At 61.0% G+C, this 53782-nt stretch carries 60 protein-coding genes and 1 tRNA gene (2 of these 61 cut by a window edge); 32 read left to right on the top strand and 29 right to left on the bottom strand.

The window, feature by feature from the left end:
• On the top strand, nt 1–145 hold the 3' end of the coding sequence (locus OZ428_RS08980) for a M48 family metalloprotease (protein ID WP_016975171.1). The gene continues 1289 nt to the left of window position 1, outside the view; 145 of the gene's 1434 nt are visible here — the last part of the coding sequence; its start codon lies off the left edge, out of view; the stop codon is at nt 143–145.
• Between the two features lie 63 nt (nt 146–208).
• Here the strand turns inward: OZ428_RS08980 and OZ428_RS08975 are convergent, their stop codons facing one another.
• The 4 genes from OZ428_RS08975 to rpoE all read right to left on the bottom strand — a co-directional run bounded on the left by OZ428_RS08975 (nt 209) and on the right by rpoE (nt 4062).
• Nucleotides 209–1648, bottom strand: a complete 1440-nt coding sequence (locus tag OZ428_RS08975; protein WP_033902654.1) for a DegQ family serine endoprotease — start codon at nt 1646–1648, stop codon at nt 209–211.
• Nucleotides 1649–1882: 234 nt separating this feature from the next.
• Nucleotides 1883–2845 (bottom strand): MucB/RseB C-terminal domain-containing protein, encoded by a 963-nt coding sequence (locus tag OZ428_RS08970; protein ID WP_133074322.1) that lies wholly within the window; start codon nt 2843–2845, stop codon nt 1883–1885.
• 15 nt (nt 2846–2860) lie between these two features.
• A complete protein-coding gene (locus OZ428_RS08965) occupies nt 2861–3448 on the bottom strand; it encodes a sigma-E factor negative regulatory protein (RefSeq protein ID WP_003172479.1) in 588 nt (195 codons plus the stop codon).
• 32 nt (nt 3449–3480) lie between these two features.
• Nucleotides 3481–4062, bottom strand: a complete 582-nt coding sequence (rpoE, locus tag OZ428_RS08960; protein ID WP_003172477.1) for an RNA polymerase sigma factor RpoE — start codon at nt 4060–4062, stop codon at nt 3481–3483.
• Nucleotides 4063–4525: 463 nt separating this feature from the next.
• On the opposite strand from rpoE, the gene nadB reads away from it, so the two are divergent.
• Nucleotides 4526–6142: an L-aspartate oxidase gene (nadB, locus tag OZ428_RS08955; protein WP_269133152.1), complete on the top strand. Its 1617-nt coding sequence runs from the start codon at nt 4526–4528 to the stop codon at nt 6140–6142.
• On the opposite strand, the gene OZ428_RS08950 is transcribed toward nadB, so the two are convergent.
• Both OZ428_RS08950 and OZ428_RS08945 read right to left on the bottom strand, forming a co-directional pair.
• Nucleotides 6111–6557, bottom strand: coding sequence for a protein YgfX (locus OZ428_RS08950; protein ID WP_269133151.1), 447 nt, complete (start codon nt 6555–6557; stop codon nt 6111–6113). The genes nadB and OZ428_RS08950 overlap by 32 nt on opposite strands.
• A complete protein-coding gene (locus OZ428_RS08945) occupies nt 6541–6795 on the bottom strand; it encodes an FAD assembly factor SdhE (protein ID WP_014717362.1) in 255 nt (84 codons plus the stop codon). The genes OZ428_RS08950 and OZ428_RS08945 overlap by 17 nt, the downstream gene beginning before the upstream one ends.
• Nucleotides 6796–6935: 140 nt before the next feature.
• Between OZ428_RS08945 and ygfZ the strand changes: the two genes are divergently transcribed.
• The gene (gene ygfZ / locus OZ428_RS08940) at nt 6936–7877 is read left to right on the top strand and encodes a CAF17-like 4Fe-4S cluster assembly/insertion protein YgfZ (RefSeq protein WP_269133150.1); all 942 of its coding nucleotides are present in this window, start codon (nt 6936–6938) and stop codon (nt 7875–7877) included.
• 36 nt (nt 7878–7913) lie between these two features.
• Nucleotides 7914–8735: an HDOD domain-containing protein gene (locus OZ428_RS08935; protein WP_033902659.1), complete on the top strand. Its 822-nt coding sequence runs from the start codon at nt 7914–7916 to the stop codon at nt 8733–8735.
• Here OZ428_RS08935 and OZ428_RS08930 read toward each other — a convergent pair whose 3' ends face one another.
• Both OZ428_RS08930 and OZ428_RS08925 read right to left on the bottom strand, forming a co-directional pair.
• The gene (locus tag OZ428_RS08930) at nt 8736–10121 is read right to left on the bottom strand and encodes a sensor histidine kinase (protein WP_133074325.1); all 1386 of its coding nucleotides are present in this window, start codon (nt 10119–10121) and stop codon (nt 8736–8738) included.
• Nucleotides 10114–10785 carry a response regulator gene (locus OZ428_RS08925; protein WP_010212220.1) on the bottom strand — a complete coding sequence of 224 codons (672 nt, stop codon included), beginning with the start codon at nt 10783–10785 and terminating at the stop codon, nt 10114–10116. Before OZ428_RS08925 ends, OZ428_RS08930 begins: the two co-directional genes overlap by 8 nt.
• A 234-nt stretch (nt 10786–11019) precedes the next feature.
• Between OZ428_RS08925 and OZ428_RS08920 the strand changes: the two genes are divergently transcribed.
• The 5 genes from OZ428_RS08920 (at nt 11020) to OZ428_RS08900 (ending at nt 16392) form a co-directional block, all read left to right on the top strand.
• Complete coding sequence (locus OZ428_RS08920; RefSeq protein WP_269133149.1) at nt 11020–12312, top strand: OprD family porin; 1293 nt, start codon at nt 11020–11022, stop codon at nt 12310–12312.
• A 33-nt stretch (nt 12313–12345) separates the two neighbouring features.
• Complete coding sequence (locus OZ428_RS08915; RefSeq protein WP_033902662.1) at nt 12346–13329, top strand: Bug family tripartite tricarboxylate transporter substrate binding protein; 984 nt, start codon at nt 12346–12348, stop codon at nt 13327–13329.
• Nucleotides 13330–13390: 61 nt separating this feature from the next.
• Nucleotides 13391–13849 (top strand): tripartite tricarboxylate transporter TctB family protein, encoded by a 459-nt coding sequence (locus OZ428_RS08910; protein ID WP_133074328.1) that lies wholly within the window; start codon nt 13391–13393, stop codon nt 13847–13849.
• 1 nt (nt 13850) lies between these two features.
• Nucleotides 13851–15365, top strand: a complete 1515-nt coding sequence (locus OZ428_RS08905) for a tripartite tricarboxylate transporter permease (protein WP_012722750.1) — start codon at nt 13851–13853, stop codon at nt 15363–15365.
• Nucleotides 15358–16392, top strand: a complete 1035-nt coding sequence (locus OZ428_RS08900) for an AbrB family transcriptional regulator (protein WP_133074330.1) — start codon at nt 15358–15360, stop codon at nt 16390–16392. Before OZ428_RS08905 ends, OZ428_RS08900 begins: the two co-directional genes overlap by 8 nt.
• Nucleotides 16393–16398: 6 nt before the next feature.
• On the opposite strand, the gene ung is transcribed toward OZ428_RS08900, so the two are convergent.
• Nucleotides 16399–17091, bottom strand: a complete 693-nt coding sequence (ung, locus tag OZ428_RS08895) for a uracil-DNA glycosylase (RefSeq protein WP_064055046.1) — start codon at nt 17089–17091, stop codon at nt 16399–16401.
• A gap of 136 nt (nt 17092–17227) precedes the next feature.
• Between ung and OZ428_RS08890 the strand changes: the two genes are divergently transcribed.
• Nucleotides 17228–18340: an enoyl-CoA hydratase/isomerase family protein gene (locus OZ428_RS08890; RefSeq protein WP_269133148.1), complete on the top strand. Its 1113-nt coding sequence runs from the start codon at nt 17228–17230 to the stop codon at nt 18338–18340.
• Nucleotides 18341–18388: 48 nt separating this feature from the next.
• Here the strand turns inward: OZ428_RS08890 and OZ428_RS08885 are convergent, their stop codons facing one another.
• A complete protein-coding gene (locus tag OZ428_RS08885; RefSeq protein ID WP_028619330.1) occupies nt 18389–18751 on the bottom strand; it encodes a hypothetical protein in 363 nt (120 codons plus the stop codon).
• Nucleotides 18752–18936: 185 nt separating this feature from the next.
• Here OZ428_RS08885 and OZ428_RS08880 point away from each other — a divergent pair, with 185 nt between their 5' ends.
• From OZ428_RS08880 to OZ428_RS08855, 6 genes are all read left to right on the top strand, one after another.
• Nucleotides 18937–19149 carry a cysteine-rich CWC family protein gene (locus OZ428_RS08880; RefSeq protein WP_033902839.1) on the top strand — a complete coding sequence of 71 codons (213 nt, stop codon included), beginning with the start codon at nt 18937–18939 and terminating at the stop codon, nt 19147–19149.
• Nucleotides 19149–19841 (top strand): 16S rRNA pseudouridine(516) synthase, encoded by a 693-nt coding sequence (locus OZ428_RS08875; protein WP_269133147.1) that lies wholly within the window; start codon nt 19149–19151, stop codon nt 19839–19841. Before OZ428_RS08880 ends, OZ428_RS08875 begins: the two co-directional genes overlap by 1 nt.
• Nucleotides 19842–20146: 305 nt before the next feature.
• Nucleotides 20147–21031 (top strand): alpha/beta fold hydrolase, encoded by an 885-nt coding sequence (locus OZ428_RS08870; protein ID WP_269133146.1) that lies wholly within the window; start codon nt 20147–20149, stop codon nt 21029–21031.
• Nucleotides 21032–21141: 110 nt separating this feature from the next.
• Nucleotides 21142–21215, top strand: a tRNA-Gly gene (locus OZ428_RS08865).
• A 185-nt stretch (nt 21216–21400) separates the two neighbouring features.
• Nucleotides 21401–21925, top strand: coding sequence for a DUF3833 domain-containing protein (locus OZ428_RS08860; protein WP_269133145.1), 525 nt, complete (start codon nt 21401–21403; stop codon nt 21923–21925).
• A gap of 23 nt (nt 21926–21948) precedes the next feature.
• Entirely contained in the window at nt 21949–22254 is a 306-nt protein-coding gene (locus tag OZ428_RS08855) for a DUF6482 family protein (RefSeq protein WP_269133144.1), read from the top strand.
• Nucleotides 22255–22332: 78 nt separating this feature from the next.
• Here the strand turns inward: OZ428_RS08855 and OZ428_RS08850 are convergent, their stop codons facing one another.
• The 3 genes from OZ428_RS08850 to OZ428_RS08840 form a co-directional block, all read right to left on the bottom strand.
• Nucleotides 22333–22572, bottom strand: coding sequence for a DUF6124 family protein (locus OZ428_RS08850; protein ID WP_269133143.1), 240 nt, complete (start codon nt 22570–22572; stop codon nt 22333–22335).
• A gap of 323 nt (nt 22573–22895) precedes the next feature.
• Nucleotides 22896–24062 carry an MFS transporter gene (locus OZ428_RS08845; RefSeq protein ID WP_269133142.1) on the bottom strand — a complete coding sequence of 389 codons (1167 nt, stop codon included), beginning with the start codon at nt 24060–24062 and terminating at the stop codon, nt 22896–22898.
• Nucleotides 24059–25222, bottom strand: coding sequence for an MFS transporter (locus tag OZ428_RS08840; RefSeq protein WP_269133141.1), 1164 nt, complete (start codon nt 25220–25222; stop codon nt 24059–24061). Before OZ428_RS08840 ends, OZ428_RS08845 begins: the two co-directional genes overlap by 4 nt.
• Nucleotides 25223–25317: 95 nt before the next feature.
• Here OZ428_RS08840 and OZ428_RS08835 point away from each other — a divergent pair, with 95 nt between their 5' ends.
• The 5 genes from OZ428_RS08835 (at nt 25318) to OZ428_RS08815 (ending at nt 28108) form a co-directional block, all read left to right on the top strand.
• Nucleotides 25318–26211: a LysR family transcriptional regulator gene (locus OZ428_RS08835; RefSeq protein ID WP_269133140.1), complete on the top strand. Its 894-nt coding sequence runs from the start codon at nt 25318–25320 to the stop codon at nt 26209–26211.
• Between the two features lie 169 nt (nt 26212–26380).
• On the top strand, nt 26381–26563 hold the full coding sequence (locus OZ428_RS08830; RefSeq protein ID WP_012722731.1) for a type II toxin-antitoxin system HicA family toxin: 183 nt from the start codon (nt 26381–26383) through the stop codon (nt 26561–26563).
• A gap of 22 nt (nt 26564–26585) precedes the next feature.
• Nucleotides 26586–26996 carry a type II toxin-antitoxin system HicB family antitoxin gene (locus tag OZ428_RS08825; RefSeq protein WP_033902677.1) on the top strand — a complete coding sequence of 137 codons (411 nt, stop codon included), beginning with the start codon at nt 26586–26588 and terminating at the stop codon, nt 26994–26996.
• A 103-nt stretch (nt 26997–27099) separates the two neighbouring features.
• Nucleotides 27100–27600, top strand: a complete 501-nt coding sequence (locus tag OZ428_RS08820; protein ID WP_033902678.1) for a methylated-DNA--[protein]-cysteine S-methyltransferase — start codon at nt 27100–27102, stop codon at nt 27598–27600.
• Between the two features lie 82 nt (nt 27601–27682).
• Nucleotides 27683–28108 (top strand): low affinity iron permease family protein, encoded by a 426-nt coding sequence (locus tag OZ428_RS08815; RefSeq protein ID WP_038842343.1) that lies wholly within the window; start codon nt 27683–27685, stop codon nt 28106–28108.
• Between the two features lie 55 nt (nt 28109–28163).
• On the opposite strand, the gene OZ428_RS08810 is transcribed toward OZ428_RS08815, so the two are convergent.
• From OZ428_RS08810 to fos, 3 genes are all read right to left on the bottom strand, one after another.
• The gene (locus OZ428_RS08810; protein ID WP_133074343.1) at nt 28164–28691 is read right to left on the bottom strand and encodes a DUF4142 domain-containing protein; all 528 of its coding nucleotides are present in this window, start codon (nt 28689–28691) and stop codon (nt 28164–28166) included.
• A 119-nt stretch (nt 28692–28810) separates the two neighbouring features.
• Nucleotides 28811–29452, bottom strand: a complete 642-nt coding sequence (locus tag OZ428_RS08805; protein ID WP_133074344.1) for a LysE family translocator — start codon at nt 29450–29452, stop codon at nt 28811–28813.
• A 54-nt stretch (nt 29453–29506) separates the two neighbouring features.
• Complete coding sequence (gene fos, locus OZ428_RS08800) at nt 29507–29917, bottom strand: fosfomycin resistance glutathione transferase (protein WP_133074345.1); 411 nt, start codon at nt 29915–29917, stop codon at nt 29507–29509.
• A 104-nt stretch (nt 29918–30021) separates the two neighbouring features.
• Between fos and OZ428_RS08795 the strand changes: the two genes are divergently transcribed.
• Nucleotides 30022–30261, top strand: coding sequence for a CopG family ribbon-helix-helix protein (locus tag OZ428_RS08795; protein WP_133074346.1), 240 nt, complete (start codon nt 30022–30024; stop codon nt 30259–30261).
• A complete protein-coding gene (locus OZ428_RS08790; protein WP_269133139.1) occupies nt 30251–30535 on the top strand; it encodes a type II toxin-antitoxin system RelE/ParE family toxin in 285 nt (94 codons plus the stop codon). The genes OZ428_RS08795 and OZ428_RS08790 overlap by 11 nt, the downstream gene beginning before the upstream one ends.
• A gap of 7 nt (nt 30536–30542) precedes the next feature.
• Here OZ428_RS08790 and OZ428_RS08785 read toward each other — a convergent pair whose 3' ends face one another.
• Nucleotides 30543–31451, bottom strand: coding sequence for a LysR family transcriptional regulator (locus OZ428_RS08785; protein ID WP_442964819.1), 909 nt, complete (start codon nt 31449–31451; stop codon nt 30543–30545).
• Nucleotides 31452–31528: 77 nt separating this feature from the next.
• Between OZ428_RS08785 and OZ428_RS08780 the strand changes: the two genes are divergently transcribed.
• Entirely contained in the window at nt 31529–32017 is a 489-nt protein-coding gene (locus OZ428_RS08780; RefSeq protein WP_133074349.1) for a DMT family transporter, read from the top strand.
• Here OZ428_RS08780 and OZ428_RS08775 read toward each other — a convergent pair whose 3' ends face one another.
• The 6 genes from OZ428_RS08775 to yiaY all read right to left on the bottom strand — a co-directional run bounded on the left by OZ428_RS08775 (nt 32018) and on the right by yiaY (nt 38452).
• A complete protein-coding gene (locus tag OZ428_RS08775; protein ID WP_269133137.1) occupies nt 32018–33349 on the bottom strand; it encodes an MFS transporter in 1332 nt (443 codons plus the stop codon).
• A gap of 59 nt (nt 33350–33408) precedes the next feature.
• The gene (locus tag OZ428_RS08770) at nt 33409–34350 is read right to left on the bottom strand and encodes a hydroxymethylglutaryl-CoA lyase (RefSeq protein ID WP_269133136.1); all 942 of its coding nucleotides are present in this window, start codon (nt 34348–34350) and stop codon (nt 33409–33411) included.
• Nucleotides 34347–35540, bottom strand: a complete 1194-nt coding sequence (locus OZ428_RS08765) for a CaiB/BaiF CoA transferase family protein (RefSeq protein ID WP_269133135.1) — start codon at nt 35538–35540, stop codon at nt 34347–34349. Before OZ428_RS08765 ends, OZ428_RS08770 begins: the two co-directional genes overlap by 4 nt.
• Before the next feature lie 89 nt (nt 35541–35629).
• Nucleotides 35630–36538: a LysR family transcriptional regulator gene (locus OZ428_RS08760; RefSeq protein ID WP_269133134.1), complete on the bottom strand. Its 909-nt coding sequence runs from the start codon at nt 36536–36538 to the stop codon at nt 35630–35632.
• The gene (locus OZ428_RS08755; RefSeq protein WP_269133133.1) at nt 36538–37212 is read right to left on the bottom strand and encodes an NAD(P)H-binding protein; all 675 of its coding nucleotides are present in this window, start codon (nt 37210–37212) and stop codon (nt 36538–36540) included. The genes OZ428_RS08760 and OZ428_RS08755 overlap by 1 nt, the downstream gene beginning before the upstream one ends.
• A 91-nt stretch (nt 37213–37303) precedes the next feature.
• Nucleotides 37304–38452, bottom strand: a complete 1149-nt coding sequence (yiaY, locus tag OZ428_RS08750) for an L-threonine dehydrogenase (RefSeq protein ID WP_269133132.1) — start codon at nt 38450–38452, stop codon at nt 37304–37306.
• A gap of 123 nt (nt 38453–38575) precedes the next feature.
• Between yiaY and OZ428_RS08745 the strand changes: the two genes are divergently transcribed.
• Nucleotides 38576–39592 (top strand): DUF4917 family protein, encoded by a 1017-nt coding sequence (locus OZ428_RS08745; protein ID WP_269133131.1) that lies wholly within the window; start codon nt 38576–38578, stop codon nt 39590–39592.
• Here the strand turns inward: OZ428_RS08745 and OZ428_RS08740 are convergent, their stop codons facing one another.
• Nucleotides 39593–40120 carry a helix-turn-helix domain-containing protein gene (locus OZ428_RS08740; RefSeq protein WP_033902693.1) on the bottom strand — a complete coding sequence of 176 codons (528 nt, stop codon included), beginning with the start codon at nt 40118–40120 and terminating at the stop codon, nt 39593–39595.
• A gap of 105 nt (nt 40121–40225) precedes the next feature.
• Here OZ428_RS08740 and OZ428_RS08735 point away from each other — a divergent pair, with 105 nt between their 5' ends.
• From OZ428_RS08735 to OZ428_RS08710, 6 genes are all read left to right on the top strand, one after another.
• Nucleotides 40226–41008: an aldolase gene (locus tag OZ428_RS08735; protein ID WP_033902694.1), complete on the top strand. Its 783-nt coding sequence runs from the start codon at nt 40226–40228 to the stop codon at nt 41006–41008.
• 28 nt (nt 41009–41036) lie between these two features.
• Nucleotides 41037–41915 (top strand): dihydrodipicolinate synthase family protein, encoded by an 879-nt coding sequence (locus OZ428_RS08730; RefSeq protein WP_269133130.1) that lies wholly within the window; start codon nt 41037–41039, stop codon nt 41913–41915.
• A gap of 115 nt (nt 41916–42030) precedes the next feature.
• Nucleotides 42031–42570 carry an RNA polymerase sigma factor gene (locus OZ428_RS08725; RefSeq protein ID WP_016975119.1) on the top strand — a complete coding sequence of 180 codons (540 nt, stop codon included), beginning with the start codon at nt 42031–42033 and terminating at the stop codon, nt 42568–42570.
• On the top strand, nt 42567–43538 hold the full coding sequence (locus OZ428_RS08720; RefSeq protein ID WP_269133129.1) for a FecR family protein: 972 nt from the start codon (nt 42567–42569) through the stop codon (nt 43536–43538). Before OZ428_RS08725 ends, OZ428_RS08720 begins: the two co-directional genes overlap by 4 nt.
• 128 nt (nt 43539–43666) lie before the next feature.
• Nucleotides 43667–46225: a TonB-dependent receptor gene (locus OZ428_RS08715; RefSeq protein WP_269133128.1), complete on the top strand. Its 2559-nt coding sequence runs from the start codon at nt 43667–43669 to the stop codon at nt 46223–46225.
• Between the two features lie 103 nt (nt 46226–46328).
• A complete protein-coding gene (locus tag OZ428_RS08710) occupies nt 46329–47231 on the top strand; it encodes a DMT family transporter (protein ID WP_033902699.1) in 903 nt (300 codons plus the stop codon).
• Here the strand turns inward: OZ428_RS08710 and OZ428_RS08705 are convergent.
• From OZ428_RS08705 to OZ428_RS08690, 4 genes are all read right to left on the bottom strand, one after another.
• A complete protein-coding gene (locus OZ428_RS08705; protein WP_269133127.1) occupies nt 47219–48436 on the bottom strand; it encodes a class I SAM-dependent methyltransferase in 1218 nt (405 codons plus the stop codon). The two genes, OZ428_RS08710 and OZ428_RS08705, sit on opposite strands and share 13 nt — an antisense overlap.
• 87 nt (nt 48437–48523) lie before the next feature.
• Entirely contained in the window at nt 48524–49141 is a 618-nt protein-coding gene (locus OZ428_RS08700; RefSeq protein WP_122724794.1) for a TPM domain-containing protein, read from the bottom strand.
• Nucleotides 49142–49169: 28 nt separating this feature from the next.
• Nucleotides 49170–49895 (bottom strand): TPM domain-containing protein, encoded by a 726-nt coding sequence (locus OZ428_RS08695; RefSeq protein ID WP_269133126.1) that lies wholly within the window; start codon nt 49893–49895, stop codon nt 49170–49172.
• An 18-nt stretch (nt 49896–49913) separates the two neighbouring features.
• Nucleotides 49914–50525: a LemA family protein gene (locus tag OZ428_RS08690; protein WP_028619295.1), complete on the bottom strand. Its 612-nt coding sequence runs from the start codon at nt 50523–50525 to the stop codon at nt 49914–49916.
• 225 nt (nt 50526–50750) lie between these two features.
• Here OZ428_RS08690 and bglX point away from each other — a divergent pair, with 225 nt between their 5' ends.
• Nucleotides 50751–53042: a beta-glucosidase BglX gene (gene bglX, locus OZ428_RS08685; RefSeq protein WP_133074360.1), complete on the top strand. Its 2292-nt coding sequence runs from the start codon at nt 50751–50753 to the stop codon at nt 53040–53042.
• 31 nt (nt 53043–53073) lie between these two features.
• Here bglX and OZ428_RS08680 read toward each other — a convergent pair whose 3' ends face one another.
• On the bottom strand, nt 53074–53782 hold the 3' portion of the coding sequence (locus tag OZ428_RS08680) for a phospholipase D-like domain-containing protein (protein ID WP_269133125.1). The gene runs 449 nt beyond the window's last position; 709 of the gene's 1158 nt are visible here — the last part of the coding sequence; its start codon lies off the right edge, out of view — the gene reads right to left on this strand; it ends in the stop codon at nt 53074–53076.

Here is a 53782-nt window from a genome sequence, read left to right as displayed (position 1 = left end):
GGTCGGTGATTTCCAGCAGGCCATCCAGCAGTTGGATTTTGCCAAGCGTCGCGCCGGCAACAACTTCCCACTGTCTTCACGTATCGACGCCCGTCAGCGCGAGCTGATCGAGCAGGAACGCCTGGTCAAAGGGATGATGAGCTAAACCTCTCGCCCACAAAAAAGCCCTGCCTTCAAACGAGGGCAGGGCTTTTTTGTTTCTAACGACTTACTCGGCGAGCTTGAACGTGATGAAGCTTGCACGCCCCTGACGCAGCACGCGCATAGACACCGAACGATTCTTCGGCAACGCCTTGGCGATGTCGGTGAATTGCTTGGTGCTGTCGATGGCCTGGTTGTTCAGGTGGGTGATGACATCACCCGGCTGCAGGCCGATCAGGGACGCAGGACCGTCCTGCACTTCCTTGATCACCACGCCGCTCTTGAGGTCGAAGCTCTTTTTCTGCTCGTCGGTCAGCTCGGCCACCGCAATGCCCAGGCGGTTGCTGCTGCGCTCGGCACCTGGCTTGGCATTACCCAAGGCATCCAGGGTTGCGCCTTCTTCAGGGATGGCACCCACTGTCAGCTCAACGGTCTGGCGCTTGCCTTCACGAATCACTTCCAACTTAGCCTTGCTGCCCGCCTTGAGTGCGCCGACCAGGTGCGGCAGGTCGGCCGACATGACGATCGGCTGGCCATTCATGCTCAGGATCACATCACCCACTTGCAGGCCACCTTTGGCAGCCGGGCCGTCGTCCTGGATCTGCGCGACCAGCGCACCGGCCGGCTTGTCGAGGCCGAAGGACTCAGCCAGGTCTTTGTTCACTTCCTGGATCACTACGCCCAACCAGCCACGGCTGACTTTGCCGCCGCTTTTCAGCTGGTTGGAAACATCCATGGCGACGTCGATCGGGATAGCGAACGACACGCCCATGAAACCACCGGAACGGGTGTAGATTTGCGAGTTGATCCCCACCACTTCACCGGCCAGGTTGAACAGCGGACCACCCGAGTTACCCGGGTTGATCGGCACGTCGGTCTGGATGAACGGCACGTAGTTTTCGTTCGGCAAGCTGCGGCCGATGGCGCTGACGATACCTTGGGTCACGGTGTGGTCAAAACCAAACGGCGAACCGATGGCGACGACCCACTGCCCAGCCTTCAGGTCCTGGGATTTACCCAGCTTCAGCACGGGCAGGTCCTTGCCTTCGATCTTTAACAAGGCCACATCGGAACGTGGATCGGTGCCCACCAGCTTGGCTTTCAACTCACTCCGGTCAGCCAGGCGCACGAGAATCTCGTCGGCATCGGCGATCACGTGGTTGTTGGTGAGGATGTAGCCATCCGGCGAAATAATGAAGCCCGAGCCCAAGGACTGAGCCTCACGCTGGCCACCCCCGCCACCACGTGGCGCACGCGGTTGCGGCATGCCGCGCTCAAAGAACTCGCGCAGCATCGGCGGCAGGCCTTCCAGGTCCGGCATCTGCTGGTTGGAGACTTTGCGATCCGGCAGTTTTTGCGTGGTACTGATGTTCACCACCGCCGGCGAGGCTTGCTCAACCAACTGGGTAAAGTCAGGCAGCTCGGCCGCTTGCGCGGGCAAGGCCTGACCCAGCACCAACACCGTGGCGACTATGGATAGGTAAGACTTCAAACGTGGTATCGACATACAGCTCCCGTTACGACGAGCAGGGTTGAGCGACAGGGTTCAAGAAACGCCGAAAACTGCGACCGACATCTTTGTTCCGCGAACAAAACAAGGCCAGAGCCGACAAGCCCTGACCTATAAAAAACATAAGAGATTTTTGCAAGTGAAAATGCTGATCCAGACATTTCATGCTCTCGGCAGCCAACCTGGCATGCAAATACAGTGAAACGTCAGGATGAACATAGGATTAACGGCTCACGGCTGGGCGGCTGGTTTTTTTTCACCGCGCACCGACAACGCGATACGTTCTGCGGTGCCGATCGGGATTTCGCCCACCACCGTCACCATCATTTCACCGTCCACCGTATTGAGGCGACGGGATACAGCCACCGTAGGGCCGAGTTGGGTGCGGGTTTCCGTAACACTCGCATCACTGATCGGCTCCAGGAACACCGAGAAACGCGCCAGCCCGTCCTCATACATAAGGCTGTCGACTGTTGCCTTGGTCTGGACGTCTTTGCGGGCACTGGTATTGGTCAGCTGAAAGCCGGGTGGCAACCACTCCAAATGCCATGCCTCAGTAGATTGCACTTCTGGAGCCTTCTCATTGGCAACCGATATAGGTGTGCATTCGGTGCTGGGTTGCAGATCGCGATCATCCGGTACGACTGATGTGTTCAACCGCGTGAACTGGAAGCGCTCAAGCAACTGCCCTTGATCATTCAGCAAAAGCGACTTGAGCGGCAGCGCGGTTTCTCGATCCAGGTGCAGCTCGAAACCATAGCGATACTGGTCACGCGGCGTGATCGAGACGATCACGGCGTTACGCCCGGCCACACGGGATTTGCCAATGACGGCCAGTTCGTAGAATTGATTGAGTTTTTGCGGATCCAACGCACGGGATGGCGCATCACGCGAGTTGCCAAGGCCTGCGACAAGGGTGCCGCTGACACATTGGGTCCGGCCATCCAGCCGCACGACTTCCTGAGCAGAACCATCAAGCTGCAAAAGCCGCTCACGGACCTGACCCTCCTGGACACGGTGCCAGATGTCATGGGTAGAAAAACTGCCGTTACGTTCGTAGACGAACGTGCCTTGAAAGCTTTGCTGCTGCTCTGCACGCCCAAGTCGAGTCAGCCAGTCTTGGGCTTCATCGGCGTGGGCGGGGAGTGCAAACCAACCACTGAGCAAAAGCGTAAGGAGCGGTATGGCTCGCATAGAGCTCCTTACGGATTAGCGGTTTTCCAGGCTTGCTGCGCGAGCGTATGGCAGAGCGCTTTCAGTGCCCTTCAAAGCCGATTCCTGTGCGTGTTGGCGCAGGTAGCCTGGAAGACGCTGGTCCTGCCAGCCGGATTGCCCTTGCAGTACACCGTTGGCCATCGGGCCGGTGGTGTCAGAGCTTTCCTTGTAGCCGGCCAGTACCGCTGGGCCTTTGACTTGCGGACCGGCCATGACCGGTTGCTGAGTCTGCTGGGCCAGTTCGGCACCGGCGATTTCGTCCTGGTTGTACAGGCGAACACCGGCCAACACGGCAACAGTCACCGAAGCAGCCACTGCCAGGCGACCCAGGCTACGCCATGGACCACGAGCAGCTTTTGCCGGAACGGCTTCATCAGCCAGCGCGGCAGAAACGGCCGCAGCAATATCCAGACGAGGGATTAGAAGATCCTTGTGCATCACCGCCCGAGCGACTTGGTAACGAGACCAGGTATCACGGGTTTCGGCATCATCAAATGCGTTGAGCACTCGACGAAGTTCCAGTTCATCCGCTTCGTTATCCATCACTGCGGACAGCGATTCCTGCAGGGCATCACGACTCATGGCGGTTCCTCTCTTGGCTGTCGCCGCTGTCTTTAGTTTTCCTGCAACAACGGTTGCAAGGCTTTATCGATGGCTTCCCGGGCCCGGAAAATCCGTGACCTTACAGTCCCCACCGGACACTGCATGACGCTCGCAATGTCTTCGTAACTCAGACCATCGAATTCACGTAAAGTTAACGCCGTACGCAAATCTTCTGGCAGTTGCTGAATTGTGCGATGAACGGTGCCTTCGATCTCGTCGCGCAGCAATGCACGCTCCGGCGACTCGAGATCCTTGAGGCCGTGATCACCATCGTAAAATTCCGCATCTTCTGAACTTACATCGCTATCCGGTGGGCGGCGTCCGCGAGACACCAGATAGTTCTTCGCCGTGTTGATGGCGATTCGGTATAGCCACGTGTAAAACGCACTATCACCGCGAAAGTTACCAAGTGCACGGTAAGCCTTGATAAAGGCTTCCTGTGCAACGTCCTGCGCTTCATGGGTGTCGTGCACAAACCGCACGATCAACCCGAGAATTTTGTGCTGGTATTTCAGCACTAGCAGATCAAAAGCTCGCTTGTCGCCGCGTTGAACGCGCTCGACCAGCTGCTGATCCTCTTCCTGGGTTAGCATGAACACTCCTCGTTGTACTTGAAGGAGGCTTGCATAACTAAACGATCAGGCTTGCAAACATAGACTCGGTCTTTTCGCAAAAGTTCTCCCCCTTCAAGCAAGTTTCCGGCACGCACTGATTTGGCACACACGAAAAACGCAGTACGGGCATGGCCGACTGCGCGAATAATCTTGTCGCCGGTTTTCTGACGCGTCCAATGCTCCCGACGGGCCAATAAACTCAACGTTTTCCCAGCTTTCGGGCAACCTGCTATTGAGTCGGGGCTTATGCAAAAAGTTCCCACCTCAATAACCTGGCGATTTTACCCTAGCCGTGCACCGTAATCTCACATTGCCACGAATGCCCGGCTATTGTGCCGCTCCACCCCTCTATATACTAGTAGCCCGTGTGACCCTTTGATTCGCCGATCCAGGCGTCCTGTTTGCGCCACCTCTTCGGATCGCTTTTTGCGGAATCCCTCAAATGAGCCAACAGTTTCAACACGATGTCCTGGTGATCGGCAGCGGCGCGGCCGGTTTGAGCCTTGCGCTGACCCTCCCCAGCCACCTGCGCATTGCGGTACTGAGCAAGGGCGACCTGGCCAACGGCTCGACATTCTGGGCCCAGGGCGGTGTCGCCGCCGTGCTGGATGACACCGATACGGTGCAATCCCACGTCGAGGACACCCTCAATGCGGGCGGTGGCCTATGCAATGAAGACGCGGTGCGCTTCACCGTCGAGCACAGCCGTGAAGCCATCCAATGGCTGATCGATCAAGGCGTCCCTTTTACCCGCGACGAACAAGCAGGCAGCGACGACGGCGGTTTTGAGTTCCACCTGACCCGCGAAGGCGGTCACAGCCACCGCCGCATCATCCATGCGGCAGACGCCACTGGCGCCGCCATTTTCAAGACACTGCTCGAACAAGCTCGCCAGCGCCCCAATATCGAATTACTGGAACAACGCGTCGCCGTCGACCTGATCACCGAAAAACGCCTGGGCCTGGACGGCGAGCGCTGCCTCGGCGCCTACGTGCTCAACCGCGCCAGCGGCGAAGTCGACACCTACGGCGCGCGCTTCACCATCCTTGCGTCCGGCGGCGCAGCCAAGGTCTACCTCTATACCAGCAACCCCGATGGCGCGTGTGGTGATGGCATCGCCATGGCCTGGCGCTCGGGCTGCCGCGTGGCCAACCTGGAATTCAACCAGTTCCACCCCACTTGCCTGTATCACCCGCAAGCCAAGAGTTTCCTGATTACCGAAGCCCTGCGCGGTGAAGGCGCACACTTGAAACTGCCCAACGGCGAGCGCTTCATGCAGCGCTTCGACCCGCGCGCCGAGCTGGCCCCGCGCGATATCGTCGCCCGCGCCATCGACCACGAAATGAAGCGCCTGGGCATCGACTGCGTCTACCTGGACATTAGCCACAAGCCCGAAGCCTTCATCAAGACTCACTTCCCTACGGTCTACGAGCGTTGCCTGGCCTTCAACATCGACATCACCCAAGGCCCGATCCCCGTAGTGCCTGCCGCGCACTACACCTGCGGCGGCGTGATGGTCGACCAGCACGGTCGCACCGACGTCCCAGGCCTGTATGCAATTGGCGAAACCAGCTTTACCGGCCTGCACGGCGCCAACCGCATGGCCAGCAACTCGCTGCTGGAATGTTTCGTCTATGCACGCTCGGCGGCGGCAGACATCCTTGAACAGCTACCGCGCATTCCGGTGCCGGCCGCCCTGCCCCGTTGGGACGCCAGCCAAGTCACCGACTCGGACGAAGACGTGATCATCGCCCACAACTGGGACGAGCTGCGCCGTTTCATGTGGGACTACGTGGGGATCGTGCGCACCAACAAACGCCTGCAACGCGCACAGCATCGGGTGCGGTTGCTGCTGGATGAAATCGACGAGTTCTACAGTAACTACAAGGTCAGCCGCGACTTGATCGAGTTGCGCAACCTGGCCCAGGTGGCGGAACTGATGATTCGCTCGGCCATGGAACGCAAGGAAAGCCGCGGCCTGCATTACACTCTCGACTACCCGCAAATGCTGCCCGAGGCCCGCGACACTATCCTGGTGCCAACCACCTACGGCGGCTGAACTTCAGACGAACCCGCAGGCGCCGATGCACATCGGCGATCTGCGAATCCCTGGGCACACACACCGAGCGTATCCGCCATTCGCCCGGCACCCGGTAGCGCAGCACGACGATCAACGGCAATGCGAGGCTGTCCGGTCGCAACTGCACGCTGTGCCAGCCCCGCTGCGCACTGAGCAACTGCCAGCCATCGGCGTCGCGACGCAGGCCACGAATCGACGAACGGTGAGTCAACAGGACAGAGCGCGGCAAAACCCAAGCGGCGTGCGCCAGGCACAGCAGCAGGCCAAGGCTTGAATAGGGCAGAGCGAGACACAAAAGCGCACCCAGTGCAAACAACTGGGCGAGGAGATACGCCGCCAGCAACAGCCGTGAGGCCTGCCAGCGGCATTCGAATGTATTACTTGGGCTGGACACGGTCCAGGATCATCCGAACCATGCGCTGCAGCTCTGGGTCTTCAGATTCGGCGCGCTCCATGAACCAGCCGAACATGTCCTGGTCTTCACAAGTCAGCAGCCTGACGTAGAGGTCGCGATCCACCTGATTGAGCGTTGCATAGACCTCTTTGGTGAAAGGCACCAGCAACACATCCAACTCCAGCATGCCACGACGGCTGTGCCAGTAGAGACGATTGATTTCTACATCTTCGACCATGGAGCGCTCCTCAAATAGGCGGCAAGTATACAGGCCCGACGGCACCGGAACAGTCGGCTTTGGTCGCCCCATACGGAAACTATCCATTTGCCGGGCGCCCCTCTATGATGCACCCATGACTTTTTGACCTGCGATGACCCATGGCTGACTCTGCTTTCTTCTGCTCCCTGTCCCACGAAGGCGTTCTCGCCGTCCGCGGCGCCGACGCTGCCAAATTCCTTCAGGGCCAACTGACCTGCAACCTCAATTACCTGAGCGATACCCAGGCCAGCCTCGGCGCGCGCTGCACGCAAAAAGGGCGCATGCAGTCGAGCTTCCGCATCCTGCTGCAAGGTGACGGCGTGTTGCTGGCCATGGCCACCGAGCTGCTGGAACCGCAGCTGGCCGACCTGAAGAAGTACGCCGTATTCTCCAAGTCCAAGCTCACCGACGAAAGCGCCGCCTGGGTGCGCTTCGGCCTGGTGAATGCGGACCCGGCCCTGGCCAGCCTCGGCCTTGAGCTGTCGACCGAGACCGACAGTGTTGTGCGCAAGGATGCGTTGATCGCCATCCGCGTCTCCCCAGGTCGCGCTGAACTCTGGGTGGCTGCCGAGCAAGGCGACGTCGTACGCAATCAATTGGCTGCAACCCTCGATCAAACCGATCTGAATGAGTGGCTGCTGGGGCAAATCCGTGCAGGCATCGGCCAAGTCATGCCGCAAACCCGCGAGCTGTTCATCCCGCAGATGCTCAACCTGCAGGCCGTGGGTGGCGTGAGCTTCAAGAAAGGCTGCTACACCGGCCAGGAAATTGTCGCGCGCATGCAGTACCTGGGCAAACTCAAGCGTCGCCTGTACCGCTTGAGCCTCGATGCGCCTGAAATGCCCGAGCCAGGCACTCCGCTGTTTTCCCCCAGCCACAACAGCGCAATCGGCGAAGTGGTGCTTGCCGCAAAAGCCGGCCAGACCATTGAACTTCTGGCCGTGTTGCAAGCCGAAGCTGCCGATAGTGGCGATGTGCACGTAGGCACCCTGGAAGGCCCCGGTTTGCAACTGCTTGACCTGCCTTACACGCTCGACCGGGATCGAGAGATCCAGCGCTGATCGCCGTACCTTTTTGCAACACCCTAGAGAGCATGAATGAACAAGCTGGCGGAAAAAGTCCAACAGGCTTTAGTGACGGCCATCGACAACGATGACCTGGTTCTGCCGACATTGCCGGAAGTGGCCCTGAATATTCGTCAGGCCGCTGAAGACCCGGAAATCAGCATCAGCCACTTGAGCAAAGTGATCGGTCGCGATACCGCGCTGTCGGCGCGCCTGATCAAAGTGGTCAACAGCCCATTGTTGCGCGCCACCCAGGAAGTCACCGACCTGCACACCGCCATCACCCGACTGGGCACCAACTACAGCAGCAACCTGGCGATTGGCCTGGTGATGGAGCAGATATTCCACGCCCGCTCCGACGTGGTCGAACAAAAGATGCGCGATGTGTGGCGCCGCAGCCTGGAAGTGGCGGGCGTCAGTTACGCCCTGTGCCGCAGCCACAGCCAGCTCAAGCCAGACCAGGCGGCTCTCGGCGGCCTGGTGCACCAGATCGGCGTGCTGCCGATCCTGACGTACGCCGAAGACCATTACGAGTTGCTCGCGGACCCGGTCAGCCTCAATCACGTGATCGAGAGCATCCACCCGTTGCTCGGTGACAAGCTGCTGAGTGGCTGGGACTTCCCGGAAATGCTTGCCAAACTGCCCGGCCAATACCTCAACCTGGAGCGCGATTCGGCCAGCCTCGACTACGTCGACCTGGTGCAGGTGGCTGTGTTGTATTGCCATCGCGGCACCGATCACCCGTTGGCCAGCGTAGCGGTCTCGACCTTGCCTGCGATCAAGAAACTGCGGTTCGACCCGTACAGCGACGCCTTGCGCGCCGAGTTGGATGAAGCCCGCTCGATGTTCTATTGATCAGCCCGCGATAAAACTCACCCGCACTTTCAACCCGGCCAGTTCGCCATCGTGCAGGCTGATCTGCGCCAGGTGCGCCCGGCAAATCTCACCGACAATCGCCAACCCCAGGCCTGACCCCATGCCCTGCTGGCTGCGACGGTAGAAGCGTTCAAATACGCGGTCCCGCTCATCCAGCGGGATGCCTGGGCCATCGTCTTCCACTTCCAGTACCGCCGGCGCCGTCACCCGCAGAATCACATTGCCGCCCGGCGGCGTGTGGGCCAGGGCGTTGTCCACCAGGTTGCTCAACAGCTCATTCAACAAGGTCGGCTCACCGCGCAGCCACACCGGCTCGTCGGCCTCTAACGCCAGCGCCACGCCGCGTGCGTGGGCCAACGGCGCCATGGCCATGCCCAGTTCTCGGGCCAACTGGCTGAGGTCGAGCAACTGCGCGCCACCTTCGGCAATCGCGCGGGCGCCATTTTCAATGCGTGCCAGGGACAACAATTGATTAGCCAGATGCGTCAGACGGTCGGTGCCCTGGGCTGCGGTTTCCAGGGTACTGCGCCAGGTAGCCGGATCCTCGGCACGCAAGCCTAGTTCTAACCGGGCCTTGAGCGCCGCGAGCGGCGTACGCAGCTCATGGGCCGCATCGGCAATAAACTGCGCTTGCCGCTCGAACTGGCCGCGCAGGCGTTCGGTAAAGTGATTGAGCGAGCGCACCAGCGGGCCGAACTCATGCTGTACTTCCACCAAGGGCAATGGCCGCAAGTCGTCAGGCTGACGCTCTTCCACCGCCGTGCGCAGGCGCTCCAGCGGGCGCAATGCCGCACTGACGGCAAACCACACGAGCAGCAATGCGCCGACAGCGAGCATCCCCAAACGCAGCAAGGTGTCCGCCATCAAACTGCGGGCCATGCTCACACGCGCCTCGTCGGTTTCAGCGACGCGGATTTCTGCCATGCCGTTCATGTTTGGCTCGGAAACCGCCTTGAGCAGGCTGACCACCCGCACCGGCTGCCCCTGGTACACCGCGTCATAGAAGCGTGCCAACGCCGGATAGTCATCGGTACGCGGCGTGCCGGGCGGTGGACCGGGCAGGTGTTCGTAGCCCGAGATCAGCTTCTGGTCGATGTCGTTGACCTGGTAATAAATGCGCCCGGCGCTGTCGTAGGCAAAAGTGTCCAACGCGACATAGGGCACATTCGCACTCAAGGTGCCATCCACCTGGGTCAAACCCGCGGCGATGGTGCGCGCTGAGGCCAACAGCGTGCGGTCGTAGGCGGTGTCAGCAGCTTCGCGACCATTCCAATAAGCGCTCATGCCACTGGCGAGCATCAACAGCACCAACAACAGCGCCAAGTTCCACAGCAGGCGCCAGCGCAGGCTGCTGGGCTTATGCATCGCGGGCTTCCAGCAGGTAGCCGAGGCCGCGGAAGGTCACGATGGCAATGGGCTGGCCGTCGAGTTTCTTGCGCAGGCGATGCACGTAGATTTCGATGGCATCGGGGCTGGCTTCTTCGTCCAGGCCGAACACCTGGGAAGCCAGTTGCTCCTTGCTCATCACCCGGCCCGGCCGGGCAATCAGCGCCTCCAGCACCGCTTGCTCGCGGGAGGTGAGCGTCATCAGCTCGCCGCCCACGGTAAAGCGCCGCGTGTCGAGGTCATAGACCAACACGCCGCAGGCCTGTTGGCGCTCGCCGCCCAATACACTGCGCCGCAACAATGCCTTGACCCGCGCTTCCAACTCGGTGAGTTCGAAAGGTTTGGCAAGGTAGTCGTCGGCCCCCAGGTTCAAACCGTGCACACGGTCTTTCACATCACTGCGCGCCGTCAGCATCAGCACGGGCAGATTTTTCCCACGGGCGCGCAGACGTGCAAGCACCTCGAAACCGTCCATGCGCGGCAGCCCCACATCGAGGATCGCCGCCGCGTATTCCTCGCTGCTCAGGGCCAGGTCCGCCGCTACGCCATCGTGCAGCACATCGACGGTCAGACCCGTGCTCTTGAGCGCTTGCGCGACACTTTCGGCAAGTTGCAGATGGTCTTCAACCAGCAGGACACGCATGGATTTCTACCTCGTTCAGGGGTGGTCGGCGCCACGCTTTGGCGGGCAGTTTACAGGCGCCGCCTGCCCTGTGAAGCCCGAAAACATTGAAAGACCACTGAAAGGTTAGTGAAAGCTTCGCCCTTTAGCATCCAGTCACGGTGGTCTATGCCCGCCGAGCTGCCTTCGCGCCGCGCCCGAAAAACGCCTCGAAGCGTTTTCGCCAAAATAAGAACAATAACGGAGTACACAACGATGCTGTCGACACAGCCCCAGGCCCCCTCGCCTGTTCGTTTTTCTCGCCTGACCCAGACCGCCCTCGCCAGTGCTGCTACCCTTGCCGGCTTTTCGCCGCTCAGCCAGGCTGCCTTCTTCGAAGACAGTAGCGCGACCCTGGAAACCCGCAACATGTACTTCAACCGCGACTTCCGCGACGGCACCAGCGCGCAGCAATCCAAGCGCGACGAATGGGCCCAGGGCTTCATGCTCAACCTGCAATCGGGCTACACCGACGGCACCGTCGGCTTTGGCGTGGATGCACTGGGCATGCTCGGGGTCAAACTCGATTCCAGCCCCGACCGCACCGGCACCGGCCTGCTGCCCACGCATGACGATGGCCGCGCCGCCGACGAGTACTCCAAGCAGGGCCTGACCGGCAAAGTGAAGATCTCGGCCACCGAGCTTAAAATCGGCTCGCTGATCCCCGAACTGCCAATCCTCAAGCCCAACGACGGCCGCATCCTGCCGCAGACCTTCAACGGCGGCCTGATCACCTCCAAGGAATTCAAGAACCTGGTGTTCACCGGTGGCCGCCTGGACAAGGCCAAGGACCGTGACGACACCAACTACGAAGACATCGCGCTCAACAACAAGAACAGCCGCTTCGTCAGCGGCGCCACCGGCAAGCACTTCAATTTTGGCGGCGCCGACTACAAGTTTGCCGACAAGATCACCGGCAGCTACCACTTCGCCCAACTCGACGACGTGTACCGCCAGCACTTCCTCGGCCTGGTCGCCGCACGCCCAATGGGCCCCGGCACCTTCGGCACCGACCTGCGCCTGGCCATCAGTGATGACACCGGCAGCGCCCGTGGCGGCAAGATCGACAATAAATCCCTCAACGGCCTGTTCAGCTACGCCCTCAATGGCCACAAGCTCAGCGCCGGCTACCAGCACATGTCCGGCGACAGCGCCTTCCCCTATGTGGATGGCAGCGACCCGTACCTGGTCAACTTCGTGCAGATCAACGACTTTGCCGGCGCCGAAGAGCGTTCCTGGCAGGCACGCTACGACTTCGACTTCGCCAAGCTGGGCATCCCCGGCCTGAGCTTCATGAGCCGTTACCTCTCGGGTGACAACATCAAGCTCAAGAACGGCGAGACCGGCAAGGAATGGGAGCGCAACAGCGAGATCAAGTACGTGGTGCAAAGCGGCACATTCAAGGATGTGGCCGTGCGCCTGCGCAACGCCACTTACCGTTCCAACTACTCAGCCCGTGATGCGGATGAAATGCGCTTGCTGGTCAGCTATAGCGTCGCCCTTTGGTAGTACCCCCTCATAACAACAAAGATGGAGATAACCATGACCCCTTCACTGCGTAAATTGGCCCTCGCCGCCGGCTGCATGCTGTTCGCCGGCCAACTGCTGGCCGCCGACGAACCCAAGCGCCCGGAATGCATCGCCCCGGCCTCGCCTGGCGGCGGTTTTGACCTGACCTGCAAACTGGCGCAAAGCGCGCTGGTCAACGAGAAGCTGCTGAGCAAGCCAATGCGCGTGACCTACATGCCAGGCGGCGTGGGCGCGGTGGCGTACAACGCCGTGGTCGCCCAGCGTCCAGCCGATGCCGGTACGCTGGTGGCCTGGTCCAGCGGTTCGCTGCTGAACCTGGCCCAGGGCAAGTTCGGTCGTTTCGATGAAAGCGCCGTGCGTTGGCTGGCAGCAGTTGGCACCAGCTACGGTGCCATCGCAGTGAAAGCCGATTCGCCCTACAAGACCTTGGACGATTTGGTCAAAGCCCTGAAGAAAGATCCGGGCAGCGTGGTGATCGGTTCCGGCGGCACCGTCGGCAGCCAGGACTGGATGCAAACCGCGCTGATCGCCAAGGCCGCCGGAATCAACCCGCGCGAGCTGCGTTACGTGGCCCTCGAAGGCGGCGGCGAAATCGCTACCGCCCTGCTCGGCGGCCACATCCAAGTGGGCAGTACGGATATCTCCGACTCCATGCCGCACATCCTCAGCGGTGACATGCGCCTGCTGGCGGTGTTCTCCGAACAGCGCCTGGACGAGCCGGAAATGAAGAACATTCCGACCGCCAAAGAGCAAGGCTACGACATCGTCTGGCCGGTGGTGCGCGGTTTCTACCTCGGGCCAAAAGTCAGCGATGCCGACTACGCCTGGTGGAAAGACGCCTTCGACAAACTGCTGGCCTCGGAAGAGTTCGCCAAGCTGCGTGACCAGCGCGAGCTGTTCCCGTTTGCCATGACCGGCCCTGAGCTGGACACCTACGTGAAGAAACAGGTGGCTGACTACAAAGTGCTGGCCAAAGAGTTTGGCCTGATCCAGTAATCGCCCCTTCCTGTCGCACGGTCACGCCCCTTTCAACCGGGGCGCGGCCCAGGAGTTTCACATGCTCTTACAACGCATTTTCGCCTCAGTGCTGTTACTGGCCTGTGCCGGCCTGGCCCTGATGGCCTGGCCGTATCAGGCGTCGTTTTCCTACGAGCCAGTAGGACCTCGCGCCTACCCGCTGCTGATGCTCGGGCTGATGAGCCTGGCACTGATCTACATGCTGTTCCGCCCACAGCCGACCAAACACACCGAAGAAGAACCCGCGCTGGACCGCGAAACCCTGATCAAGATCGGCATCTGTGTCGGCTTGTTGATCGTGTTCGCCGGCACCTTCGAATCCCTGGGTTTTATCCTCAGCAGCATGCTGATCGGCATTCCGATGGCGCGCCTGTATGGCGGCCGCTGGCTACCGAGCGTGGTGATCGTCAGCCTGATGGCGATTGGTCTTTACCTGCTGTTCGATAAAGCCATGGATGTGCCGCTGCCCCTCGGCCTGCTCGACGTTCTGGAGAACTGATATGGATACTTTCGGCTATTTGGGCCAGGGCTTCGGCGTTGCACTGTCCCCTTACAACCTGGTGACCGCACTGTGCGGCACCCTGATCGGCACCGTGGTCGGCCTGTTGCCGGGCCTGGGCCCGATCAACGGCGTGGCGTTGTTGATCCCCATCGCGTTCGCCCTGGGCCTGCCGCCGGAATCAGCCTTGATTCTGCTGGCAGCCGTGTACCTGGGCTGCGAATACGGCGGGCGTATCAGCTCGATCCTGCTGAATATCCCAGGCGAAGCCTCTACCGTGATGACCACCCTCGACGGCTACCCGATGGCCCGCAAAGGCCTGGCCGGCGTGGCGCTGTCGTTGTCGGCGTGGAGTTCATTCATCGGCGCGTTTATCGCCACCTGCGGCATGGTGTTGTTTGCGCCGTTGCTGGCCAAATGGGCGATTGCCTTCGGGCCGGCGGAATATTTCGTACTGATGGTGTTCGCGATTGTCTGTCTCGGCGGCATGGCCGGTGACAAGCCGTTGAAGACCTTTGTTGCAGCGCTGATCGGCCTGTTCCTGTCGGCGGTCGGCATCGACGCGAACAGCGGCGTGTACCGCTTTACCGGCGACAACATCCACCTCACCGACGGCATCCAGTTTGTGGTGTTGGTGCTGGGCCTGTTCTCCATCAGCGAGATCCTGTTGCTGCTGGAAAAAACCCACCGGGGCCAGGAAGCCGTGAAGGCCACGGGTCGCATGATGTTCAACCTCAAGGAAGCGGGCGCGGTCTTTGTCGTCAACATCCGCTGCGGTTTGTTGGGTTTCATCATGGGCGTCTTGCCAGGTGCCGGTGCGACCTTGGCCTCAGCCGTTGCCTACATGACCGAAAAACGCCTGGCCGGTGCCAGCGGTAAATTCGGCCAGGGCGACATGCGCGGCCTCGCCGCTCCGGAAACCGCCATCGGCGCGTCCGCCTGCGGCGCCCTGGTGCCGATGCTGACCCTCGGCGTACCCGGTTCGGGCACCACGGCGGTGATGATCGGCGCCCTGTCGCTGTACAACATCACCCCTGGCCCGCTGCTGTTCCAACAACAACCGGACATCGTCTGGGGCCTGATCGCGTCGTTGTTTATCGCCAACATCATGCTGGTGATCCTCAACATCCCGATGATCCGCATCTTCACGCGTATCCTGGCCGTGCCGAACTGGGCGCTGGTGCCGGTGATTGCCATCATCACGGCGATTGGTGTTTACGCGGTGCACGCCACCACCTTCGACCTGTTCCTGATGGTCGGTATCGGCATCTTCGGCTACATCCTGCGCAAGCTCGATTTCCCGCTGTCGCCGGTGCTGCTGGGCTTTATCCTCGGCGGCTTGATGGAACAGAACCTGCGCCGTGCATTGTCGATCTCCAACGGTGACCTGCAGATTCTCTGGTCGAGCCCGATCACCTTTGGTGTGTGGGTACTGACGGCGCTGATGCTGGCCTTCCCGTTGATCCGCATCTACCGCAAACGTGCCCTGCAGCGTCGTGCCGTGGCCGATGTCTGAGGTCACCTTTAAACATTGGTGGGGAACACCGCTGGTCGGCCTGGCCGGCGGTTACCTGGCCAGCCTCGTCGGCTGGCCTTTGCCGTACATGGTCGGCTCATTGCTGGCGATCATCCTGGTGCGTTGCCTCACGCCGTGGCAATTGGCGGAAATTCCCGGCGGGCGCAAATGCGGCCAATGGGTGGTGGGGATTGGGATCGGCCTGCACTTCACTCCGGTGGTGATCGAACAGGTGATGAGCCACTTCGGGCTGATCTTCTTCGGTGCGCTGGTCACCAGCCTGTCCAGCGTGGTCGGTGTGTGGCTGATGCGCCGCAGCGGTGAAGACCGCGCCACCGCGTTTTTCTCGAGCATGCCGGGCGGTTCCGGTGAGATGGTCAACCTCGGCGCACGCAATGGCGCGGTGCTTAGCCGTGTCGCGGCGGGGCAGAGTCTGCGGGTGCTGGTGGTGGTGTTGTGTGTACCGGCAATCTTCAAGTATTTGCTGGAAGGCGGCGCGCCGCAGTTTCATCCGGCGCCGGTGAGTTGGCCTTGGCTGTTGGTGCTGTTTCCGATAGGCGCGCTGGTGGCCTGGGGCTGGCAGCGGTTGCGTCAGCCGAACCCGTGGTTGTTCGGGCCGCTGCTGGTGAGTGCGACGGCCAGCGTCGTGTGGGACTTGCATATCGGTCTGCCAGACGGCGGCAGCCAGATTGGCCAATGGTTGATCGGCAGCGGTTTGGGCTGCCATTTCAACCGACAGTTCTTTCGCCGGGCGCCCTCGTTCATGGGCCGAACCTTGATTGGCACGGCCTTGACCATGGCGCTGGCAACCTTGGCGGCGGTTGGGTTGAGCGCGTTGACCCATCTGGACCTGCGCTCGCTGACCCTGGGCATGATGCCCGGCGGGATTGCCGAGATGAGTCTGACGGCGGAGACCCTGCAACTGTCGGTGCCGTTGGTGACGGCGATGCAGGTGATGCGACTGTTGTTTGTGCTGTTTCTGGCGGAGCCGTTGTTCAGGCATTGGAACCGCCAGCCCCAACCGTAAACCGTATCAGAGTGGCGGCAACCGCCACTCGATCGGCGTCTCGCCATTCTGCTCAAGAAACTTGTTGGTCCGGCTGAAATGCCCGCACCCCAGGAACCCGCGATACGCCGACAATGGCGACGGGTGCACTGACGTCAGCACCAGGTGCTTGGTCGCGTCGATCAGTTTCTGTTTGCCCTGGGCATGGGCACCCCACAACAGAAACACCAGATGCGGCTGATGCTCGCTGACCACTTCGATAATCCGATCGGTAAAGAACTGCCAGCCCTTGCCCGCATGGGCGTTGGCGTTGGCGCGCTCGACGGTCATGGTGGTGTTGAGCATCAGCACGCCTTGGTCGGCCCAGCTTTGCAGGTAGCCATGGTTGGGGATGTCGATGTTCAGGTCGCGCTTGAGTTCTTTATAGATATTGACCAGCGACGGTGGCGCCGGCACGCCCGGTTGCACCGAGAAGCACAAACCGTGGGCCTGGCCGGGGCCGTGGTAGGGGTCCTGGCCGAGGATCACGACTTTGACCTTATCCAACGGCGTGGAATTGAGCGCGTTGAAAATCAGTGGGCCGGGCGGGTAAATCTCTTTGCCGGCGGCATGTTCCTGGCGCAGGAACTCGCGCAACTGGGCCATGTACGGCTGCTCGAACTGATCCCGCAGGGCGTGTTTCCAGCTGGGTTCGAGTTTGATACGGTCGTCTTCGGTCATGGATGAATAGTCTTGTAAAAAAGAATGAGGCGAACCCTAGGAAAGCCGCCCCCGCTTGTCAATTGATCTGACACACCAACGGCGCTTTCCTACGAAGCGATCATACTCATCCTTCACCTTATCGATTGAGGTCACGATGAACCTGCACTTCGAAGAGCTGACCGGCAGCGACGGTGCCCGCATCGGCATCGCCAGCCTCGACGCTGAAAAATCCCTCAATGCGCTCTCCTTGCCGATGATCCTGGCGCTGAGCGAACGCCTGGATGCTTGGGCCAAAGACCCGAACATCGTCTGTGTGCTGCTGCGCGGTAACGGCCCCAAGGCATTTTGCGCCGGCGGAGAAGTGCGCAGCCTGGCGTTGGCCTGCCTTGAACAGCCGGGTGTGGTGCCTGACCTGGCCGCACAGTTTTTTGCGGCGGAGTATCGTCTCGACTATCGCCTGCACACCTACCCAAAACCGGTGATTTGCTGGGGCCACGGCTACGTGCTGGGTGGCGGCATGGGCCTGTTGCAAAGTGCGACAGTGCGCATCGTGACACCGAGTAGCCGGTTGGCCATGCCGGAGATCAGTATCGGCCTGTACCCGGACGTCGGCGCCAGTTGGTTCCTGTCGCGCCTGCCGGGCAAGCTGGGGTTGTTCCTAGGCCTTACCGGCGCGCATATCAATGGCCGCGACGCTCTGGACCTGGGCCTGGCCGACCGCTTTCTGCGCGATGATCAACAAGACGAACTGCTCGATGGTTTGCTGCAATTGAACTGGCAGGAACAGACCGCGATGCAGCTCAACAGCCTGCTCAAGGCGCTGGCCCAGGAAGCTGTCGACCAGCAACCCGAAGCGCAGTGGCTCCCGCGACGGGCCCAGATCGACGAATGGCTGGACGTGGGCGATGTGCGGTGTGCCTGGCGCAACTTGAGCCCACTGCGTGAGCATGCCGACCCCCTGTTCAGCCGCGCCGGTAAGACGCTGAGCGAAGGCTGCCCGTTGACCGCTCATCTGGTGTGGGAGCAGATCCAGCGTGCCCGGCATCTGTCCCTGGCGCAGGTGTTCCAGATGGAATACACGATGAGTCTCAATTGCTGCCGTCACCCGGAATTCAGCGAAGGGGTGCGCGCGCGGCTGATCGACAAGGACCAGACGCCGCATTGGCATTGGCCGGATATCAATACGATTCCGGAGGCGGTGGTGCAGGCGCATTTCAACAAAGCGTGGGAAGGCCGCCATCCGCTGGCGGACTTGTCGGATTACTGACGCCCATAAAAAAGCGGCGCTTCATGCGCCGCTTGCAATACAGGCCTGTCAACGGTGACCGCCGCGGCCCCCTCCATGGTCGGAACCGCGTCCGTGCCCGCCATTCCCCCACCGGTCTCCGCCCCAGCCCTGGTTCGGATAAGGCCGGTAACCGGCACGCGGCCCGTAGTAACGCGGGGCGGGCTGGTAATAGCGCGGGGCCGAGTAGTAGCGCGGTTGTGGCGCGTAGTAGCGCGGCGCGGGGTAGTAATCACGGCGGTATTGATACGCCGTGCCGCCGCCGTAGTAATACACCGGCGCTGGTGAGGTGTAGACCTCTGAACGGTAATAGCTCTGGCCGCCATCGTAATAGGGCACGCAAGCGGAAAGGGTCAGACCGAGTAAAGCGCTGAGCAGCAATCGTCGATACATGGCGGCCTCCTGGACCGCGGAAGAGCACCTCCAGCGACGCTGGAGGGCGGCATCCAGCTTTCGCCGGATGACAAAATATGGGACATCAAAAATTGAATCTGGTGCGTTTTGGACATAGGTTGAAACATCTGTTTCCGACGATCTGGTATCGTGCGGGGACTTCCGCGATGTTGCCTGAACCCACCATGACCACCCCCACTCACTGCCCCGCCTGCGGCGCGCGCAACGACTGCACCCTGGCCGACCCGCGCACAGCCGACCAAGCCTGCTGGTGCTTTAGCGTCAACATCGACCCAGCAGTGCTCGAAGCCCTGCCCTTGGAACTGCGCAACAAGGCTTGCCTGTGCCCGCGTTGTGCCCAAGTGGATGAGCAGTTACGCGCAGCTGAGCCGAAATAATGCGGGTTGACCGTTTCCTCAGTAACCTGCCGCGCTTCAATCGCCAGCAAGTTCGCTTGTTGCTGGTTGAACGGCGTGTGTCTGTGGATGGTGTTGCCATCAGTGATCCTCATCATGAGGTTCGTGAGTTCAGCCGTGTGTGCGTTGACGATGAAGTGTTGCAAGCCGGCAAACCGGCGCGCTACTTCATGCTGAACAAGCCCCAGGGCTGTGTGAGCGCCACGTCGGATCCGCAGCACCGGACCGTGCTGGATTTACTCGATGAGCCGGACAAACATGAGCTGCACATTGCCGGTCGTCTGGATTTCAACACCACCGGTCTGATGCTGATCACCAACGATGGCCAATGGTCGCGGCGACTGACCCAGCCACAGACCAAACTGCCCAAGGTCTATCTCGTGGAGACCGATCAGGCTATCGGCCCTGAGTATGCGAGTACCTTTGCCGAGGGTCTGTACTTCGCATTCGAAGACCTCACCACCCAACCCGCCGAGTTGGAGTTGCTGGGGCCGACCACCGCGCGGCTGAGCATCGTTGAAGGCCGCTACCACCAAGTAAAACGCATGTTCGGGCACTTTGATAACAAGGTGATCGGCCTGCATCGCGAGCGGATGGGCCCTTTGGTGCTGGATGTGGCCCTCGCGCCGGGCCAGTATCGAGCACTGACCGACGACGAAATCCGACAGGTCTGACGACCGTTCGGCCGGTGATGGCAAAAAACCGCCCTGTCGCCTTGCGGGGTCGCACCGCTGCTGCTTGAATCAGGATCACCAGTTTAAATATGACTGGCGAGTCACCTATAACCTCCAAGAAACACCTTGCCCCGCCCGCGCTTGATCTACGGGCCTCTCAGGCAAACAGCCCGCCATAACAACAGCCGTCGGCCAGCCGTCATCGGACCGACATGGGCCCTCCTTTTCCAGGCGTATGCCTACCTGTCACAAAGCTCGTGCAGAGTGATCTGCGCGCTCTACCCGCTTGCCAGGAGTCTTACGACATGAGGCCAGAAATCGCTGTGCTGGATATACAGGGTCAGTATCGGGTTTACACGGAGTTCTATCGCGCGGACGCTGCTGCAAAGACCATCATCCTGGTCAACGGCTCCATGGCCACCACGGCATCCTTCGCCCAAACCGTGAAAAGCCTGTACCCGCAATTCAATGTGGTTTTGTACGACCAGCCCTACGCTGGCCGCTCCAAAATCCATAACCGCCATGAGCAGATGCTGACGAAGGAAGTCGAAGGCCAGATCCTGTTGGAACTTATCGACCACTTCGCCGCCGAGCACGTACTGTCATTTTCCTGGGGCGGCGCCGCCACCCTGGTCGCCCTCGCCCATCGCCCTCGCCGCGTGGAAAAGGCAGTGATCAGTTCGTTCTCCCCGGTGATCAACGCCCCAATGCGCGACTACCTCGAACGCGGCGTCGACTACCTCGGCAACCTCGACCGCGACCGCGTCGGCCACCTCGTCAACAGCACCATCGGCAAACACCTGCCGTCACTGTTCAAGCGCTTCAACTACAAGCACGTGAGCAGCCTGGCCGAGCATGAGTATGGGCAGATGCACTTTCACATCAGCCATGTACTGAACAGCGACCGCCTGTGCTACCTCAAGGCAGCCAAACAGATCGACATTCCGGTGTTGTTCCTCAACGGTGAATGGGACGAATACACCAGCGCCCAGGATGCCAAGCTGTTTGGCCAGCATGTGGCCAACAGCAGCTTCAGTACGATTCAAGCGACGGGGCATTTCCTGGACATGGAGCACAAGGCGGCGTGCCGGGACAGCCGGGAGGCGGTGGTGGGCTTCTTGAAACCGCAGCGGCAGGTCAGCCGGTTGCGCTATCACCAGGGTCAGGCGCAGCATGCCTTTGCGATTTGAACGCTTGTGGGGGAGCTGGCTTGCCTGCTCCCACAAGCACGTAACCCACACATTTTTGAAGAAAAACTTCAAATCCCCGCGAACTTCTGGTACAAAGTCAGCCGCTCTGAGCGGGTATAGTTTAATGGTAGAACAGTAGCTTCCCAAGCTTCCGACGAGGGTTCGATTCCCTCTACCCGCTCCACTCAAATTCTCGTTTCGCGTCAAGTTGTTTTTGACGGGAGATGCATAAAAAACCGGTCCTGTGTGACCGGTTTTTTTATGGCCGCGATTTGACGCATCATTCATCGGTCGGGAATACCTGTACAAATCTATATTCTTGTACAAGTATCCTTCGAACGCGCTGATGCACAATCACGGAGGCGAGCCATGACACGTCTACTGGTTTCATGGGTATTGATGTTGAGTTTGAGCAGTTGCGCCAACGTAGGCGTCGAGCGCTACGTTGACCAGCAACCGCAGCTGGACCTGGAGCGGTTCTTCAGCAAACCCGTCAAGGCCTGGGGCATTTTCCAGAAGCGTTCCGGTGAGGTCACCAAGCGCTTTGAAGTGGCTATCGCCAGCCGGCGCGAGGGCAATGCCTTGATTCTCGACGAGCGTTTTCTGTACAGCGATGGCACGCGTCAACAACGTGTGTGGACGCTGACACCCGATGGCCCAGGCCGCTGGAAGGGCCGAGCGGGGGATGTGGTCGGCGAGGCAATCGGCGAAGTGGCAGGTAACGCGCTGCGTTGGCGCTACAGGCTCAACCTGCCGGTGGACGGTTCGGTCTACGAGGTGAGCTTTGATGACTGGATGTATCTGATGGACGAGGACACCTTGATCAACCGCTCCAGCATGACCAAGTTCGGCGTCGAATGGGGCCAAGTCACGCTGTTCTTTCGTCGCCAATGAATGACCTGCTGTGAGGGGAAAACATGAACCTGCAAAGGCTGACTGAGTTGGCCATGAACGGTGAAGTTCGCGAGCTGGAGTTACTTTCGCTGGAAGGTGGCTTCTACATCGCGCGTGTCAGGCTGGATAACGCTGAGATGACACTGCAGGGCGATGACGCCAAGCCGCTGCGCATCGGCTCCACCACGCATTTGCGCAGTCTGTTGCGACGGGTTCCACCTTTCCCTTGTGTACTGGTTCAGCACTGCGTGCACGATGAAATGTGCGGTGTGCGGGAAGGACCGATTGGCGCATTGCGCATTCCGTTTTCGCTGGACTCGTCCCTGTAGGATCTGGACATTTTTGGCTCCCCTCCCCCGTGGTATGGGCGGCCTGGGAAGGCAAGCCTATTCAGTGCGCCAAACGACCTAGGCGACTTGGTCCACGCGGTCCTGCGCCGCTTCCACCAGCATCAGCCCCAACTCGACCATTTGCTGGATCGCAAGGGCCAGGTAGCGCTGTTGGGAAGGCAGGGTTTCGGCGAACTCACTGGTCATGGCTCCCGCGCCGGCGATGGTTTCGTAGGCGTTGGCGAGCAGTGCTTCGGTGTTGGCTTCGGGACGGACGCTGAACAGTTTTACGGATGGATTACATGCGTCATTACACATCTGTTGATCCTCGGTAAGAACCACCCTCCAGAGCTACTAAACAATGGGTGGCGGCTGTATGCAGGTTAGTAGACCGGCGGATCAACAAAACCGGCGCACTCGAAAGTGCCCTGCGTACAGCCACCATTGAGCACAGACACCAAGATGCCTAAACGATGGTACAGCCATACGCCGTTGATCAAATCGAGCTACTAAACCCGACCGCTGATGGGCAGCGGCAGACGAACCTTAAAGAGGTCGCCCAAGACGCACAACTCGGACGATTCTGATGGTTGTGTAGGCAATGCCGCAAGGTTCAGGAGTACACCCCCATACTGCATTTATCACTCATCGATCATCCCCCGCCGCACCACCCACGCCAACGGCAACGTCACCAACAACACCCCCGCCAATACCATCACCGCCACCGACACGCCCAACGCATCCCCCACTCCGCCGAACACCACCGGCGCCAGCGCACCACCACCGATGGTGCCGGTGTAGAACACCGCAAACGCCTGCTCTCGCTTCCCCGCGCCCGCCAGGTCCGGCACGGCGCCATACAGCACCGAAGACGTACCGTTGAGCACCAGGCCCAATAACGGCAGCATCGCCATCAACCCGGCCAGCGGCACATACACGGCGGCAACGATCAGCAACGCGGTGCTGGTTTCCGTCAGCCACACGGTTTTCATCATGCCGATGCGCGCCCCCAGGTAACCGCAGAGCAATTTGCCGAATGCGCCACCGATAAACAGCAGCGTCAGGGCCAGGCCAATACCGGCAGTGCCCGCGCCTTTCGCTTGCAGCAGAAAGGGCAGGAAGGTGAGAAAACCCATGCGCACTGCGCTATCGAGGGTGCCGGTGAGAATCAAGGCGCGCAGGCCTGTGACGGAGCCGCTCCCGCTGAAAGGCTTGGTATTTTTTGTAGAGGTGGATTCGGAGACTTGTGTAGGAACCAACCACCATAGCAACCCCGCCGCCGCCAAGCCGAGTACCCCCAGCAACGTCGCGCTGGCACGCCAGCTGATGACGGTGAGCAGCAAGCCCACCAAACCTGGAATCAGGGTTTTGCCGATGTCGCCGGAAAAGTTGTACTGGGACAGTGCCTGCTTGATTCCGCCACCGCCCTCGTAGGCATCGCTGATCATCGAAGAGGCCAGCGAGTGTTGGGTGCTGGCGCCCAAGCCACCTAACAGAAGTGCCAGCAGCAACATCACCCATCCAGTGGCTTGGCCCACCATTAGATAAGCCGCACCGGCAAGTGCTGTGCCGCCCACCAGCATCGATACCCGGCCCCAGCGTTTCGCGGCGCGGCTGGCCATGAGTTGAAACACTGCCATCATCCCGGAATAGGCACCGCGTAACAGTCCGATCTGGGCGTAGGACAGCGCAAACTGCGCCTGCCAGATTGGAAGTAGCACGTAGATGACATCGGTAAGACCATCATGCACGGCATGGGCGCTGCAGCCGGCGATCAAGGTACGGCGGCGGGTTGAGGTGTCGTTCATGGCGTCGCGATCAGTTGAGGTTTAACGGGCTTCCAGCCAGTGAGCGCGATCAACAAGGTCAACACCTGGAAGGCGATAATCAGCACCACGCACCCGGCCCAGCCCCAACGCTCCCAGATCAACGCTGGCACAATCGCACCGCAACTGCCGCCCAGGTAGTAACAGGTGAGGTAAACGCCCACGGCGCCTGCTTTGTTGTCACCTGCGCTCGCGGTGGTGAATGCGTTGGCCGCCGCCTGGGCCAGGAACACACCGGTGGAACTGAGGGCCAGGCCTGCCACGATGCACCCCAAAGAGGGCAGCAGCGTCAGCGCGGAACCGGTAATGCCCAGCGCCGCAGCCACGCTCAGCAGTTCAGCATGAGGCCGGGCCTTGCTGAGGCGGCCAGCGATGGGGATCACGATCAGCGCCAACAGGAACACCATGTACAGCGTACCCAGCGCCGCAGGCCCCAGACTGAACGGCGGTAATCCGAGATACAAACCTGCGTAGGTGAACGCCGCCACCTGGGAAAACAGCACGCAAAAACCTACCGCGTAGGCGGCCAATAAAGGCTTGCGAAAAACCGCCGAAAACGCAGTTTCAACCCTCACGGAGCGCGCACGGCTGACCGGCAACAGGAACTGGATAAACCCACCCACCATCAGGCTTAGCACCGCCATCAATTCAAAGGCTTCGCGCCAGCCCACGTACTCCGTCATTACACCCGTGACAAAGCGCCCGGCAAACCCACCCAACACCGTCCCGGCCACGTAAAGGCTGGTGACCTCCGTGACCGTTCCGCCACGCCAGCGGTCGCCGATATAAGCCACGCTGGTGGCGAACACCACCGGGATCAGCATGCCCTCCACAAATCGCCACACCAGCACCTCGGCAAAGCTGTCGGCATAGGCTGTCATCAACGCAGGCACCGCCAGCAACAACGCCGCAGCGCTGATCACCGTGCGCTGCTCAAAGCGCCCGGTCAGCCGGCTGACAAAAGGCGCCGTGATCGCCACCGCCAAGGTCGTCACGGTGATACTCCACCCGGCCGCCTTGGCGCTGATCTGAAACTGCACGGCAAAGGTCTGCAGGATGCTCTGGGTGGCATACAGGTTGAGAAACGCCGCGCAGCCACACAGGAACAGGGCAAGACGGGCACAATGCAGGCGCGGTTTCATGAAACCTCTCGTTTTATTTTGTGAGGTCTTTATAGAATGGCCGGCAGGTCTAGAACCAATACCGATTTCGGACCGATCGATATCCAAGGATCAGGATGCTCGACCTACGCAAGCTGCGTTACTTTCTGACGGTCGCCGAGGAATTGCACTTCGGCCGCGCGGCCATTCGCCTGCACTTGGCGCAGCCGCCACTGACACGCCAGATCTCGGCACTGGAGACCGAGTTGGGCTTCAAGCTGTTCGATCGCACCAGCCGCACGGTCACCCTCACCGCGCAAGGCCGCTCGTTCCTGCCCTACGCCCGTGGTGTGCTGGAGCAGGTTGAGTTGGCGCAAGTGATCGCCGGCAAACTGGCGGCGGGCACTGCGGGGCAACTGACGCTGGGGTATGTGAGTTCGATCGCGCTGTCGGACCTGTTCAGCCAGGCGATCCAGGCGTTTGCCCTGCGTTTTCCCGATGTGCAATTGACCCTGGTGGAATGTGCCTCCGGCAGCCTGGGCGCGCAGGTGGCGGATGGGCGGCTGGATATCGGTTTGAGTCGCCTGTTGCCGCAAGATAAAGCGGTGCAAGCGCTGTCCCTGGGCGAAGAAAGGCTGGTGGCCGCCGTGTCCAGTGAGAGCCCGTTGGCCCGCCAGGCAAGCGTCAACCTGGCGCAACTCAGTGCCTACCCGTTGATTCTGTTTCCGGCGGATTATGGATCGGGGCTCAACCAGTCCATCGAGCAGCTGTATCGACATCACGGCCAGCCTTTGCGCCCGGGCCCGACCGGGCGGCAGATCACCTCGATCATTGCGCTGGTAGCAGCCGGGCAAGGGGTGGCGTTGGTGCCGGCATGTACGCAGAGTTTGATGAATAAAGGCGTGACGTACAGGCCGCTGGTAGAGGTAGATGCCTGTGCTCAGTTGTTGGTCTTAACCCGGACTGAAACAAAAAGTGTGCTGGTTGATGCGTTTCTCGCCGTCATTGCGCAGCCTATACACACGCGGTAACTCGATCGCAAAACCTCGCAATACCTCTCCCCGACGCCATTCCTACGCCCTCATACACTCTAATTTCCGCCTACCCAAAAGACCGGTCATCGACCACTGGTAGGTAGAGTGTTGATAATTTCATTTCAGTGGTTATAGTCACCACCAACACACACCACAAGGAGGTGTTGTGGATAGCCGATATTTGATAGGTCATATCGTTGCGGACGGTTGGTATCTGGCGCGTATCAGAGGGAGTCATCATCACTTCAAGCACCCGACTAAGCCGGGGCTGGTGACGATTCCACATCCAAAGAAGGACCTGTTGGACAAGACCGCCAAGAGCATATTGAAACAAGCTCTGTTGAGTTAAGCGTCCGTGGAGGACAACAGACATGCTTTACCCGATTGCAATTTCAACCGGCGACGAGGATCACGCCTGGGGCGTGGAAGTGCCGGATATTCCTGGTTGCTATTCCGCCGGTGACGACCTGGACGACGCCATGGCCATGGCCCGCGAAGCCATCGAAGGGCACTTCGAGATCCTGGCCGAGGACGGTGCACCGATTCCCAGTGCGCAGAAGGTCACCCTGCATGCCGCCAACCCCCAGTACGCAGGCTGCACCTGGGCCGTGGTGGACATTGATGTCACCAAGTATCTGGGCAAGGCGCAGAAGCTCAACATCACGCTGCCGGGTTACCTGCTGAACCGCATCGATGAATATGTACTGCATCATCCGGAAGAAAAAAGCCGCTCGGGGTTTCTGGCGTCGGCGGCGCTTAAAGTGCTGCAACAGGAGGGGTAACGAATGGTCTACTGGCGGCGCTGAATTTGATCGCAAGAAACGTAGTTTGCCGGTCAGCGCTCCACTCTAGACTCCCACTGCACCCACCTTCAGGAGCCCGATCATGCCCTACGAATACAAACTCATGCCCTCCCCTGTCGGCCAACTCACCCTGGTGGCACGCGACGGCAAACTCAGCGCCATCCTGTGGGAAACCGAACGCGCCAACCGTGTGCGCCTGGGCCAATTGTACGAGGCGCCTGAAAGCCCGGTGCTGCTGGAAACCGAGCGTCAATTGCAGGAGTACTTCGCTGGCAACCGCCACCAATTCGAGCTGGAACTGGACTTCGCCGGCACCGATTTCCAGAAACAGGTCTGGCAGGCCTTGCTGACCATTCCCTTCGGCGAAACACGCAGCTACAGCCAGATCGCCCAACAGATCGGCAACCCGAAAGCCGTACGTGCAGTGGGTGCAGCCAATGGGCGTAACCCCATCTCGATCATTGCGCCGTGTCATCGGGTCATTGGCGCGTCAGGCGGGCTGACGGGTTTTGCGGGAGGCTTGGAAGCCAAGCAATATCTGCTGGCGCTGGAAGGTACAGGCCAGGCTGAATTGGCGTTCTGAAGGCCCTCAGCAAATGTAAAAAGAAATTTCAAAGAATCCCTGCGGTCCATTATTTCATCACCCCCTTCCAAGGAAAACGGTCATGAAATTCTCCGCAGTCTCCCAATCCCTGTCCCGTTGGGCCGGCAGCCCGCGCACGTTCTACGCGGCGGTGGCGTTGATCCTGGCGTGGAGCCTGAGCGGGCCGTATTTCCACTACAACGATACGTGGCAACTGATCATCAACACCTCGACCACCATCATCACGTTCCTGATGGTGTTCCTGATCCAGAACACTCAAAACCGCGACAACGACATCCTGCATATCAAGATCGATGAACTGCTGCGCGTGTCCAAGGATGCACAGAATGCCGTACTCAGCCTGGATGGCCTGGATCGCAAGGAACTGGAAAAACTGCGCCAGGAATACCGCAGCATCGGCAACACGGGGACGGTGAGCCTGAACAGCAGCTGCGGTCATGCCGCCGACGATGCGGCACCGACCAAGACCGATTTGAACCAGGCATGAAAAAACGGCGGTTGGATCTGCTCCAACCGCCGTTTTTTTACTTCAAGTAACGGCCTCAACCGTCGCCTTGATGACCTTTAGCGTAAGTCGATGCCAAGGCCCGAGCCTTCTGCAAACGCTCTTCCAGCTTGGGCAGCGTCTCGTCGACCAGCGCTTTTATTTCCGGCACATCCGACGCCGCGCCTTCCTGTTTGAACAGCGCAATGGCATCTTCATTTTCCTTCACTTGCTGCGCTGTGTAGGCCGCATCAAACGAGTCGCCGTCCTTGAGTTCGGGCATCAGGGTTTCGGCTTTGTCGACGATCTTCTCGCGCGGCGCCACCGGCAGGTCGAGCTTCTTGGCAATGGCCGCCAGGTGCTGGTTGGCCAGAGTGCGCTCGTTGATCACCTCGATGGTGTAGTCCTTGATTTCCTGGGACGAGGTCTTGGCGTGGGCCATGCGACTGGTTTCGATATCGGCCATACCCTTGGCCGAAGCCTGCTCGATGAATTCAGCAGGCGACTGGGCGAAAGCATTGCTGGCGCCGAGGCCCAGCAGCATCGCGAAACTGGCGGTGCGTAACCGGATAGCCATGCGGCTCATGATGGGTTCCTCCAGGCTGAAAATAAGGGCGGGGGAACACACCCCGCCCTCAATTCGAATTTTCAGAGCGGCAAAGGTTTAGAAAAAACTCGCCAGTGCGACGAACGGTCATCGTCAAATCAAGCAGGTTTGCTGCCAAACAGGCCAGGTAGCGCGTGCGCCAGAGCATTGATGGCGAAGCCGATAAACATCACACCACAGAGCTTGGTGATCAGGATTTCATGGCGTTGATACACCGTACGCACCCGCTGCGCGCCGACCACGCCGATCAGGATCGCGTAGGCCATCAGGCCGCCGACGAAGCTCAGAAAAATCAGAGAAGGCAGCATCGACCAAGTCAGCAACTCGGCACGGCTGGACAACAACGCCGTAAACGTCGCCACCGCCACCGGGTACGCCTTGGGGTTGGTCAGGCCGAACAGAATGCCGTGCCAGAACGGATGCCGCGCCGCGCCCTGGGGCGCATCACTGCTGCGACGCTGGGTACGGATCGCGCGCCAGCCGAGCCAGAACAGGTACAGGCCGCTGAGTACGCCGAGCACATCAAACGCACTGCTGCCCACTTCCCGCGCGCCGACGATGGCGATCAGCGCCGTGGAGCACCACACCACATCTCCCAGCAGATGCCCGCACAAGAAACCCGCCCCAGCCCTGCGACCACGGGCAGCGCCGATGCCAAACACGGCCAACACCCCCGGCCCCGGGGTAATACCGTAGATGAAACCTGATGCGAGGACGGCGAGCAGCAAGGATGGGGTCATGGGCGCGACTCAAACGGAGGGTTAAGAGGTGGAGGGATTCTGCACGTTCCCGCGCTACGGGTAAAACGTCATTCCGGCATAAGGCTTGGCGCGACAGGCTTGCAGCCTTGAGGCCAGGTCACCGACGTGGGCTTCGAGCTTGTGGCCATCGGGGTCGAGAAAATAGAACGAGGCACCTTCACTGCGGTTGTCGCGCCATTCTTCTACCTGCGCCGCTCGCAGGCGCTCTACGAACCGGGTGAAATCAGCCGCAGCCACGGTAAACGCGTAATGGGTGTAATCGGCCGCTGGCTTCGGGTCACGCAGTGGATCGAGCGATAAACATAACCAGAGCCCCGGCAGTGAGAGATAGGCGCCGGAGTGCCAAGTGGCATCGAGGTGAAGTTGCAGCAGCTCATGGTAGAAGCGGATGCTGCGCGGCAAGTCGGTGACGGCCAGGGTCAGGTGGTTGAAGCCAGAGAGCATGGATACTCCTTTTACAATCAGAACGCCCCCTGACGAACGGGGGAAACCAGGGACGCGGTGACAATGTAGTATGTTGCACTACATGTCACTACAACGAGGTCGTCATGTCTGTCATGTCCCTACGTATACCGGAAGATATCGCCGATACGCTTGCCAGTCTCGCCAAGGCCACCGGGCGCAGCAAATCCTTTCTGGCGGTTGACGCATTACGCGAATACCTCACGCGCGAAGCCTGGCAAATTGAGGAAATTCAAAAAGCACTAAAAGAAGCGGATGCGGGCGATTTCGCTACCGCTGCCGAGGTAGAAGCTGTCGCTGATAAATGGCGCGCCAATGCAGGTTGAGTGGCTGAGGACAGCCCTCAGGAACCTTGACGATGAAGCCGCTTATATTGCTGAAGAAAATCCAAAAGCTGCCCACGAATTTGTCCAGGAAATCTTGACTGGGCTCCAACAGATTGCTGAATTTCCAGCGATGGGAAAAGAGGGACGCGTGCCAGGGACTCGCGAATGGGTCGTGCCTAGATGGCCCTACATTGTCCCGTATCGCATCCGAGGGGGCCGATTGCAAGTCATGCGGATCTTCCATACCCGGCGCCAGCCACCCGCATCCTGGTGATGAAGGCTCAGATTTGTAACACCCCCTGCACATGCCCAATCAACCACTGCAACCCCGAATCCCCACCCCGCCGTGCATGCCACGCCAGTTCGAACGCAAACGACGGAATATGAAAGGGCGGCGGCACCGCCAGCAGATCCTCTTGATCAACAGCTAGCAAGCCTCGGGAAGACACGGTCAGGATCAAGTCCGTGCCGCGGATCAACTGCGGCGCCACGCCCCAGTGCGGCAGGCTGATCGCCACATGCCGACGCTCGCGAATCGCTGTCAGCGCCCGCTCGATTTCCGGCGTGCCGCTGCCGCGCATTTCCAGCAATACATGGGGACGTGACAGGTAGGTGGGCAGATCCAGTGTGCCGCTTGCCGCAAGGCTGTCGCGGTCGACCAGGCAGGTGTAGTGCTCTTCGAACAATGGCGTAGTCCGCAGTTCGGCGGGCATGTCGGGGAATACGCCAGCCGCCAGGTCGAGATCGCCATTGACCACCCCGTCCACCATGCCCTCCCGGCTGGCCTGGATGATTTGCAGGTCGATACCCGGCGCTTCGCGGCGCAGCACTCGCACCAGGTCGGGTAGGAAAATCGCCGCGCTGTAGTCAGACATCGCCACGCGAAACCTGCGCTTGGCCGACGCCGGGTCAAAGCGATTCGGCGCCAGCAACGCCTGCACCTGGGCCAGGGCTTCGGCCAGCGGCGTGGCCAACTCCAGCGCGCGGGCAGTCCGCACCAGGCTCCCACCTTGGCGCACCAGCAGCGCATCACCGAGCAGGTCACGCAAACGCGCCAGCGCGTGGCTGACTGCCGGCTGGCTCAGGTGCAAACGCTCAGCCGCACGAGTGACGTGTTGCTCGCTGAGCAAGGCGTCGAGGATCACCAGCAGGTTGAGGTCGATGCGGCGCAGATCATTCATCAGCTGCATGCTCGGCATAAGAACTTGGAATTTAAATTTGCGCGACGAATAGCCTAGAGTCCAGCAAAACCTCTGGGAGATTCGACATGACAACGCTGCATGGGGTGGGTTTATTAGCGCTGGCGGTCATCGCCGGCGCGGTGGTGCCGTTTCAAAGTGCGATCAACGCCAACCTCGGACGCGGCCTTGGCCACCCGCTGTGGGCCACGCTGGCGTCGTTGCTGGTGAGTATCATCGTGTTACTGCCGGTGATTCTGGCGCTGCGCCTGCCGCTGCCGAGCCTGGCGTTTATCAGCAAGGCGCCGCTGTGGATGTGGGCCGGTGGCGCGTTTGGCGTGTGTTTTATTTCCCTGGCGTTGATGCTGTTGCCCAAGCTCGGCGCCTCGGGGTTTATCGCGCTGGCCATGGCCGGGCAGATTCTGGCGTCACTGGTGCTGGATCACTTCGGCCTGTTCGGCCTGGTGGAGCGCCAACTGACAACGCCCCGCGTGCTGGGGGCGTTGTTGTTGATCGGCGGCGTGGTGTTGATTCAGTTCAGCGCCACACCGGCCCGTGCGTTGGCAACCGCGGGATGATCAGCCCTTATCGAGGGTGCGCAGTTTTTGCGGCAGACCCCACAGCAGCAACGCCGCCGCCAACAGCGCGCACGCACCAATCACATACAGCGCCGGCGTGGTGCTGCCAGTAAGGTCTTTGATCCGTCCCACCATCACCGGGCTGACAATGCCACCAAACTGGCCGAGGGTGTTGATCACCGCAATACCACCCGCCGCGCCGGCGCCAGCACCGGCCAGCAGCTTGGGTGGCAGGGTCCAGAAGGTCGGGATCGAAGCGATGATGCCCGCGCCCAACATACCCAGGGCGATGATCAGGAAGGTGGTGTGATCGGCAAAAATGCCGGCACTGAAGAAGCCCACCGCACCCAGCACCACCAGGCCACAGACGAACTTGCGCCGCTCACCCGTGGCATCCGACAGCCGCCCGATCACCACCATGCTGATGGCGCCACACACATAGGGAATCGCCGTGAGCAGGCCGATCATCACCGGGCTCTGGGTGCCCGCGCTGCGGATCAACTGCGGCGCCCAGAAGTTGAGGCCGTAGGACGCCACCTGGATCAGGAAGTAGATGAAGCCGAGCATCAGGAACCCAGGAATACGGATCGCCGACAACAGCGAGCCACCGTGCTGGTTCGGCTCATGCTTGGCGATGCGGCTCGACAACAACGCTTTCTCCGCCGCCGTCAGCCAGTGGGCGTCTTCGATGCGATCCTTGAGCAAGGTCAGCACCAGGAAACCCAGGCCGATACACGGCAAGCCGCCGAGCAGGAACAACCAGTGCCAGCCGCGCATCTGGAAGACACCGTCGAGGTGTTCCAGCACCAGGCCGGAGAACGGTGCGCCCACCAGGCCCGCAAAGGCCGAGGCCAGGAACAGCATCGAGGTGATGCGCCCACGGAAATGCTGCGGGAACCATAAGGTCAGGTAATACAGCACGCCGGGCGCAAAACCCGCCTCCATGGCGCCGATCAGAAAGCGCAGCGCATAGAACTGCCATTCGGCGGTAACAAACACCATGGCCGCCGTCGCCAGCCCCCACGACATCATGATCCGCGCAATCCAGCGCCGCGCGCCGACCTTGTACAGCATCATGTTGCTCGGCACTTCGAAGATCACATAACCCACCACAAACAGCCCGGCACCGAGGCCATAGGCGGTGTCGCTCAGGCTCAGGTCAGCCTGCAACTGGAACTTGGCAAAGCTGATGTTGATCCGGTCAAAAAACGCGAACAGGTAGCACACCATGATCAGCGGCATCAGGCGCCAGGCGACCTTGCTGACCAGGGCTTTTTCGGCATCGATTTCAGCGGCCGGGCGCGCGCCGGCCTCCAACGTATTAGTGCTCATGGTTTCTCTCCAGCGGGCTGCTCACAGGCGCCCGATTGTTTTTGTTGTCTGGTGCGGTGTTACAGCGTGGCGATGTAAGCAGGCGGTGGATGCAGATCGCAGTTGCGTCCGGCCTTGGCGACCTGGCCAGGCAGTTCGTGGCCCAACAAAGCCGGCAAGCGGCGAGACATGTGCAGTAAGTGCGGCAGGTCGATACCGGTATGAATCCCGACTTCATCACACAGGTTCACCAGGTCTTCGGTACAGATATTGCCCGACGCCCCCGGCGCAAACGGGCAACCGCCCAAGCCCCCCAGCGCCGCATCAAAACGCCGGGCGCCGGCTTCATAGGCGGCCAGCACATTGCACAAGCCCAGGCCCCGCGTGTTGTGGAAATGCAAGGTCAAATCGCTGGCGGACACACGCTCCAGCACGCGTTTGGCCAGGCGTGCCACCTGACGCGGGTTGGCCATGCCAGTGGTGTCCGCCAGGCTGATGCCCTGGATGCCCAGCGCTTGATACGCCTCGACAAGCTGCAACACGCGGTCTTCATCAATCTTGCCTTCGAACGGGCAACCGAAGGTGGTGGCGATGCTTCCGTTGAGCCTCACCGGGTAGTCGCGGGCAAAACTGACGATGTCATCAAACGCCGCCAATGACGCTTCGCAACGCATGCGCATATTGGCCAGGTTGTGGGTCTGGCTGGCAGACATCACCAGGTTCAGTTCATCGGCGCGAGACGCGACGGCACGCTGCGCGCCCTTGAGGTTGGGGATCAGCGCCACGTAGATCACTCCCGGCTTGCGCTCAATGCCCTGGAACACTTGCTCGCCATCGCGCAATGCGGGGATAGCCCTGGGCGAGACGAACGAACCGGCTTCGATCCGCGAAAAACCGGCGAGGGAAAGCTGGTCGATCAGGGCGATCTTGTCGGCCGTCTCGACCCAGGTCGGCTCAATCTGCAGGCCGTCGCGCGGCGACACTTCCTGCACGATCAGCGCGTCGGAATAATCAGCAATCATTGCACCACTCCCGAGGTTTTCAGGCGTTGGATATCGGCGCCGGTGAGGCCCAGGCTGCCGAGGATGTCGTCGGTGTGCTGGCCCAACGTCGGGCCCTGCCAGTTCACGCCGCCAGGGGTTTCCGAGAGTTTGGGCACAATGCCGGGCATCTTCACTGACACACCGCCGGGCAGCTCGGCAGTGAGCAACATGTCACGCGCCTGGTAGTGCGGGTCGCTGACGATATCGGCCACGGAGTAGATACGCCCGGCCGGTACTTCGGCGGCTTCCAGGGCGCGGAGTACCTGCTCGATGGGCAGGCTGCTCGTCCAATGGGTGATCGCCGCGTCGAGCAATCCACTCTTGGCGGCGCGGCCATCGTTGTGGGCGAACTCAGGCGCGTCAGCCAGGTCGGCCCGGCCGATGGTGTGCATCAGGCGCTTGTAGATCGGGTCGCTGTTGCCGGCGATCACCACATAGGCACCGTCGGCCGTCAGGTAGGTGTTGGACGGCGCAATGCCCGGCAAGGCGCCGCCGCTGCGTTCGCGCACATGGCCAAGCATGTCGTATTCCGGCACCAGGCTTTCCATCAGGTTGAACACACTTTCGGCCAGCGACACATCGACAATCTGCCCATCGCCCTGCCCCGTCTTGACCCGCAGCAGCGACATCAGCGCGCCGATCACACCGTGCAACGACGCCAGGGAATCGCCCAGGCTCACGCCCACTCGCGCTGGCGGTGAATCCGGGTTACCCGTGGTGTAGCGAATGCCGCCCATGGCCTCGCCGATCGCACCAAAGCCCGGACGATCGCGGTAAGGGCCGGTCTGGCCATAACCAGAGATACGCACCAGCGTCAGCTTGGGGTTGAGGGCATGCAGCACGTCCCAACCGAGGCCGAGTTTCTCCAGGCCACCGGGCCGCAGGTTTTCGATGAGCACGTCGGCGTCGCCGAGCAGTTGCTTGATCAGGTCCAGGCCTTCCGGCGACTTGAGGTCCAGCGCCAGCGACTTCTTGTTGCGCGATTGCAGGTACCACCACAGCGACGTGCCTTCGTGCAGCTTTCGCCATTTGCGAAGCGGATCGCCCTGGCCCATGGCTTCGATCTTGATCACCTCGGCGCCAAACTCGGCCATCAGCCGGGCGGCGAACGGCGCGGCAATCAGGGTGCCGATCTCGATCACCTTGATACCGCTCAGGGGAGCTGTCATGGGGTGTACCTCTTATTCTTGGAATGTGATGCCAAGACTAGAGGCCAGGTGCAGGAGAAATCCAACCGTCAGTTGGCAAGGAGCGTTCGCTAAACGCGAACACTCAGATAATCGAACAGCAACCGACTGACCGGCGACAACTGCGCCTCATCGCGTACCACCAGGATCAGGCTGCGATCCGACCAGTCATCCGTCAGCGGCACGGCATGCAAACCCAGTGCGCGACCAAACAGTTCATAGGCGTTCTGCGGCAGGATACCGATGCCCATGTTCGCCTGGACCATCCGGCACATCGCATCGAACCCCGGCACATGAATGCGCAGGCGCAGCATCCTGCCCGCCTCGCGCGCGGCGGCGTGGGTGCGCATGTTGATGGAGCTGGCGGCGTGCAGGCCCACGTAATCACTGTCCAGGGTATCGACAAACGCCAGGGTTTTGCGCGCCGCCAACGGGTGATCCGCCGGCATCAGCACCACTAGTTTGTCGTGGCGATACGTCACGCTGGGCAGGCCTTTGGTGTCGGTGTCACTGGAGCAGATGCCCAGGTCCGCCACGCCGTCCAGCACGCCTTGCACCACGCCATTGCTGGGACGTTCTTCCAGGTCGGTTTTCACTTCGGGATGCCGCTCGGAAAAATCCCGCAGGTCTTCCGGAAGGAACTGAATGATTGCCGACAGATTGGCCAGCATCCGCACGTAGCCCCGTACGCCATGGCTGTGCTCACCCAGCTCCAAGCCCATTTTCTCGACGTTGAACAGCATCTGTCGCGCATGGTGCAACAGGGTTTCGCCAGCGGCCGTCAGGTCCATGCCCTTGGCCCGCCGCACGAACAGGCTGACGCCCAGCACCTGCTCCAACTCCATCAAGCGCTTGCTGGCGGCCGACACGGCAATGGCTTCGCGGTTGGCGGCGCGGGTCAGCGTGCCTTCCTCAAACACCGCGACGAACAGCTGCAGCGTGATCAGGTCCAGCCGCCGCACCAGGCTCTTGTGCAGCATCAGCGACGCTCGCTGGCCAGCCGATTGATCTCGGCCTGCTCCACCACCGGCTGCGGCGCGCCTTGGCTCGCGGCCTGCAACATCGCCCGGCCCACCGTCTCGGTACTCACCACCCAACCCGGTTTCAGCCGCAGCACAAACGTCAACAGGGGGCCAAGCACCGAGTAGAAGGATTGGTAAAGCGGCGTCTTCGAACGCACGCCATGCAAGGGTTGGATGACGCCCGGACGGAACAGGTACACGGCCTTGAACGGCAGGCGCAGCAACGCGTTCTCGGTCTTGCCCTTGACCCGCGCCCACATCGACTTGCCCGCTTCGGAGCTGTCGGTACCGGCGCCGGACACATAGATAAACGTCATCTGCGGATTGAGCCGCGCCAAGGTGCTGGCGGCGACCAGGGTGAGGTCGTAGGTGAGGTGGGTGTACTTGACTTCATTCATCCCCGCCGACGAAACGCCGAGGCAGAAGAAACACGCATCAAAGCCTTGCAACAGGTTTTCCAGCGGCTGGAAATCCAGCATGTCGCTGTGCAACACCTGATGCAGCTTGCCGTGTTCCTGGGTCAGGGCTGTGCGGCCGACAGCAACGACTTCCTGCACGTCGGCGGCCAACAGGCACTCACGCAGCACGCCCTGGCCGACCATGCCGGTGGCGCCGAATAACAGAACTCTCATAGGGGGACCTCAGCGGCAAGCCGCAAGCTTCAAGCTCAAGTTGAACGCATCCAGCTTGTAGCTTAACGCTTGCGGCTAAAGGCTGCCCCTATCAAAACGCGCTGCGAAAGATCTCCTCGATCTGACGCTGATCCGCCCGCCGAGGGTTGGTCAGCCCACAGGCATCCTTCAGCGCGTTGGTCGCGAGCAAGGGAATGTCCTGCAACTTGGCGCCCAGCTCGCGCAGTCCGGCCGGGATCTCGACATCATGGGCCAGGCTGCGAATCGCGGCGATGGCGGCCTGCGCGCCCTCCTCATCGGTGACGCCCTTGACGTCGGCACCCAACGCACGGCCTACGTCGCTCAGGCGTTTGGCGCTGACGCTGGCGTTGAAGCTTTGCACATGGGGCAGCAACACCGCGTTGCAGACGCCGTGGGGCAGGTCGTAGAAACCACCCAGTTGGTGCGCCATGGCGTGCACAAAACCCAGGGATGCGTTGTTGAAGGCCATGCCGGCGAGGAATTGTGCATAGGCCATGTTCTCCCGCGCGGCCATGTCGCTGCCATCGCGCACCGCCAAGCGCAGGTTGGCGCTGATCAGTTCGATGGCCTTGATGGCACAGGCGTCGGTGATCGGGTTGGCGGCGGTGGACACGTAGGCTTCGATGGCGTGGGTGAGCGCGTCCATGCCGGTGGCGGCGGTGAGGCCCTTGGGCATGCCGACCATCAGCGCCGGGTCATTGACCGACAGCAGCGGCGTGACGTTGCGGTCGACGATGGCCATTTTCACGTGGCGGGTTTCGTCGGTGATGATGCAGAAACGGGTCATCTCGCTGGCGGTGCCGGCGGTGGTGTTGATAGCCACCAGCGGCAATTGCGGTTTGGCGGACCTGTCGACGCCTTCGTAGTCCCCGATATGCCCGCCGTTGGTGGCGCACAGCGCTATACCCTTGGCGCAGTCATGGGGCGATCCGCCGCCCAGGGACACCACGAAATCGCAGGCGCTTTCCTGCAACAGCGCCAGGCCTTTCTCGACGTTTTCCACATTCGGGTTGGGCTTGGCGCCGTCGTAGATCACCGAGTCGATGTCCTGCATCGCCAGTTTCTCGGCGATCATGCTCGCCACACCGGCCTTGGCCAGGCGGGCGTCGGTGACGATCAGCGCCTTGCGAAAGCCGTAGTTGCGAATGGCGGTCATGGCTTCGTCGAGGCAGTCGGTGCCCATGATGTTCACGGCGGGGATAAAGAAGGTGCTGCTCATGGTCAATCCTCAGAGGCTTTATGCCTACAGCATCAACCTGCGCCAGCCGCCGCATCTTGATCAGGATCAACACCGACCCGTGATAAAGTCTCCGTCCAGCCGATTTCGAGTAGACCCGCCGCAATGAAGGATTTCCAGGATATTGACGCCCACCTTGAAGACTGGAGCGCACTGCGCAGCAGCACGGACTTCAGCGGGATTCTGATCGGCAATGGCGCGAGCCGTGCCATTTGGGAAGACTTCGCCTACGACTCGCTGTTCGAAAACGCCCGCACCGTTGAGGAAAAACCCCTCAGCCAATCCGAGCTCAGCGTGTTCGACGCCCTGCAAACCCGCAGTTTCGAGCAAGCCCTGGGCGCGTTGAAGACCACCAGCCGGGTCAACAAGGCCCTGGCGGTCAGCTCGGCGGCGCCGCGCAATCGTTATTACGCGATCAAGGAAGCCTTGATCAATACCATCCATGCCGTGCACATCCCGTGGCGCCTGGTGCAGCCGTCGACGCTGGCGACGATCAACGTTGAGCTGAAGCAATACTCGACGGTGTTCACCAGCAACTACGACCTGCTCAACTACTGGGCCATCCTGCACGCGCCGGGCATCGACGATCTGTTCCGCAGCGCCGATGCCAGCTTCGACCTGCGTGACACCCGTACCGATGCCACGCGCATCCTCTACCTGCACGGCGGCCTGCACCTGGTGCGCAACCTGGATGGTACCGCGCGCAAATTGCCGACCACCGACAGCACCTTGCTCAGCAGCTTTGCGATCAACAACACGATCAAGACTCTCGATGACGTGCCGCTGTTTGTCAGCGAGGGCAAGGTTGAGGAAAAGCTAAAGACCCTCCGCAGTTCGGATTACCTGTCGTTCTGCTATGAGCAGTTGCTCAGCCACGAAGGTGCACTGTGCATCTTTGGTCATGACCTGGGACCGCAGGATAAACACCTGGTGGATGCGATTCGCCAGGCCAACGTGACGACGCTGGCGATCTCGGTGTCGGGGCGCAGTGAGGGGTTTATCCGTCAGCAGAAGCGGCGGTATTCGGAGTTGTTCGATGGGACGGGTGTAGAACTGAAGTTCTTTGCGGCGCGCACGCATCCATTGGGTCATCCTGCCCTGTCCGTCCCTGTCGAACGCTGATCACGCTTCGCTGCTGTGCACCACCACCAATAGCTGTGCCTGCACCGGCCCCACCGAGCGCAATCGATGGGGCTTCTGCGCATTGAAGTGCAGTGCATCGCCGCGCTCCAGGATCACCCGTTCGTTCATGAAGTCCACTTCCACCTGGCCTTCGTGCACAAACAGAAACTCCTCCCCCACATGCTCCTTGAAGGTCTTGTCGGTGAACTCCGCCGGCGGGTAGATGATGAACGGCAGCAGGCTGCGTTCGCTGACCTGATGGGCCAGCACCGCATAGCCCGGTGACGTGTCCGGCCGCTCATGGCTGCGCACCAGGCTGTAGCTGTCGAGGCTGACGCTGTCTTCGCTGAACAGTTCTTCGACCTTCACGTTCAGCGCCTTGGCCAGTTTCAGCGCGGCGGCAATCGACGGCGTGTTGAGCCCGCGCTCGACCTTGGACAGATAACTCTTGGTCATCCCGGACTTTTCGGCCAGGACATCCAAGGTCACACCAAGTTTTTTTCTCAATAATTTCAAACGGATAGACATGCGCCGCGATTAATCCATGCAGTAAGCGATGAGCTGTGCTTGCCAATGACACAAAGTGTCATATAGCATCATTAGTGTCATTTGCAGCCACCGAGGGCACCCGATATGGCCAAGACATTAGCACTCCCAAAAGACCAACTGGTCAAGCAAGCACTGGTCCAGATGCAAAACACTCTGGCGGATAATACGTGGACCGTTCGGCAAAAGCTGGCGCTCACGTGTCGCATCCTGTTCGAGAACGGCCACGACTCCGGCCTGGCCGGGCAGATCACCGCGCGCGGGCCGGAGCAAGGCACCTATTACACTCAGCAATTGGGCCTGGGTTTTGATGAGATCACGGCCAGCAACCTGTTGCTGGTAAACGAGGATCTTGAAGTATTGGAAGGTCACGGCATTCCCAACCCGGCCAACCGTTTTCACAGTTGGGTGTACCGTGGGCGGCCGGATGTGAACTGCATCATCCACACTCACCCGACCCACATCGCCGCGCTGTCGATGCTGGAAGTGCCGCTGCAGGTGTCGCATATGGACCTCTGCCCGCTGTACGAAGACTGCGCCTTCCTGGAGGCCTGGCCAGGTGTGCCGGTGGGCAATGAGGAAGGGGAAATCATCACCACGGCACTGGGTGACAAACGCGCGATCCTGCTCTCACACCATGGCCAGTTGTCCACCGGGGCGAGCGTCGAGGAAGCCTGCGTGATCGCGCAGTTGATCGAGCGCGCGGCCAAATTGCAGTTGCTGGCGATGGCGGCTGGCACCATCAAGCCGATCCTGCCGGAACTGGGGCGCGAGGCCCATGACTGGATCTCCCGGCCCAAGCGCCACGGCGCCGCGTTCAACTACTACGCCCGGCAGAACCTGCGTCAACACGCCGATTGCCTGAACTGACTTGCCCTTTTTCGACCGGAGACTTCCCATGTCCAGCCCTGACATTCACGGCATCATCGGCTACACCATCACCCCGTTCAGCGCCGACGGCCAACGCATTGACCTCGACGCCCTGGGCCGCTCCATCGACCGCCTGATCGACGGCGGCGTACACGCCATCGCGCCACTGGGCAGCACCGGTGAAGGTGCCTATTTAAGCGACGCCGAGTGGGACGAAGTCAGCGCCTACAGCCTGGCAAAAATCGCCCGGCGCGTGCCGACCATCGTCAGCGTGTCCGACCTCACCACCGCCAAAGCCGTACGCCGCGCCCGCTACGCCGAGGCCAATGGCGCCGATGTGGTGATGGTGCTGCCGACCTCCTACTGGAAACTCAGCGAAGCGGAAATCATCGCCCACTACGCGGCGATCGGCGACAGCATCGGCGTGCCGATCATGCTCTACAACAACCCGGCCACCAGCGGCACGGACATGTCGGTGGACCTGATCCTGCGCATCATCAAGCAGGTGGCCAACGTGACCATGGTCAAGGAAAGCACCGGGGACATCCAGCGCATGCATCAGCTGCATCGCCACAGCGACGTGCCGTTCTACAACGGTTGCAACCCGCTGGCGCTGGAAGCCTTCGCGGCGGGCGCCAAGGGTTGGTGCACGGCGGCGCCGAACCTGATCCCTCAACTCAACCTGGCGCTGTATGAGGCGGTGTTGGCCAATGACCTGACCCAGGCGCGGGAGCTGTTTTACCGCCAGTTGCCGTTGCTGGACTTCATCCTCAAGGGTGGGTTGCCGGCGACGATCAAGGCCGGATTGCGGTTGACCGGCTTGGAAGCGGGTGACCCGCGTCTGCCGGTGTTCCCACTGGGCGAAACCGGGATTGAACAGTTGGGAAAACTGCTGACAACCGTCTGAAAAAGGCGACAGGAGCCGGATATCCGGCTCCGACAAAATAAACGAGACAAATGACAATGGTTCTCGATACCATTCACGACTTTCTCCACGTCGTGCTTCGTCAAGAAGGATATCCATGTCTCGTCCCAAGCCCGACCCGTTGTCGGCCGATGCCTTTCGCGGGTTCTATACAGACATCCTGTATTTCCTGCGCAAGCGCACCGACAACGCCAGCGACGCGGCGGACATGACCCAGGATGTCTTCACTCAGTGGCTGGACTACCGCGACCGGGCCAAGGTCGAGCAGCCACGGGCATTTCTGTTCCAGATGGCGCGCAACCTGCTGCGTGATCACTGGCGCAAACAGAAGGTACGGCACACCGTCCACTCCGATCAGGCCGAAATGGACGCCGAGCCGGTCACCGACGAGCAAAACGATCCCATGGCCGCCGTGCAGCGCTTGCAACGCCTGGAACAGTTGAAAGAAGTCCTCGCCGAACTCTCGCCCCGCAGGCGAGAAGCCCTTATGCTGCACCGCTTCGAAGGCTTGAGCCAGGCGCAGATCGCCGAGCGCATGGGCATTTCGACCAGCATGGTGGAAAAGCACATCGCTTTTGCCCTGCTGCATTGCAAGCGACGCCTTCAACACGAACCCGGCACGGAGCAGCCAGAATGAACCGCCTGAGCGACACCGACGTGCTCGACATCGAAGACAGCGACGCCATCGATGCCCAAGCCGCCAGCTGGTTTGCCCGCAACCGCAATAATGACGCGGGGCGTGCCGACCGCAAGGCCTTCGCCGCCTGGCAAGCCGAGCCCGCACACGCCCGCGCCTATGCCGAATTCGAGCAACTGTGGGCAGACCTGGCCCAGTTGCAGCAACTGAACAAACCCGTGGCATTGCCCAAGCGCAAACCGTCGGCATGGCGCCCTGCCCTGGCCGTGGCCGCCGCCCTGTTATGCGCAATCATGGCCACGCCTATCGGCGCACCCCGCGAGCTGTATCACACCCAGGTCGCAGCCCACGCCAAAGGCACGCGCACCCTCAACCTGCCCGATGGCAGCACCTTGTATGTGAATGCCAACACCCGCGTGCGCGTGGATTTCACCGCGCACCAACGCATCGTGCACTTGGACAAGGGCCAGCTGTACCTCGAAGTGGCCGCCGACAAGGAGCGACCGCTGTTCGTGCAAGCCGGCGAGGCCAATGTACGCGTGGTCGGCACCGGCTTCGATGTGCGCCGCAGCCAGCAGCAACTGGTGGTCAGCGTCGCCCATGGGCAGGTCGCATTCGAGCCGGACGCCAAAAGCCCGGTCACCCTGCTGGGCGCCCAGCAACGTGCGATCTTCAGCTACGCCAAAGGCACGTTGCAGCAGCAGACCCTCACCGCCGAGGAGGTCGCTGACTGGCGCAGCGGTCACTTGTCGTTTCGCAACCGCGAGTTGGCCAGCCTGATCGATGAGCTGAGCCTGTATCGCCCACAGGCGCCGTTGCAGGTCAGCAACGCCGTGGCGCACTTGAAGGTCTCGGGCAATCTGGATGTGAATGATCCCGACGCGCTGCTCAACGCCCTGCCTGCCCTGCTGCCGGTGAAAACCGTGGCGTCGGCCGATGGCATCGTAAGGATCGAACCGAGCAAATAACCCTGCAGCATTCTTATTTGAGAATATTTTGCATTCGCAGGTGTGGTTTTTTCGAGCAGCCGCGTCTTCCCCCGGTCTGCGTTTGATACGCACACCTTTTCGGCCATTTGGCCACACCGGGGGATTTCATGTTTCGCGCGCCTTGCCACGCTTCGCACCTGTTTCTTCGACCGACACTCATCGCTAGTTGCCTGGTATTCAGCCTCGGTGCCCAGGCCGAATCGCTCACGCTGCAACTGCCCGCCCAGCCGCTGGCCACGTCCCTTAGCCAGGTGGCGCAACAGGCGAAAATCCAGCTGCTGTTCGATGAAGAGCTGCTCAAGAACGTGCAAGCCCCCGCACTCAACGGCGACTTCACGCCGGAAGTGGCGATTCGTACCCTGCTGAAAAACGGCGAGTTCACCCTGATCAAGGTCGGCAGCACCTACGTCGTGCGCCCCGATGAGGGCAAGACAACCAACAGCGGCGTGATCCAGTTGGACGCCCTGAGCGTGATCGGCACCGGTACCGAGGTCAACTCCAGCACCGTCGGGCGCTCGACCCTGAGCCAGGAAGACATCGACCGTTACCAGTCCAATAACATCCCCAGCCTGTTGCAGACCCTGCCCGGTGTCAGCCAGGGTGGCTCGCTGAAACCTGGCGGCCAGACCATCAATATCCGTGGGTTCGGCGATGCCGAAGACGTCCCGCTGACCGTCGATGGCGCCACCAAGAGCGGCTTTGAGCGCTATCAGCAAGGCACGGTGTTCATTGAGCCCGAACTGATCAAAAGCATCGAGGTGGAGAAAGGCCCCAACTCGCCTTTCACCGGCAACGGCGGGTTTGGCGGTACGGTCAACATGACCACCAAGGATGCCCCCGACCTGCTCAAGGACGGTCGCAACAGTGGCGCGATGCTCAAATACGGTTACTCCAGCAACGACCATGAGCAGGTCTACAGCAGCGCCGTGTACGGGCGTACCGACGATGGCCGTTTCGATGCACTGGCCTATTTGACTCAACGCGATGGCGACGACATGAAGGTCGCCGCCAAACTGCCCAACGAGAACAATCAGTACCCGATCAACCCCCAGCGTCTGCCGAACTCCGCGCAGAATGTCGACGGCAAGCTGTTCAAGGTCAACGCCCACTTCACCGAAGAGCACGCTGTTGGCTTGTCCTACTCGCGTTCACACAGCGACCGCTGGACACCGTTCTCGGCGGCCAGCTACCCGACGCCGCCCACCCAGGCCAACATTGACCGCTATGGCTACGAAGCGGCGTTGAAGCGGTTTCTGGCCCATCGCGACACGGTCGACACCACGTGGTCGGGCAAATACGAATACACACCGCTGGACAACCCGCTGGTGGACCTGACCGTCAAATACTCCCAGTCCAACACCGACCAGACCGACGAACGCGACGCCACGGCGTTTTTCCAACTGGCCACCGGCGGACGCAAAATGGACACCGCCTACACCGACAAGAACCTCGATGTACGCAACGTCAGTCTGTTTGACACCGGTCCGCTGCAACATGCCGTCACCGTGGGCGGGCAAATCCGCAAGCACATCCGCGAAACTGAAATGTGGATGCCGGGCACCACCTACAACACCCCGCGTTACAACTACGGGCATTTCCAACCGGGCTTCATGCCCCACGGCAAGGTCGATACCAACAGTTTCTTCGTGCAGGATGCGGTGACCCTGGGTGATGTCACCATCACCCCATCGATGCGCTACGACCACGTGCGCAACCGCGGCGAAGCCAACGATGCGCCGTACTACAGCAACCCCGATCCGTCCTTCGGCCACGATTACAGCGACCGCACCTACACCGGCTGGTCGCCGCGCCTGGCGGTGTTCTGGACCGTCAACCCGCACCTCGGCCTGTTTGCCAACTGGAGCAAGACCTGGCGCGCGCCGGTGATCGACGAACAGTACGAAGTCCAAGGCCTGGGCAGCCGCACCGCCACCAGCGTTGACCTCGACCCGGAACGCATCACCTCGATCAGCGTGGGCACGGTCAGCAGCTTCGACAACCTGATCGCCCACGACGACAACCTGCAACTACGCACCACCTTCTTTCACAACAAAGTCGAAGACGAAATCTTCAAGGCCACCGGCGTCGGTTGCCAGAATCAGGCCATCAACGGCGGCACCATTTCCACCGCTTGCCCGCCGGGCGCCATGTCCAACTATCGCAACATCGGCGGCCTGACCATCAAGGGCTTCGAACTCGAATCCTTCTACAACTCCACCTACCTGTTCGGATCGGTGTCCTTCGCCTATGCCAAGGGTGACCATGAAGGCGCCTACACCAACCCCTGGGGCCCGGATGTGGCGGCACGGGATATTCCGCCGACCAAATGGGTACTGGTGCTCGGCACCAACATTCCGGCCTGGGATGCCCAAGTGGGCTGGACCGGTCAGTTCATCGGCGCGACCTCGCGTTTGCCCAGCGACAAATATTCCGGCGGCCCCGGCAGCAGCGTGGGCGACCTGTTCTACGACCAGTACGGCAACAAGCGCTATAACACCCAGGGCCTGTTCGCCAAATGGAAACCACAGCAGGCCTACCTGAAAGGCACCGAAGTGAACTTCACGGTGGACAACCTGTTCAACGAGAACTTCCGTCCGGCCCTGAGCGGCGACCGTGCCTACACCAAGGGCCGTGATGCCAAGATCAGCATCACGCGCTTCTTCTGAAAAACTGTACGGATAAATCCGCACCCAGCTGTAGGCCCGCAATCGGCGGGGGATGTGGCTAGATGGGCTTCCCTTGAAGCCCTCTAGATTTCGGTTCTTCCCCATGAGTTCGCGCGAAAACACCGGCATGGCCCTCGGCCTGCTGGGCGTCATCATCTTCAGCCTGACCCTGCCCTTCACCCGCATCGTGGTGCAGGAAATCCACCCGTTGCTCAACGGCCTGGGCCGCGCGTTGTTCGCGGCGATCCCGGCGGCGGCGCTGTTACTGTGGCGCCGCGAACGCTGGCCGACCTGGCGCCAGGTACGCGGGCTGTGCCTGGTGATCGCGGGCGTGATCCTGGGTTTCCCCGTGCTGTCGGCCTGGGCCATGCAGACCTTGCCGGCGTCCCATGGCGCGCTGGTCAACGGCCTGCAACCGCTGTGCGTGGCGCTGTACGCGGCGTGGCTGTCCCATGAGCGGCCGTCGAAAGCCTTCTGGGCCTGTGCGGCGCTGGGCAGTGGCTTGGTGTTGAGCTACGCGTTGATCACCGGGGCCGGCAGTATCCAGGCCGGTGATTTGCTGATGCTCGGTGCAATCGCGGTGGGCGGCCTGGGTTATGCCGAAGGCGGCCGATTGGCCAAGGAGATGGGCGGCTGGCAGGTGATCTGCTGGGCGCTGGTGCTGTCGACGCCCGTGCTGATCGGGCCGGTGTGGTACCTGGCGGCGCAGCATCAAGGGGCGATTTCCATGCGCGCCTGGTGGGCGTTTGGCTACGTGTCGCTGTTCTCGCAGTTCCTCGGATTCTTCGCCTGGTACGCCGGGTTGGCCATGGGCGGGATTGCACGGGTCAGCCAGATCCAGCTGTTGCAGATCTTCTTCACCATCGCGTTTTCGGCGCTGTTCTTTGGTGAACACATTGAGCCGATCACCTGGCTGTTTGCCTGTGGGGTGATCGTGACGGTGATGCTGGGGCGCAAGACGGCGGTGCAGCCTGCGCCCGTGGCTGTGGCCGATCAGGCCAGGTAGCCATCCGCGCGCAGCAGGGTTTCCAGGCAGTGTTCGGTGATGTGGTAGAACGCTTTAAGCGCCTGGATTTTCTCCAGCAACTGCGCGTTGTCCACAGGCTCGGCGCGCTTGACCGCCAGAATCATCTTGTTCTTGTTGGTGTGTTCCAACGAGATGAACTCAAACACCTTGGTCTCATACCCACAGGCTTCGAGGAACAGCGCACGCAAGCTGTCGGTGACCATTTCCGCCTGTTGGCCCAGGTGCAGGCCGTATTGCAGCATCGGCTTGAGCAGCAGTGGGCTCTGGATCTGCAGGCGAATCTGCTTGTGGCAGCACGGCGAGCACATGATGATCGACGCGCCGGAACGGATGCCGGTGTGGATCGCGTAGTCCGTGGCAATGTCGCAGGCATGCAGGGCGATCATCACGTCCAGTTCGCTGGGCGCCACACTGCGTACATCGCCGCACTTGAACACCAGCCCCGGATGCTCCAGGCGGGCGGCCGCTGAGTTGCACAGGGTCACCATGTCTTCGCGCAGCTCGACGCCGGTCACTTCGCCCTCGGCCTTGAGGGTGTTGCGCAGGTAGTCGTGAATCGCGAACGTCAGGTAGCCCTTGCCGGAGCCGAAGTCAGCGACACGCACCGGCTGGTCCAGCTTCAAAGGCGACGAGGTGAGCGCATGGCTGAACACTTCGATGAACTTGTTGATCTGCTTCCACTTGCGCGACATCGACGGGATCAGCGCCTGCTTGGCGTCGGTCACACCGAGGTCGGCGAGGAATGGCCGGCTCAGGTCGAGGAAGCGATTCTTCTCGCGGTTATGCTCAGCCGACGGCGCTTCACGCAGTTGCTGCGGCTTGCTTTTGAACAGCGAGCTTTTGTTCTTCTTGCTGTATTCCAGCTGGGCTTCGTCAGTCAGCGACAGCAGGTGCGCGTTCTTGAACTGCGCCGGCAGCAACGCGGCAATCGCTGCAACACCTTCGGCCTCCGGGAAGTTCTTGGTGATGTCGCGGGTCTTGTAGCGGTAGACGAAGGACAGGCACGCCTGCTCCTTGACCGTGACCGGCTTGATGATCAGCCGCTGCAACTCGGCTTCCTCACCGACGTACTTGGCCAGCACCAGCTTGATAAAGGCGTTTTGCGCGAGGCTTGCGCTGAGCAGTTCAATGAACTGGGCGTGATGATCCGGCGCAGGGCGGGCAGGTTGAGCGGTGACGGACATGAACAAAAACGCCTCGGGCAGGGAATGCCCGGCATTTTAGGGGGGATAGCCCGCCAGGGCACGGAGTTATTTGACCAGCGGTACGCCTTACTCCAGCACCACCAATCGATTGGGCAGTTCATTGCGGGTTTGCGTCACCGGCACATGCACCTTCAACAACTCGCCACAGGCCTCGATGCACGCAATGAACCCCGCCAACGTCTGCCCCTGTTTCACCTGCTGGGTAAACGCCTTGACGATCACATCCCAACTGCCGTCATCCAGGCGCTTGGAAATGCCGTCATCCACCAGGATCTCGACGTACCGCTCCGCCTCGCTGACAAAAATCAGCACGCCAGTGCTGCCCAGGGTGTGGTGCAGGTTCTGCTCCAGGAACTGCCGCCGCGCCAGGTTGGACGCGCGCCAGTGGCGCACAGAACGCGGGATCAACCGCGTGGTCACCTTGGGCAAACGGAACACCAGGCACAACACGATGAATGTCGCCCATTGCGCCAACAGCAAGGTGTACATGGTCAGGTAGCCCGACAAGTAGTGCACCACGCCGGGCACCACCAACGCGATCAGACTGGCCCACAACAGCGGGATATAGGCGTAGTCGTCGGCGCGGGCGGCCAGCACGGTCACCAACTCTGCGTCGGTGGTTTTTTCCACGCGGGCGATCGCTTCCGCGACTTGGCGCTGCTCGTGTTCAGTCAGTAATGCCATGGTTGTGCTTGCTCTCTCATTATTATCATCACCAGCCGCCTGAAGCCCCGCCGCCGCCGAAGCCGCCACCGCCGCCCCGGAAACCACCGCCTCCGCCTCCGCCTCCGCCACGGCCGCTGCTGCTGAGAATCGCCAGCAAAATAGCGCCCACCGGCAGCCCCATGCGATTGCACAGCCACAACACGCCGATCAGCAGGATAAACAAGCCGATGGAAAACCCGGGATTATCCTTGGCAAAGTTGGCATCCGCCACATGCGCCGGCACGGCCAGCGGTTCGCCGCCCACCACCTGCACCATCGCGGCCACGCCGTCGCTGATGCCTTTGCTGTAGTGACCGGCCTTGAACGCCGGCGCAATCACCTGGTTGATGATCACCCACGACTGCGCATCAGTGAGCACACCTTCCAGGCCATAGCCGACTTCGATGCGCAATTTGCGCTCATCGCGGGCGACGATCAACAGCGCGCCGTTGTCCTTGCCCTTCTGGCCGATACCCCACTCGCGGCCCAATTGATAACCGAAATCTTCAATGGGCACGCCCTGCAGGTCAGGCACGGTGACCACCACGATCTGGTCGCCGGAGGTCTGCTCCAGCGCCTGCAACTGCTGCGTCAGTTGCTGGCGCGTGGCCGGGTCGATCATCTGGGCGTTGTCCACCACCCGCCCGGTCAGCGCCGGGAAGGTCAGCGCCGCCTGGGCCGCACCGACGCAGGCCAACAGCCACAACGCCAGGCCTATCCGTAATAAACGCATCGACACCTCAGCGCAGCCTTATTTGAACTTCACTTGCGGCGCTTTATCGGCATCGGCACTGGTGGCTTCAAACGTGGCGCGGATCGGCAAGTCGCTGTACATCACGCTGTGCCACAGACGGCCAGGGAAAGTGCGGATCTCAGTGTTGTAGGCCTGCACCGCCTGGATAAAGTCGCGGCGAGCCACGGCGATACGGTTCTCAGTGCCTTCAAGCTGGGATTGCAGGGCCAGGAAGTTCTGGTTGGCCTTCAGGTCCGGGTAGCGCTCGGACACCACCATCAAGCGGCTGAGTGCACCACTCAAGCCATCTTGGGCCTGCTGGAACTGCTTGAGTTTTTCCGGGTTGTCGAGGGTGCTCGCGTCCACCTGGATCGAGGTGGCCTTGGCCCGCGCTTCAATCACGGCGGTGAGGGTGTCTTGCTCATGGGCGGCGTAGCCCTTGACCACTTCCACCAGGTTGGGGATCAGGTCGGCACGGCGTTGGTATTGGTTCTGTACCTGGCCCCAGGCGGCCTTGGCCTGTTCATCCAGTGTGGGAATGTTGTTGATGCCGCAACCACTCAATACGGTACTAATTAGTAACAAAACTGCGGCTTTCACGCCCCAGCGGTAGCCTTGTGCTGCTTGCATGGTGTTTCTCCTGGCGAACCTTGGTGGAATGTGGCAACGGTAAGGCATAATCCGCTGCCGCGACTGGATTGCATCAGATCAATCAGCTAAAAAGATGCCCAGCACAAATAAGAGTTCAGAAGTGTGGTGCATTTTCTGCAATAACACTCGAACAACAACATATGTTCCCCACATTTTGGCAGATCAGCGCATTTTCGCTGTGCAGTGAGCCGAAAAAGGATATTCATGAAAAAGCTGTGTTTGCTCGGCCTTGTTGCCACTCTGGCCAGTCACCCCGTATGGGCAGAAACAAAGCCTGCTGCGCTTAAAGACAAGGACGCCTTCGTCAGCGACCTGCTCAAGCAGATGACCCTGGATGAAAAGATCGGCCAATTGCGCCTGATCAGCATCGGCCCCGAAATGCCCCGCGAACTGATCCGCAAGGAAATCGCCGCCGGCCGCATCGGCGGCACCTTCAACTCCATCACCCGCCCGGAAAACCGTCCGATGCAGGACGCGGCTATGCGCAGCCGCCTGAAGATCCCGATGTTCTTCGCCTACGACGTGATCCACGGCCACCGCACGATTTTCCCGATCAGCCTGGCCCTGGCCTCCAGCTGGGACATGGACGCCATCGGCCGCTCCGGGCGCATCGCCGCCCAGGAAGCCGCCGCCGACAGCCTCGACATCACCTTCGCGCCGATGGTCGACATCTCTCGCGACCCACGCTGGGGCCGCACCTCCGAAGGCTTCGGTGAAGACACCTACCTGGTATCACGCATCGCCGAAGTGATGGTCAAGGCGTTCCAGGGTGTGAGCCCGGCGAATGCAGACAGCATCATGGCCAGCGTCAAGCACTTCGCCCTGTATGGCGCGGTGGAAGGCGGCCGCGACTACAACGTGGTCGACATGAGCCCGGTCAAGATGTACCAGGACTACCTGCCGCCGTACCACGCGGCGATCAAGGCCGGTTCCGGCGGCGTGATGGTGGCGCTGAACTCGATCAACGGCGTGCCCGCCACCGCCAACACCTGGCTGATGAACGACCTGCTGCGCAAGGACTGGGGCTTCAAGGGCCTGGCCGTCAGCGACCACGGCGCGATCTTCGAGCTGATCAAGCACGGCGTGGCCAAGGACGGGCGTGAAGCCGCCAAGCTGGCGATCAAGGCCGGCATCGACATGAGCATGAACGACTCACTGTACGGCAAGGAGTTGCCCGGCCTGCTCAAGTCCGGCGAGATCGAGCAGAGCGACATCGACAACGCCGTGCGCGAAGTGCTCGGCGCCAAGTACGACATGGGATTGTTCAAAGACCCGTACCTGCGCATCGGCAAGGCCGAAGATGACCCGGCCGACACCTACGCCGAAAGCCGCCTGCACCGCGCCGAAGCCCGCGACATCGCCCGCCGCAGCCTGGTGCTGCTGAAAAACCAGAACAACACGCTGCCGCTGAAGAAATCCGCGACCATTGCCCTGGTGGGCCCGCTGGCCAAGGCGCCGATCGACATGATGGGCAGTTGGGCTGCCGCCGGTAAGCCGGAACAATCGGTCACCCTGCTCGACGGCTTGAACGCGGTGATCGGCGAGAAAGGCAAGATCATCTACGCCCGTGGCGCCAACATCACCAACGACAAGGCCGTGGTCGACTACCTGAACTTCCTCAACTTCGATGCACCGGAGGTGGTGGATGACACCCGCCCAGCCCAGGTGATGATCGACGAGGCCGTCAAGGCCGCCAAGGATGCCGATGTGGTGGTGGCTGCCGTGGGCGAGTCCCGTGGCATGTCCCATGAATCCTCAAGCCGCACCGACCTGAACATCCCGCAAAGCCAGCGCGACCTGATCAAGGCCCTGAAGGCCACCGGCAAGCCGCTGGTGCTGGTGCTGATGAACGGCCGCCCCCTGTCGATTCTCGAAGAGAACCAACAGGCCGACGCAATCCTGGAAACCTGGTTCGCCGGCACCGAAGGCGGCAACGCGATTGCCGACGTACTGTTTGGTGACTACAACCCGTCGGGCAAACTGCCGATCACCTTCCCACGCTCGGTGGGGCAGATTCCGACCTACTACAACCACCTGACCATCGGCCGGCCGTTCACCCCAGGCAAGCCGGGCAACTACACCTCGCAATACTTCGATGACACCACCGGTCCGCTGTTCCCGTTCGGCTACGGCTTGAGCTACACCACGTTCAGCCTGTCGGACATGGCATTGTCGTCCACCACCCTGAACAAGACCGGCAAGCTCGACGCCAGTGTGACAGTGGCCAACACCGGCAAGGTGGACGGCGAAACCGTGGTGCAGCTGTATATCCAGGACGTGGCCGGCTCGATGATCCGCCCGATCAAGGAGCTGAAGAACTTCCAGAAAGTCATGCTCAAGGCCGGCGAAGAACGCACGTTGCACTTCACCATCACCGAGGAAGACTTGAAGTTCTACAACACCCAGCTGAAGTTCGCGGCAGAGCCGGGCGAGTTCAATGTGCAGATCGGGTTGGATTCCCAGGATGTGCAGCAGCAGACGTTCGAATTGCTCTGATCTAAAGCTGTAGACGCGGTCAGTGTTTAAGCTAGCCGCGTCTATCCAGCAAATTCACCACCAACCGATCAATCCACCCCCACACCCGCTGCTTCACCCGCCGCCACAACGGCCGCGACTTCCACGCCTCCAGGCTCACCGCCAGACTTTGCGCGAAATCCCGCTCGAAACTGCCCGCCACCGCCCGCGTCAATTCAGGGTCCAACGCCTCCAGGTTGGCGTCCAGGTTGAAGCGCAGGTTCCAGTGGTCGAAATTGCACGAGCCCACGCTGACCCAGTCATCCACCAGCACCATTTTCAGGTGCAGGAAGCACGGTTGGTATTCAAAGATCTGCACACCCGAACGCAGCAGACGCGGGTAATAACGGTGACCGGCATAGCGCACGGAGGGGTGATCGGTGCGCGGGCCGGTGAGCAGCAAACGCACGTCTACGCCACGCCCTGCGGCCCGACGTAACGCACGGCGTACGCCCCAGGTGGGCAGAAAATACGGGGTCGCCAACCAGATCCGCTGTTTGCCGCTGTGCAACGCACGGATCAGCGATTGCAGAATATCCCGGTGTTGTCGGGCGTCGGCGTAGGCGACGCGGCCTAGCCCCGGCCCGGTGGCCGGCATTTTGGGCAAGCGTGGCAAGCCAAAATGGGTGGCGGGTTTCCACGCGCGGCGCGCGTTGTTGGCGTGCCATTGACGGTCGAACAATGCTTGCCAGTCCTGCACCAACGGGCCGCTGATCTGCACC

Source organism: Pseudomonas sp. GXZC, assembly GCF_026967615.1.
GTDB classification, from domain to species: domain Bacteria; phylum Pseudomonadota; class Gammaproteobacteria; order Pseudomonadales; family Pseudomonadaceae; genus Aquipseudomonas; species Aquipseudomonas azotoformans_A.
The sequence above is the reverse complement of the archived record's forward strand: the minus strand, read 5'-3'. Positions and strand labels throughout refer to the sequence as shown.

What these genes read in the sequence shown, in the direction of transcription:
- OZ428_RS08975 (WP_033902654.1), bottom strand. Translation starts at nt 1,648, where the DNA reads ATGTCGATACCACGTTTGAAGTCTTACCTATCCATAGTCGCCACGGTG.
- OZ428_RS08970 (WP_133074322.1), bottom strand. Translation starts at nt 2,845, where the DNA reads ATGCGAGCCATACCGCTCCTTACGCTTTTGCTCAGTGGTTGGTTTGCA.
- OZ428_RS08965 (WP_003172479.1), bottom strand. Translation starts at nt 3,448, where the DNA reads ATGAGTCGTGATGCCCTGCAGGAATCGCTGTCCGCAGTGATGGATAAC.
- rpoE (WP_003172477.1), bottom strand. Translation starts at nt 4,062, where the DNA reads ATGCTAACCCAGGAAGAGGATCAGCAGCTGGTCGAGCGCGTTCAACGC.
- nadB (WP_269133152.1), top strand. Translation starts at nt 4,526, where the DNA reads ATGAGCCAACAGTTTCAACACGATGTCCTGGTGATCGGCAGCGGCGCG.
- OZ428_RS08945 (WP_014717362.1), bottom strand. Translation starts at nt 6,795, where the DNA reads ATGGTCGAAGATGTAGAAATCAATCGTCTCTACTGGCACAGCCGTCGT.
- ygfZ (WP_269133150.1), top strand. Translation starts at nt 6,936, where the DNA reads ATGGCTGACTCTGCTTTCTTCTGCTCCCTGTCCCACGAAGGCGTTCTC.
- OZ428_RS08935 (WP_033902659.1), top strand. Translation starts at nt 7,914, where the DNA reads ATGAACAAGCTGGCGGAAAAAGTCCAACAGGCTTTAGTGACGGCCATC.
- OZ428_RS08930 (WP_133074325.1), bottom strand. Translation starts at nt 10,121, where the DNA reads ATGCATAAGCCCAGCAGCCTGCGCTGGCGCCTGCTGTGGAACTTGGCG.
- OZ428_RS08925 (WP_010212220.1), bottom strand. Translation starts at nt 10,785, where the DNA reads ATGCGTGTCCTGCTGGTTGAAGACCATCTGCAACTTGCCGAAAGTGTC.
- OZ428_RS08920 (WP_269133149.1), top strand. Translation starts at nt 11,020, where the DNA reads ATGCTGTCGACACAGCCCCAGGCCCCCTCGCCTGTTCGTTTTTCTCGC.
- OZ428_RS08915 (WP_033902662.1), top strand. Translation starts at nt 12,346, where the DNA reads ATGACCCCTTCACTGCGTAAATTGGCCCTCGCCGCCGGCTGCATGCTG.
- OZ428_RS08910 (WP_133074328.1), top strand. Translation starts at nt 13,391, where the DNA reads ATGCTCTTACAACGCATTTTCGCCTCAGTGCTGTTACTGGCCTGTGCC.
- OZ428_RS08905 (WP_012722750.1), top strand. Translation starts at nt 13,851, where the DNA reads ATGGATACTTTCGGCTATTTGGGCCAGGGCTTCGGCGTTGCACTGTCC.
- OZ428_RS08900 (WP_133074330.1), top strand. Translation starts at nt 15,358, where the DNA reads ATGTCTGAGGTCACCTTTAAACATTGGTGGGGAACACCGCTGGTCGGC.
- ung (WP_064055046.1), bottom strand. Translation starts at nt 17,091, where the DNA reads ATGACCGAAGACGACCGTATCAAACTCGAACCCAGCTGGAAACACGCC.
- OZ428_RS08890 (WP_269133148.1), top strand. Translation starts at nt 17,228, where the DNA reads ATGAACCTGCACTTCGAAGAGCTGACCGGCAGCGACGGTGCCCGCATC.
- OZ428_RS08885 (WP_028619330.1), bottom strand. Translation starts at nt 18,751, where the DNA reads ATGTATCGACGATTGCTGCTCAGCGCTTTACTCGGTCTGACCCTTTCC.
- OZ428_RS08880 (WP_033902839.1), top strand. Translation starts at nt 18,937, where the DNA reads ATGACCACCCCCACTCACTGCCCCGCCTGCGGCGCGCGCAACGACTGC.
- OZ428_RS08875 (WP_269133147.1), top strand. Translation starts at nt 19,149, where the DNA reads ATGCGGGTTGACCGTTTCCTCAGTAACCTGCCGCGCTTCAATCGCCAG.
- OZ428_RS08870 (WP_269133146.1), top strand. Translation starts at nt 20,147, where the DNA reads ATGAGGCCAGAAATCGCTGTGCTGGATATACAGGGTCAGTATCGGGTT.
- OZ428_RS08860 (WP_269133145.1), top strand. Translation starts at nt 21,401, where the DNA reads ATGACACGTCTACTGGTTTCATGGGTATTGATGTTGAGTTTGAGCAGT.
- OZ428_RS08855 (WP_269133144.1), top strand. Translation starts at nt 21,949, where the DNA reads ATGAACCTGCAAAGGCTGACTGAGTTGGCCATGAACGGTGAAGTTCGC.
- OZ428_RS08850 (WP_269133143.1), bottom strand. Translation starts at nt 22,572, where the DNA reads ATGTGTAATGACGCATGTAATCCATCCGTAAAACTGTTCAGCGTCCGT.
- OZ428_RS08845 (WP_269133142.1), bottom strand. Translation starts at nt 24,062, where the DNA reads ATGAACGACACCTCAACCCGCCGCCGTACCTTGATCGCCGGCTGCAGC.
- OZ428_RS08840 (WP_269133141.1), bottom strand. Translation starts at nt 25,222, where the DNA reads ATGAAACCGCGCCTGCATTGTGCCCGTCTTGCCCTGTTCCTGTGTGGC.
- OZ428_RS08835 (WP_269133140.1), top strand. Translation starts at nt 25,318, where the DNA reads ATGCTCGACCTACGCAAGCTGCGTTACTTTCTGACGGTCGCCGAGGAA.
- OZ428_RS08825 (WP_033902677.1), top strand. Translation starts at nt 26,586, where the DNA reads ATGCTTTACCCGATTGCAATTTCAACCGGCGACGAGGATCACGCCTGG.
- OZ428_RS08820 (WP_033902678.1), top strand. Translation starts at nt 27,100, where the DNA reads ATGCCCTACGAATACAAACTCATGCCCTCCCCTGTCGGCCAACTCACC.
- OZ428_RS08815 (WP_038842343.1), top strand. Translation starts at nt 27,683, where the DNA reads ATGAAATTCTCCGCAGTCTCCCAATCCCTGTCCCGTTGGGCCGGCAGC.
- OZ428_RS08810 (WP_133074343.1), bottom strand. Translation starts at nt 28,691, where the DNA reads ATGAGCCGCATGGCTATCCGGTTACGCACCGCCAGTTTCGCGATGCTG.
- OZ428_RS08805 (WP_133074344.1), bottom strand. Translation starts at nt 29,452, where the DNA reads ATGACCCCATCCTTGCTGCTCGCCGTCCTCGCATCAGGTTTCATCTAC.
- fos (WP_133074345.1), bottom strand. Translation starts at nt 29,917, where the DNA reads ATGCTCTCTGGCTTCAACCACCTGACCCTGGCCGTCACCGACTTGCCG.
- OZ428_RS08795 (WP_133074346.1), top strand. Translation starts at nt 30,022, where the DNA reads ATGTCTGTCATGTCCCTACGTATACCGGAAGATATCGCCGATACGCTT.
- OZ428_RS08790 (WP_269133139.1), top strand. Translation starts at nt 30,251, where the DNA reads ATGCAGGTTGAGTGGCTGAGGACAGCCCTCAGGAACCTTGACGATGAA.
- OZ428_RS08785 (WP_442964819.1), bottom strand. Translation starts at nt 31,451, where the DNA reads ATGCAGCTGATGAATGATCTGCGCCGCATCGACCTCAACCTGCTGGTG.
- OZ428_RS08780 (WP_133074349.1), top strand. Translation starts at nt 31,529, where the DNA reads ATGACAACGCTGCATGGGGTGGGTTTATTAGCGCTGGCGGTCATCGCC.
- OZ428_RS08775 (WP_269133137.1), bottom strand. Translation starts at nt 33,349, where the DNA reads ATGAGCACTAATACGTTGGAGGCCGGCGCGCGCCCGGCCGCTGAAATC.
- OZ428_RS08770 (WP_269133136.1), bottom strand. Translation starts at nt 34,350, where the DNA reads ATGATTGCTGATTATTCCGACGCGCTGATCGTGCAGGAAGTGTCGCCG.
- OZ428_RS08765 (WP_269133135.1), bottom strand. Translation starts at nt 35,540, where the DNA reads ATGACAGCTCCCCTGAGCGGTATCAAGGTGATCGAGATCGGCACCCTG.
- OZ428_RS08760 (WP_269133134.1), bottom strand. Translation starts at nt 36,538, where the DNA reads ATGCTGCACAAGAGCCTGGTGCGGCGGCTGGACCTGATCACGCTGCAG.
- OZ428_RS08755 (WP_269133133.1), bottom strand. Translation starts at nt 37,212, where the DNA reads ATGAGAGTTCTGTTATTCGGCGCCACCGGCATGGTCGGCCAGGGCGTG.
- yiaY (WP_269133132.1), bottom strand. Translation starts at nt 38,452, where the DNA reads ATGAGCAGCACCTTCTTTATCCCCGCCGTGAACATCATGGGCACCGAC.
- OZ428_RS08745 (WP_269133131.1), top strand. Translation starts at nt 38,576, where the DNA reads ATGAAGGATTTCCAGGATATTGACGCCCACCTTGAAGACTGGAGCGCA.
- OZ428_RS08740 (WP_033902693.1), bottom strand. Translation starts at nt 40,120, where the DNA reads ATGTCTATCCGTTTGAAATTATTGAGAAAAAAACTTGGTGTGACCTTG.
- OZ428_RS08735 (WP_033902694.1), top strand. Translation starts at nt 40,226, where the DNA reads ATGGCCAAGACATTAGCACTCCCAAAAGACCAACTGGTCAAGCAAGCA.
- OZ428_RS08730 (WP_269133130.1), top strand. Translation starts at nt 41,037, where the DNA reads ATGTCCAGCCCTGACATTCACGGCATCATCGGCTACACCATCACCCCG.
- OZ428_RS08725 (WP_016975119.1), top strand. Translation starts at nt 42,031, where the DNA reads ATGTCTCGTCCCAAGCCCGACCCGTTGTCGGCCGATGCCTTTCGCGGG.
- OZ428_RS08720 (WP_269133129.1), top strand. Translation starts at nt 42,567, where the DNA reads ATGAACCGCCTGAGCGACACCGACGTGCTCGACATCGAAGACAGCGAC.
- OZ428_RS08715 (WP_269133128.1), top strand. Translation starts at nt 43,667, where the DNA reads ATGTTTCGCGCGCCTTGCCACGCTTCGCACCTGTTTCTTCGACCGACA.
- OZ428_RS08710 (WP_033902699.1), top strand. Translation starts at nt 46,329, where the DNA reads ATGAGTTCGCGCGAAAACACCGGCATGGCCCTCGGCCTGCTGGGCGTC.
- OZ428_RS08705 (WP_269133127.1), bottom strand. Translation starts at nt 48,436, where the DNA reads ATGTCCGTCACCGCTCAACCTGCCCGCCCTGCGCCGGATCATCACGCC.
- OZ428_RS08700 (WP_122724794.1), bottom strand. Translation starts at nt 49,141, where the DNA reads ATGGCATTACTGACTGAACACGAGCAGCGCCAAGTCGCGGAAGCGATC.
- OZ428_RS08695 (WP_269133126.1), bottom strand. Translation starts at nt 49,895, where the DNA reads ATGCGTTTATTACGGATAGGCCTGGCGTTGTGGCTGTTGGCCTGCGTC.
- OZ428_RS08690 (WP_028619295.1), bottom strand. Translation starts at nt 50,525, where the DNA reads ATGCAAGCAGCACAAGGCTACCGCTGGGGCGTGAAAGCCGCAGTTTTG.
- bglX (WP_133074360.1), top strand. Translation starts at nt 50,751, where the DNA reads ATGAAAAAGCTGTGTTTGCTCGGCCTTGTTGCCACTCTGGCCAGTCAC.